Below are 55992 nucleotides of genomic sequence, written 5' to 3' on the forward strand. Positions count from 1 at the left end.
TTCGGCGGCTGATGCGCATCCGACTGTCGGTCGAGTTGCGCATAAGCCGCGACCGTGACCGTGACGACGCCGAACCTCAGCGCGAGTCGCAGACCGACGCCTGGGTGGCCGACTCCAGCCAGGAGCACGACGCGCCGCGGATCGGGTTCGGCACCTTCAACCTCTGAGGGGGCGCCGTGGCTGTGTGGATCCCCGACGGTGGCCGTGACGCCCTCGACCTGCTCGTGCGTGACCTCGTCGACCTGTTCGGGCAGGCTGAGGGCCGCATCACCCGTGCCGTGGTCGCGCAGCTGCGCGCCGGCCTTGACGCCGGTGTCGGCCCGGTGCAGGCGCTGCGCATGGGCGAGTTGACGGCGGAGGCGCAGCGTGTGGCCCGGTGGCTGTCGCAGACGTCGCCGGAGGTCCTCGAGCGGATCCTGACGACGGCGGCGCAGCAGGGTGTGGACGCGGCGGTCGCGGAGTTGTCCGCGCTCGTCGGGTCTACCGGTACGACGTCGGCGACGGCGGTGGCGGGCACGGCGGGCACCCTGGTGCGGCCGGGCACGGCGGCCGCGGTGGTGATGCGCGCGGACCTGTCCAACGCGCTCGCTGACGTCACCCGTCGGGTGTTGCGGTTCCCGGATGACGTGTACCGGCGTGCGATCGCCGCTCACGCGTCCGATGTCACGTTGGGTCTCGGTACGACGGGCAGCGCGCAGCTGCGGGCGTGGAACAGCCTCCTCGGGCAGGGTGTGACGGGGTTCGTGGACGTCGCTGGGCGTCACTGGAACCTTGCCACGTACGTCGAGATGGCGACCCGGTCTGCGACGCGGCGGGCGTTCGATGACGCGAAGGTCGGGGCGATGCAGGCCAACGGCGTCGACCTGGTGTCGATCGTGGTGGGGCGTGGGGCGTGCGAGTCGTGCGCCCGCTGGGCCGGGAAGGTGCTGCGGACGACGCCGGGGCCGACTGGGCGCATCCGGGTGCGGCACGCCACGCAGGACCGTGAGGTCACGGTGACGGTGGCGGGCACGCTCGACGAGGCGAAGGCCGCGAAGTGGCGTCACCCGAACTGCCGGTGCGCGACCGTCGCCTACCTGCCCGGCCTGTCCGTGATCGAGGACGTCACCACGTTCGACCCGCAAGCCGAGGCGGACCGGGAACGGCTGCGTGACCTTGAGCGGCGTGTCCGCAGGGCGCGCACCGACGAGGCGACCGCACTGGACGACGACACCCGGCGTGCCGCACGCGCCCGCGTCCGCGACTTGCAGGCGCAGATCCGCGCGCACGTCGCCGAGACCGGGCTGATGCGGCAGCGCAACAGGGAGAAGCCCGACCTCGGCAACATCCGTGTCTGAGACTTCCCCGCCTGATGGCGGGGGCCATGGGAAAGAGTCCCAACCCTGACCCGACGGGAAGAGCCCCGACGGTCGCCACCCCAAGGAGCAACCCGATGAACGCACGCACACGCCTGCCCATCCTCCACACACCGGGCATGCCCGCCCGCTTCCACCGGCTCCGCTTCGTCGAAGCCGGCGCGAACGACGGCACCCCCGGCGCGCCCGCCGGCAACGGCGACAACGGAGCCGCGGCAGGCTCCACGCCGCCCGCACCGCCCGCCCCGCCGGCCGCGCCCGTCCCGACACCGCCCAAGGCGTCCACGGGCACGTTCTCGCAGGAGTACGTCAGCGAGCTGCGCGAGGAGTCCAAGGCGGCCCGCATCAAGGCGCAGGAGGCTGAGACGCAGGTCGCCACGCTCACCAAGCGGGCCGAGGACGCCGAGAAGGCCCTCGCTGACCTGCAGACGGCGGGCAACCTCGACAAGGCGATCGCCGCCGCCTCCGGCAACGGCATCGCCCTCCTCGCGGTCAAGGGCGCAGGCGTCCTCAACGGAGTCGACCTGACCGACCAGGCCAAGGTCGACGCCGCCGTGAAGGCGTTCATCGACGAGCACCCGGAGCTCAAGGCCGCCCCGACGGCGACCCGCTCCACCGTCCCGTCCCCCGGAGGTCCCGGGGAAGGCGGGCAGCGACCCACCAGCATCCGTGACGCCCTCGCCAGGGCGTCGCAGTAACCCCGTCCCAGGGAGGACACCATGGCAATCACTCTCGCCGACGCCCAGGTCAACGTTCAGGACGACGTCGACTTCGCCGTCATCGACAACCTCCGCCGCAGCTCGTGGCTGATCGACCAGATCACGTTCGACGACTGCGTGAACCCGTCCGGTGGCGGCGCGACCCTCACCTACGGGTACACGCGCCTCGTGTCGGCCGCGCCGGCCGCGTTCCGTGCGTTCAACACCGAGTACACGCCCGGTGAGGCCAAGCGTGAGCGCAAGACCGTCGACCTCAAGCCCCTCGGCGGTGCGTTCAACGTCGACCGCGTCCTGGCCCGTCTCGGCGCCGCGTCGACGAACGAGGAGGCGTTCCAGTTCGAGCAGCTGAACAAGTCGATCCGCACCCGCTTCCAGGACGAGCTCGTCAACGGTGACACCGCTGTCAGCTCGGCCGGGTTCGACGGCCTGGACAAGGCCCTCGCTGGCACGGTCACCGAGTTCGGTGCGGGCGCGGTCGCTGACTGGACGGCTGTCACCCTCGGGGACGACCGCGGTCTGACGAACGACGCTCTCGACCTGCTCGACGAGCTCGTGCACGCCGTCAACGAGGGCGCGGGCGCGATCCTGACGAACGACAAGGGCGCCGCCCGGGTTCGCTCGCTGGCCCGCCGCGCCGGGTACTACACCCGGTCGGAGGACGCCCTCGGCCGCGTCGTCGAGATGTTCGGGTCCGCGGTGATCGTCGACCTTGGCGACAACGCCAACGGGTCGGGCCCGATCGTGCCGGTCGAGACCCGCACCATCGGCGAGGACTCGGTCACGGGCCTGACCGACATCTACGCGGTGCGGTTCGGCCTCGACGCCTTCCACGCCGTCAGCACGGTCGGGCAGCTCGTGCAGACGTTCCGCCCGAACTACGACGCCCCCGGCGCGGTCAAGACGGGCGAGATGGAGATGGGCCCGACCGCGGCCGTCCTCAAGTCGACCCGTGGCGCTGCGGTGCTGCGCAACGTGAAGGTGCAGTGACCATGGCGAGCATCGTGAAGGTCACTGCACCGGACGGAACGCCGGTCGCCCCGTCGGACGAGCCGGGCCTTGTCGCGTACTGGGTGCGTCGCGGCTACGTCGTCGAGTACGACGTCGCCGACGGTGTGCCGGGTGAGGCCGTGAACGAGGTGACCGGTGAGGTCACCCCGGCCGGTGAGCCGCTGCCCGTCCTCGAGCAGGACGGCGGCGACCCGCTCCCCGACGTGGACCCGAAGCCGGTCACACGCCGCCGCAAGACGGCCTGACCGGTCACACAACCTGGTGGGGTGGCGTCAACGACGGCGGGCACCACCGCATGACGCACACGCATCCGTCGAAGGCCGTTCGGGGCGTCTCGATGCCCGTGACTCCACGCCCTGACAGGGACGCGACCTGCGCCACCCCACCACACCACCGAGGAGGCCGCCATGGGCATGCCCGTCTACGCCAACCCCACCGACCTCACCGAAGGCCAGTGGCTGCCCGAGGTCCCCGACAACGCGGCCGCGCTGCTGCGTGCGGCGTCCGCGCTGCTGCGCCGCGCCACCAACGCCGCGATCTATCCCGTGGACGACGAGTACCGCCCTACCGACCCCGCACTCATCGACGGGTTCCGTGACATCGTGTGCGCCCAGGTGGCCGCGTGGGTAGGCGCGGGCATCGACCCTGTCGCCGTCCAGACTGGCGCCGCGGGTGGTGTGGTGGCGTCGAAGGGCATGGGCGGCAAGTCGATCAGTTTCGCAGGCGCGGACCAGGCTGCCGCGGCCCGCGTGTGGGCGGCCACGCATCTGGGTGTCGAGGCGCAGGACATCCTTGACGGGCTGCCGTTGACGTTGACGGTGCAGGTGATCGGCTGATGAGCGACCCGTGCGTGTTCTGCGCGATCGTCAACGGGCGGTCCCCGGCACGGTTCGCCTACACCTGGCCGGAGACGGTGGCGTTCTATCCGCTCAACCCAGTCGTGCCCGGGCACCTGCTCGTCGTCCCGCGCGGGCACGTCGCCAACTTCGCGGAGGACCCTGACGTCACGGCGACCACGATGGCGCGCGCCGCCGAGGTGGCAGCGTCACTCGGCGGGGACATGAACCTCATCACCTCGCGCGGCGAATGGGCGACACAGTCCGTGTTCCACCTGCACGTCCACTTGGTGCCACGTCGCGAGAGCGACGGCCTCGCGCTGCCGTGGACGGAGCAGCCATGAGCGACCCGTTCGCGGAGTGGCGTGTCCCTGTCACCGTGCGCGCCCTGACCGGAGAGGGCTCCATGGGCCGCACCTACGGGCCCGCGGTCACCGTGCCCGCCGTCGTCGAGCTCACGAACCGGCTCGTGGTCACCGCGGACAAGCGGGAGGTCACGGTGACGTTCACGGTGTCGCTCGACCGCATCATGCGGGCAGTCACGCCGGGGTCGCTCGTCGACGTCGGCGAGGGCGTCGAACGTGAGGTCCTGCTCGTGACACACGACGACCCCGCATCGGATGGCCGGCTGGCTGACTTGGCGGGGACGGTGCTCGCGATATGACCTCAGACCCGATGGACGTGGACGCGCTCGCCCGCCAACTACTCACCGGCACCGCGGACGGACTGACCCTCGCCGCCGAGCGGGTGCGCGCCGTCGCCGTGCCACGCACCCCGATCGAGTACGGCGACCTACGGTCCTCGCTGACCGTCGACCCCGCCGGCCCCGGCGACCGCGAGGCGACCGTGTTCTCCGACCTGCCGTACGCCGCCCGCCAGCACGAGGACCTGTCCCTGCGGCATGACGACGGGCAGGCGAAGTACCTCGAGACGGCCGCGCTCGACTCCGCGGACGAGGTGGGGCAGATCATCGCCGCACAGGTCGCCCGCGCGCTCGGCGGTTAGTCGCCGTACCGCTCCATGAAGTCGCGGCGCAGCTGCTTCGCCTCGTCGGACGTGTCGTCGGACAGGCCGCCCAGGTCGGCGCAGTAGTTGATCACCGCGGTCTGCTTGGCGTCGGCGGCCTTGATCGCGTCGGGGTCCTGCTGGCACGCCTCGAGCGCGGCACGGTACTCGTCGCCCGTCCAGGTCTTCTCCCCGCACCCGGTCAGGGTGGCGGCGAGGACGGCTGTGGTGGCGAGGACGGCGGCGGTGCGGCGGCTCATGCGTCCCAGCGTAGGTGGCGCATGTGTCACGGGTCGCGCCCAAGACCCCCATGGATGGTTGCTCAACGCACGTATCGGTGACGCATTGGCCCCGTTCCATGACGGATCGTCTCGCAATGTGTCACGGGTCTGACCTGCGGTTATGACGCTTGTGACGGATGTGACGCGTTTTTCACACCTACAGCCCTATACGCGCGCGCATGCGCGCACAGGGGGCCACCGACCCGCACACACGCGTCATCCGTCACAACCATCATCCGGAAGGAGGCGACGCCAGTGACCCTCACCGACACCGAGACCGTCTACGCCGTCGCGCAGGTCCTCGCCGACGCAGGCGTGGGGGCGTGGCGCCCCAACGGTCCTGGCTTCACCGCGGGCGAGGTCGGGATCTTCTACGGGCAGATCGGGACTACCCCAGACCGGGCGATCGGCGTCACCCGGTACACGCGCCTCGACTTCGTCCCCGGCGACCGCCACCCGGTACGAGTCCCATACCTGCAGGTGCGGGTGCGGGGCGCCACGGCGCCGAACAGCGCCGACGACCTGGCAGACGCCGTCGACGGTGTCCTGCAGGGGCTGACCCGTGTGGGCGGCCTGAACTACGTGGAGCGGGTCTCCGGCCCTGCCCCGCTGGGTCCTGACGGCAACGGCCGCCAGGAGCTGACCATCAACTACCGAGTCTCCCTGGAGGGCTGACCCATGGCCTACGACCCCTCGCTCCCCGCCGGGAGCACCCTCGGCAAGAGCTTCGAGTACGGCGTTGACGTGGACACGGCCGCGGCCGGTGTCGCGACACCGGTGTGGCAGGCGATCCGCCGCATCTTCAACGTCGTGCCGACGATGACGCCGATCACGCAGACGGCGCAGACGTACGACGACCTCGGGTCGCCGAACGACGAGGTCACCGCGTGGTCGTGGTCGCTCGCGTTCTCCGTGTACGTCAACCGCGCCCTTGAGACGGGCTCCCTGCTGCCGGAGATCAAGGCGCTGTTCGACCGGTACGGCGACAAGCGCGGCGACAAGGCGGTGGCGCATGTGCGCTGGTACCACAAGCCTGCCGAGTCGGATGCGACGCCGGACCCGTCGGACGCGTTCGAGGGCCGGTGCACGGTCGCGATCGTGCGCGGCAACGCGGGCCCTGACGGCGCGAACGAGATGTGGAACATCACTCTCACGGGCAAGGGGTATGCGACGCGCATCGAGAACCCGTTCGAGGGCTGGGTTGCCGCGGACGCCGGCGGCGGGGAGTGACGTGGACCTGTCGGGTCTGACCGAGCATCTCGCCGCTGTCACGGACGAGGCCAGCCTGCGGTTGCCGGTCGGGGGGCGTACCTATGACGTGCGCCCGCCCGACCTGGCCCGTGAGGCGCGCTGCTGGGCGCTGTGGGCGACCCGCAAGATCGAGGACCCGGAGCGACTGCAGAAGGCGGCTGACGAGGTTCTCGCCGGCGACTCATTGCACGTGCTCGCCCTCGGTAGGGACGTCGTGGACGAGATGACCGAGGACGGTGTCCCCGGTGTCCTGATCCGCGAGCTCGGGAACGTGGCCCTGGTGGCGTGGTGCCTCGGCCCGGCCGCAGCGCAACAGTACGTCGACTCACTCACCGCGTCGGCCGAGGACGGTGAGGAGTCGGGGGAAGCCTGATCGACCCCGCCACCTGGACCCAGGACGACTGGGACCGGTACGGGGTCGGGAGCAAGGACCCGGTCACTGGCCTGTACGACGACTACCGGATTCCCGCGCATGTGGTGCCGCGGCGGGCGGGCCGGGTGATCGGGTGGGCGGACATCCTGCCGCACTGGACGCTCGTGGTCGCCGACCTGGCCCGCCTGTACGGAGTTGATCTGACCGACCCGGCTGTGTGGGCCCGCCCTGGTGCGCCCATCCGCCGTCTCATCGTCGGGCTCGGTGACGAGCCGTCGTCTCGGCTGCGCGCCGCTCTTGGAGGTGACTGATGTCGACCACGCTGCGTGTCGCAACCCTGGAGACCGCGCTCACGATCAACGACGACGGGCTCGTGACCGGGCTCGCCAAGGCGAAGAAGGCGACGGACGACCTCGACGGCACCACAGCCGGCGTGGCCGTCCAGGCCGATCCCGCCGCGGCGTTGCGGGACATCGCCCGCATCGCGGACAAGGCGGAGCAGCTTGACCGGGCCCGTCCCCGAGTGGACGTGGAGGCGGACGCGGCGCGTGCGCTGCGGGACTTGGAGCGGCTCGCGGACGAGGCGAAGGACCTTGACCGCACCCGCACTGACATGGAGATCCTCGCGGACACGGAGGACGCTCACCGGCGTCTGACGGAGGCTGCGGACGAGCTCAAGGCGCTCGACGGGGACAAGGCGACTGTCACGGTCGACGTCGACCAGGTCGGCGCTGAGAAGGGGCTGGGTCGGGCTGGTGAGCTCACGGGTGAGTTCCGTGACGAGGCCATGCAGAACTTCTCCGAGGTCACGTCCTCGTTCGCTGGGGATATGCAGTCGATCGGCGACCTGGCGCAGGGCACCCTCGGCGGGTTGGCGTCCGGTATCGGTGGGCCGCTGGGCATCGCGCTCGGCGCGGCCGCGGTCGGTGTCGGTGTGCTCATCAACAAGCTGTCGACCGCGGCGGAGGAGGCGGAGGCGCTCGTCACCGAGACCGCCGAGCTCGCCAACCAGATCGTCGAGGCCGGCGGTGCGCTCGAGGCGGCTGACTACGCGTCCCGGTTCCGGGAGTGGTCGGCTGAGATCGCCGACAGCGCGAACTGGTTTGAGCGGCTCGTCGGGTTGCAGGAGGAGTCGACGACCAACCTGGACGAGCTGTCCGAGAGTGCGGGCAAGGCGGGCGTGTCCGTCGAGGAGCTCGTCAACGCGATGTCGTCGGGTGACGTCGACAAGCAGCGTGACCTGCTGGGCCGGTACACGGACGCTTCCCGTGACCTTGACGCTCAGGTCGCCGCGGCGACCGCGACGATGTCCGAGCACCTGATCACGGTGGGCGAAGCGGGTCCGGTGTACGACGAGGTGGGTCTCGCCGCGTCCCGGCAGCGTGATGCGCTCATGGACCAGAAGGACGCCCTGTCCGACGTGTCGGACGAGCTACGCGTGAACGTGCAACGGCAGGAGGACGCGCAGCGTCGGGCGGACATGCTCGAGGCGGCGACCGAGGGCGTGTCCGTCGCGCAGCTGAAGATGCAGCGGGCTGTGGACAAGGCGAATCAGGCCCTCGACGACGCGTCGGGGAAGGCGCGGGACGTCGCGCAGGCGCAGATCGACCTGGCGTCGCAGATCGACGAGACGACCCGGGTCATGACCGAGACGGACAAGAAGACCGGCGAACTCACCTCGACCGAGCTCGACCGCAAGCAGGCCCTGTTGGACCTGGCGTCGCAGATCGTCGAGACCGCGTCCGCGCAGTCTGACGCGTCGGGCAAGACGGAGGACTACAACGCCGTCATCGCGGCGAACCGGCAGGCGTTCATCGACGCCGCAGCGGCCGCCGGCATCACAGGGCAGGCGGCTGAGGACCTCGCTGACTCGTACGGGCTGATCCCCAAGCAGGTGGACACGGACATCTCGTCGAATGCCGCCGACCGCGAGGCGGAGCTCGACAGCCTGCAGACGACGATCGACAACCTGCACGGCAAGGAAATCCCGATCGAGGTGAGCACGCGTGCGGCGAAGCTCGCCGTCGACGAGCTCAACTCCTACATTGCGACGCACACGTCCGGGACGCGGCGTGTGAACCTGCCTGGCCGCGTGTCGAACGCGAACGGCAACATCCTCGAGTTCGCGAACGGCGCTGAGAACCATGTCGCGCAGATCGCGCCCGCTGGGGCGTGGCGTGTGTGGGCTGAGGACGAGACCGGCGGTGAGGCGTACATCCCGCTCGCGCAGTCCAAGCGGGCCCGTTCCGAGCAGATCCTCGACGACGTCGCGGGCCGGTTCGGGATGCTGCTGGTGCGGCGCGCGAACGGCAGCGTGGACATCCCCGCAGCCGGGCCGCGCACTCAGTCCGCCCAGGCGTCCGGCCCGACGATCATGGCGCCGATCACGGTCGTCACAGATGACCCGCGACTGGCGGCGACCTTCGTCGCCGAGCACCTGACAAGTCTGGGGGCGGCATGAGGGTGACGATCACGCCGGTGGATCGACCGCAGGACGGAGTGATCCTCGGCGGTCTGCGAGGCGCATACAACCCTGCGCTGCCTGGCTGGTTCCTGCAGCCGGACAACCCGATCTCGGGCTGGTTTGGCACGGCGTCCCCTCGCGTGGACCTGTCCCCGGTGCCGCAAGGTGACGGAGCGTACTGGCCGGCGCAACTGCTGTCCGAGCACCGGATTGTGACGATCCGCGGGCTGGTGCGCGGTGTCTCCACGATCGAAGCGGCTGCGGAGAGAGCCACCCTCAACGCGTTGGCCGGGCGTCGCCTGACCGTGTGCGTCGAGGACGCCGGCGGGCCGAGGTTTGCGGATGGGTTCGTGTCCGCCGCGCTCGACCCGACCGTGCGTGTCCTGCAGAACGGGCTGTGGTTCTCCCTGATCATCACCTGCCCTGACCCGAACAAGTACGGGTTGCCGGTGGACGTGCCCGCGGTCGGTGGTGCGGTCGGGTTCGACAACGCGGGCAACGCTCCCACCTGGCCCACGTTTGTGGTCGGTGGGCCTGTGACGGCGTTCACGGCGGCCATAGACGGTCAGGTCGTCTCGTGGGCTGGCAACGCCCCGTCAGGGGTCGTGATCGACACATACGACGGGGTGCCCCTCGACCCGGCCGGGAACCCGGCCGGTGTCCTTGTCGATGACGACGTGTTCCAACTGCCGCCGGGTGCGTCGAGTGTCGCGGTGACAACGACACCGGCGGGTGTGCCGGTGTCGTTGCGGGCGCGGGCGGCGTGGAGGTGAGCGCTTTGGCTCCCCTGCGGGTGTTCGCGTTCAACGTCGTCGACGGTGCTCCGCTCGGCCGTATCCCGTACACCGGGGCGTCGTGGGTTGGCACGCTCAACGAGTCGGGCCGGATCGACGTCACGGTCGCCTGGTCCGCGCAGGCGGCCGCTAAGGACTTGCGCGCCCGGCTGCGTCCTTGGCGGACGGCGCTCGCTGTGGTGCGTGGACGGCGTGTCCTGGCCGCGGGGCAGATTACGCGCAGGCTGTGGAAGTCGGGGCAGCTCTCCATCACGTGTGGTGGCGGGTGGACGCTGCTGACGAAGCGGCTCGTGCTCAATCACGCCCTCGCCACATCGTGGGTGGACGGCGAGGTCCTGATCGATGAGGACCACCCGGCCCCGCAGTGGGTGCTCAACCTGTCCGGGTCGCTGGGTGACATCGGGTGCGGGCTGGTTGCTGAGGCGCTCAAGTGGGGTTCGCTGCCGATCGACCTGCCCGCTCTGACGGGCGGGACCAACCAGCGCACCTACAACGGGTGGGACTTGTCGACGACTGCGCAGCGTCTGGCCGAGCTGACGGCCGTCGAGGGTGGCCCCGAGATTGAGTTCGCCCCGTACCTGACCGACACGGGTCACCTCCGCTGGCGGTTTCGGGCCGGGTCGCCTGAGCTCGTCGACACGGTCTGGCAGTGGAACACCGCCTCCCCGGGCCGCAGGGCCTCGCTGTTGAGCGTGGACGAGAACGGCGCCGACATGGCGACTGACGCGTACGGCCTCGGCGGTCGCGCCGATGACCTGGTTCTGGCCGGGCGTCGGCATACGTCCGCGCTTGCGGGTTGGCCGGTCATGCAGGTCGCGGACACTTCGCACTCGACGGTGACCGACCTGGGCACCCTGCTGGGCTGGTTGGGCGAGACGGTCGCGCGTGGGACCGAGGACCAGGAGTCGATCGAGTTGCGGGTGGGCGCGGAGTACGCGGTGCGTCCGGGCGATCACGCGGACGTCGGGGTGCGTGACCTGTACCTGGGTCGCACGGTCCTGCCGCTGAAGGTGGTCGAGGTGTCCGGGGACACGGGTGAGTGGCTGACGGTGCGCTGCCGGATGAGGGAGGGCTGATGGGCTACAACCCGCCGACGAATGACCCGCTGGAGGTCCTGCGCAGGCAGCAGGAGGCCGCGGCGCGCCGGTCGCGTGAGGCGCTCGTGGCTGGTGGCACGCAGCCGTTCCAGTCGGTGCGCAAACTCCAGGCGCAGATCGCGGAGCTGCAGGCCCAGGCGCAGGAGTTGGCCGAGCAGGCGGCGGCGATCGAGGCCGTCAACGACCAGCAGTCGGCCATCATCACTGACCTGTCCGCGAAGCAGGCCCGGATCGACGCCCTGGACCTGCAGGTGCTGCGGATGGCCGCCAATCATGCGGCGCAGTCGGGGATCACGCTCGGCACCTCGGCGGCGTCGTACGCGCCCCTGTCGTTCACGGTCCCGGCGGGGTTCACGTCGGCGATCGTGACGGGGCACTCGGCGATGGCTGTGGGCGCCTCGACGGTCAACGCGGCGCAGATGACCACCCGCATCCAGGGCGCGGACGGGCAGTTCATGAACGTCTACCCGGACCCGAACTTCGCGAACGGCGCCACGGACTTCGCGCGGACCCTGACCGGGCTGACGGGTGGGGGCGTGGTCACCGTCGAGACGCGCGCCTACAGCCAGGCGGGCGGCGTGTCCGCGTTCATCACCACGACGGCGACCGTGATCTTCGCCAAGAGCGTCTGAGGAGACCCCATGTCGACATTCGGCAGACCCGCCGCGGCGGCGGTGGCGCCGCTGATCGTGTCCCGCCATCAGGACAACGACATCATCCTGCGCTGGCGCCAGCGCGACCCGGACACGGGCGTGGAGACGCCGGTGGACCTGACGGGGTGGACGGTCACCGTGACCCTGTCCTCCCCGCAGGGGCAGGAGTGGACGTCCTGGCGGGCGCTGACCGACGTGGGCGGGGTCGTGCACATCGGGCCGACCGTGACCCTCCTGTCCGACCCGGTGTGGGCGTCACGCCCCACAGGCACCTACCGCGTCGTAGCCGTTAGCGGCGGGCGCACCGTCGTCCTGGCCGACGACCAGATCCGCATCGTCTGAGAGGCAGGACCCCATGGCGCACCAGGTCATCGACGTCGTCACCCCGTACATCTCCACGCCCGGCGCGGTGAACCCCGCGCTGCTGGCCGCGGCGACCGCGAACGCCGCCGCACTGGTCGACAACACCGTGGCGGCGCTCGCGCTGCCCGCCCAGGTCCACCAGGAGGTCGTCGAGCAGGTCACGTCGAGCCCGACCGTGATCGACGCGGCCACCGCCGCCGTGGCCGCCGCATTCACGGCCGCCGCTCCCGCCGATGTGCTCGCCGCGGTCTCCGGGGCCGCGTTCTACCGCGGCCAGCTCTCGGCCGGGTCCAGCGCCGACGTGCTGCGCCTGCGCGCCGACGTGGGCGTGTGGTCGGTCTATGACACCGCGACCGCCGAGACCATCACCGGCCTGCCCGTGGCCGCGCCCGGGACGCTGACCGTCGCCTGGGTGCGTGGGAGTGGGGCCACGTCGTCGGTCGCGATGCAGGAGTACCGCACGGTCTCTGGCGCCGCATACACCCGCGAGGCGTCGTCGTCCGGGTGGACGCCATGGGAGCGCACCTCGTGGACGCGCGGCCAGCTCTCGGCCGGGTCCAGCGTCGACGTGCTGCGCCTGGCCGAGGACGTGGGCGTGTGGTCGGTCTATGACGCCGCCACCGCCGCCGCGATCACCGGCCTGCCCCGCCCGTGGTCGGGCGCGCTGACTGTGTGGTGGGTGCGCGGGGGTAGCCTGTCCACATCCGTGGCCATGCAGGAGTACCGCACGACGGACGGCGAGGTCTACACCCGCCAGACCTCAGGGGCGGGCTGGACGCCCTGGGCGGCCCCGGGGTCGGCGTCCATCACCCGCGTCGACATCTTCCTCGCCGCCGGCCAGTCGAACATGTCGGGTCGCGGCACCCCGTATGGCGCCGACCTCGATCCGCCCCACCCGCGCATCTGGGAGGTCGGGGCTCATGCGCCCACACTGCGGGTCGCGTCCGTGCCCCTCGACATGCGCGGCGACAACCCCAACGCGGCCCTGTCCATCGCCACCACATTCGCCCGCGAGTGGGTCGCCCGCACCGGCGAGACCACCGTGGCCCTGCTGGTCCCGGCCGCCCAGGGCGGCACCGGATTCGACTCCGGCACCTGGAATTGGCGTGACCCTGACGGCCCCTGGTCCCTGACCGCGGCCATGCTCACGCAGACCGCCACCGCGATCGCAGCCGCCCAGGCCAAGTGGCCCGGCGCGACGGTCACCGTGCGAGGCATGCTGTGGCACCAGGGCGAGAACTCCTCCGGCCTCGACCAGCCCGGCTACACCGCCGCCATCGACGACCTCTTCGCCCGGGTCCGGGCCGGGCTCGGCGCCCCCGACCTGCCCATCATCCTCGGCGAACTGTCCCCGGACCGCCGCGAGGGCGCCCCCGAGCGGGTCTCCGACCTGACCATCGCCGACACCCCGGCCCGCGTCGCGCGCACCGCCGTGGCGCACTCCCGCGCCGGACTGTCCCGGGACGGAGACCTGTCGCACTACGGGCGCGAGGGCGTCACCCTGCTCGGTCAGCGCATGGCCGACGCGTACACCGCCGCCGTCGCCAACGCGGCCGGCGTCCTGGCGATGCCGCCCGGATTCGTCCAGGCGTGGCGCGACGGGACTAGCGTCCGCGTCGAATGGTCGGCGCCACTGTGCCGCGCCACCGGCTACCAGGTCGCGACGTACGACGGGACGAACTGGACCACCGCAGGTGACGACCTGACCGTGATCGGCCGCCGCGCGACCATCACCGGCGCCCGCGCCACCACCACCACACACGTGCGCATCGCCACCCTCACCCCGTCCGGGACCTCGCGCCCCACGCCGCAGATCCCGGTGGGCGCACACTCCGCCTGACCCCACTCATCCCCGGCCCCGACACCGGCAGGTGCGGGGCTCTCCCTATGCCTGGAGGCACCAGTGACCTACAGCCCGCTCACCACCGAGACGATGCCGCCCACTGGGCTCACGCTCATCAACGGCAAGCGTGTCCACAAGTGGTCGTCGCGCCCCGCCGGGACGAAGATCCGCGGCCTGAACGTGCACCACCACGCCGACACGGGCACGGGCGGCATCGACCGCCTGGTGAAGTCGAGCGCCAAGGCGTCCGCGAACTACATCATCCGCACGTCCGGCGCGCTGATCGGGTCCGTGCCCGAGGAGTACCGGGCGTGGACGACGTCGAGCGCCGCGGCCGACAACGACAAGATCACCGTCGAGATCCAGAACTCGACCGGGGCGCCCGAGTGGCGCATCTCCGACGCTGCCTGGACCACACTCGTGCGCCTGTACGCCGACCTCGCCGAGCGGCACGGATTCGCCCCGACGCGCGCCAACGTCAAGGGCCACCAGGAGTACGGCGTCGCCACCGCCTGCCCCGGCCCCTACCTGCTGCCCCGGCTCGGGCAGGTCGCCGCCGAGGCCGCCGCACTGGGTGGCGCGGCCCCGGTCGACAAGCCCGCCGCCCCGGCGCCGGCCAAGCCCGCCCCGGCACCAGCCGCACCGACCGGCCTGACCGCTGACGGATTCTGGGGCGCCGCGACCACCCGGCGCGGGCAGGCGGTGCTGGGGACCCCCGAGGACGGCGTCGTGACCAACCAGACGTCGGCGTGGCGACCCGGCAACCCGGGCCTGACCAGCGGCTGGGACTGGACCGGCAAGCCCGGTGACGGCGGCTCCCAGTTCATCGCCGCCCACCAGCGTCTGCTCGCGCAGCGTGGTCACTACAAGGGCGCGATCGACGGCAAGGCTGGCCCGCAGTACTTCCGCGCCCTGCAAGCCGACCTCGACACACCCGCCGACGGCGTCGTGTCGAGCCCGTCGCGCATGGTCATCGCGCTGCAGCAGCGCCTCAACGAAGGCAGGATCTGATGAGCACCCGCATCGTCCCCGACGACGTCGTTCTGGCCGCGAAGCGCGGCTTCTTGCGCACCACCTTCCAGGCGTACGCCGCGACGCTGACCACAGGTCTGCCCGGCGCGGCCGCGATCGTCGCGTTCGTGCAGGACGACTCCCCTGGCAAGTGGATCGCCGCCGGCATCACGATCGCGCTCGCACTGCTGTCCCCGCCCGCCGCAGGGCTGGCGTCGTACCTGTCGATCACGTCGAAGGGCATCCCCGAGGACTACCTGCCCCCGGCAGCCGTCATCGAGACGATCGCGGTTGGTGGCTCCATTCGATCCGGCACGATCGGCGTCTACCCGCCCGCAACCGCGTCTGACGACACGCCTGAGGCAGGGTGAACGCGCCGCCCCCGCCCGGCGCGCTGTCCGGTGAGGTCACCGTGGGCGAGCTCGGACGCTGGCTCAACCGCGTCGACAAGCAGCTGACCGCGCTCACCGACGAGATCCGTGAGCAGCGCGCCGAGTACGTGCACCGCACCGAGTGGGACCTATGGCGGGAGAACGCCAACCGCGAGCTCGACGAGATGCGTCTGGCGTGCAAGACGGCGCTCGACGCGGCCGCCAAGGCATCCGAGGCGGCGGCCGCGGCTGCGGGGACGGCGACCAAGGCGGTCGAGACTGCGGCGGCTGCGGCCGCGACCGCGCACAAGGCGGTCGAGGAGATGAGCGAGGACGTCGCCGACCATGAGGGCCGGCTGCGTTCGCTCGAGCACACCATCTGGCGTGCGGCCGGCGCGGCGGCCGCAGCGGGCGCTGCGGCCGGGTTCGGTCTGACGCAGCTGCTGCACATCGTGCCGTGACGCCGGATCCTCGCGACGACCGGGGCGGCTGCTGCCCGGAGTGTCTCGCCGCGGTGGCGCGGATCGTGCGTCGGCGCTGACACAACATGCGACGGCCCCCGTCCTGCTCTCACGAGCGGGGCGGGGGCGCCTCGGCGGAGAACTCAGCCGAAGGGCAGTACTCCCGGAAGCGATTGCGCGACGCGGAACGGCATCCGATGCATCTCGCTCTCGTCGATGGTGATCACGAACGCGTATGCGCCCGGGCGCTCGAACGGGTACGAGTCGATGTTGAGCGCGAACGGGATGTGCTGGGAGTCGCCAGGCATGATCCCCGGAGGCCGACCCATGTTGAACTGGGCCTCGATCTGCCCCAGGTTGTCCCCGCCCTCGGGCGCGCCTGGACCAAGCGGGAGACGTTGTCCGTCCTCCGCCTCAAGGTGGATGGTGAGACGGTGCGCCTGGTTCGTCGCGGTATAGGGCACGGCCACGGACAGCGCGATGCCGATCCGAGGAGACGCTGCGGGGAGCGCCGGAAACGAGAGCATGCTCCATCCGCCGCCCTGGATGTAGAGCTTGCCTTCTGCGGTTACAGCGGAGTCACAAAGCATGCCGTCGACTGTGAAGTCGGTGATTGATGCGCGAGCTGGATGAGCCATGTCGCACGTCCTTTCGGGGTGTCCGGAGTCGGTCTGTATGACAGACCGTACCACCACGGCACGCTTGCGTATACATTTGATCCCTAGTTGTATGACACCACACCCCGACAGGAAGGAACGCCACATGGGCACTGCAACACGAGGCTCGGTCCTCTCGCTGAGGCTTTCCGATCGCGAGCGCGAGGCGCTGCGCGTCGCCGCCGAGGCGCGCGGTACGGGCGTGTCCGAGTTGGTGCGCTCGATGGTCGCCAAGGAGCTCAGCCCGTCACCGTCTCCGCGCGGCGCCACCACGTCGGGGCAGTCAGCACCGGCAACTGTCGGCCAGGGCGTCTTCTGGCAGATGGGCACAGGCGGCGCGACGGCCTCCGGAGGCCGTATCACAACGACGTCACCGACGTCCTGATCGACGCCAGTCGACCACCACGCCCCCGGCCCCTCTCCGCTTCGGCGGGGAGGGGCCTTTCGGCGCGCCCGGGGTCAGTCGTCGGCGTCGAGCTCGGTGCGGGTGCCGATGGCGACGCCGGGGATCTCGTGGGCTGCGCGTGCGACGACGTGCCGCCACCAGCGGGCGGGCAGGTGGGCGAGGTCGGGGCGTGCGGCGTGCATGTCGGCGTCCGTGCGGTAGACGACGACGGCGGGGTCGCGGGCGTCCTGCAGGGCGGTGACGACCTCTCCGACGGCGGTCGCGGTGTCGGCCTCGACCTGTTCGACCTCCTGGCGCACGCGCAGCGGGATGGGGTCGCGGCCGGACTCCCAGCGGCGGACGGTGTCGTGGCGGACGTCGAGGATGGCGGCGAGGGATTCGGTTGTGAGGCCGAGGTACTCGCGTACGGTCTGCAGCTCGCCGCCGGTCATGCGGTCGTCGGTCATGGTGGTCCCCTTCCGAGAGGGTTGAGCCCCCACCCCTTGTTGCGGGGTGGGGGCTCGTGGTTGTCAGCGGAGCAGTTCGCGGGCGTCGGCGATGACGTCGGTGATGCTGTCGTAGGTCTCGCCGTACTCCTCGATGAGCTCGACGACCTTGGTGAGTTCGGTGTCGGAGAGGGACTGGCGGACCATCGCGGTGAGTGCGGAGGTGGTGATCATCGTCGGCTCCTTGTGCCGTCGTGGTCTGGGGCTGTTCCCCTGACCTCGTGACACTCACTCTACCCCACAGTTTGTGGGGCGACTAGTCGGGAGGGCAGGCCGACCGGGTGAAGCGCGACACATCTGTATGCCGGGAAGCCGCCTATACAGCCGAAGGGATTCCGTCGGGGATGACCACGTGCAGTCGCGAGCCGTCCGGCAGCGCGGCGTCGACGAACGGCGAGCTCAGGTCCAGGCGCCGCCCGCTCGCCTTGAGCATGCGCTCGACCAGGTCGCGCACCTGCCCCGCGGTGAGGATGGTCGTGGTCAGCTCGGGCACGCCCCCGCGCGCGACGAACACCTGGGCCGGGGAGTTGAGCCAGACCTCCTCGACCTGGGGGTCGTCGAGGTACTGCTGCAGCGGTCCGAGCCCCGCGAGGGTGTCGACGACGGCGCGCGCGGCCTGCTCGGGGTCGGCGAGGGCGGGTACGAGCCCCCGCGCGGTGCGCTCGGCGTAGTCGCCCAGCGCGTCGGACACGAGACGGTCGAGCGCGGCGCGCTCGCGCACGGGGTCGAGCCCGCGGCGGCGCACGAGCTCACGCACCTCCTGCTCGAGGATGGCTGCGGCGTCGATCACGGCGGTCATGCGGGCACCCTTGGATCCGCTTGCTCTCGCGGGCCCGACAGGGGCCCGGACGACCTCCCGGGGCGGTCGCGGGGGAAGAGTAGGGGACGCGTCACGCCGTCCAGAAGCAGCCTGTGGATAACCCTCGCGGGCAGCGCCGTGGCGCCCGGCCGACCGGGCGCGCGGGTAGCCTTGACCCTCGTGGCATCCATCGACTTCCCCTCGCAGATCCGCGCGCTGCGCTCCACCCTCGAGTCCATCGAGGCTGTGAGCGACCCGGAGGTGCTCAAGCGGAAGATCGCCGACCTCTCCGAGCGGGCCTCGGCTCCCGACCTGTGGGACGACCCCGACGCCGCGCAGAAGGTCACCTCGGCGCTGTCGGCCACGCAGGCCGAGCTCAACCGGGTCGCCGAGCTCGGCTCGCGCATCGACGACGTCGAGGCGCTCGTCGAGCTCGGCGAGGAGATGGATGACGCCGACTCGTTCGACGAGGCCGAGGCCGAGGTCGCCGCCATCCGCAAGGATCTTGACGCGCTCGAGGTGCGCACGCTGCTGAGCGGCGAGTACGACGCGCGTGAGGCGGTCGTGACGATCCGCGCGGGCGCCGGCGGCGTCGACGCCGCGGACTTCGCCGAGATGCTCATGCGCATGTACCTGCGCTGGGCCGAGCGCCACGGCCACCCGACCAAGGTCATGGACACCTCCTACGCCGAGGAGGCGGGCCTGAAGTCCGCGACCTTCGAGGTCAACGCCCCGTATGCGTTCGGGAACCTGTCGGTCGAGGCGGGCACGCACCGCCTGGTGCGCATCTCGCCCTTCGACAACCAGGGACGGCGCCAGACGTCGTTCGCGGCCGTCGAGGTGATCCCGCTCATCGAGCAGACCGACTCGATCGAGATCCCGGAGTCGGAGATCAAGGTCGACGTGTTCCGCTCGTCGGGCCCGGGCGGCCAGTCGGTCAACACGACCGACTCCGCGGTGCGCATGACGCACATCCCCACCGGCATCGTCGTGTCGATGCAGAACGAGAAGTCGCAGATCCAGAACCGCGCCGCCGCGCTGCGCGTGCTCCAGTCGCGCCTGCTGCTGGTGCGCCAGCAGGAGGAGGCCGCGAAGAAGAAGGAGCTCGCGGGCGACATCAAGGCGAGCTGGGGCGACCAGATGCGCTCCTACGTGCTGCAGCCTTACCAGATGGTCAAGGACCTGCGCACCGAGCACGAGAGCGGCAACCCGGCCGCGGTGTTCGACGGCGCCATCGACGACTTCATCGAGGCGGGCATCCGCTGGCGCCGATCGGCCCAGCTGGCCGAGCAGGTCTGACCGACCGAGCCGCCTCGCGGACCGCGCGGGGGCTACCCTCGCGCCCATGACCTGCATCCCCCGCGGCGCCTGGCAAGACGTCGCGCGCGCCACCGGCCTGCTGTCCCCCACCGGCGACGTCGCGGCCACGGTCTTCGCCGAGATGTCGGCGCTGGCCGTGCGCACAGGCGCGATCAACCTCGGTCAGGGCTTCCCCGACGTCGACGGTCCCGAGGCGATCCGGGCCGCGGCGGTCCGCGCGATCGAGCGCGGCGCCAACCAGTACCCGCCCGGACCGGGCGTGCCCGAGCTGCGCGCCGCCGTCGCGGCCCATCAGCGCCGCCACTACGGCCTCGACGTCGACCCGGACACCGAGGTGCTGGTCACGACGGGTGCGACCGAGGCGCTGGCCGCGGCCGTGCTCGCGCTGACCGGGCCGGGCGACGAGGTCATCACACTGGAGCCCTTCTACGACGCGCACGCGGCCGTCATCGCGCTCGCCGGGGCCACGCATGTGCCGGTCGCGCTCACCCCGACGCCCGACGGGTTTCGCCTTGACGTCGACGCCCTGCGGGCCGCGGCGAGCCCCCGCACGCGCATGCTGCTGATCAACACCCCGCACAACCCGACGGGGACCGTCCTGACCCGCGCGGAGCTGGAGGCGGTCGCGGCCGTCGCGCGCGAGACGGGCGCCGTCGTCGTCACGGACGAGGTCTATGAGCACCTGACGTTCGACGGCGCCGCACACATCCCGCTCGCGACGCTGCCGGGCATGGCCGAGCGCACCCTGACCGTCTCCTCCAGCGGCAAGTCCTACAGCCTCACGGGCTGGAAGATCGGGTGGGTCCATGGACCGGCCGCGCTGGTCACGGCGGTGCGCACCGTCAAGCAGTTCCTCACCTACGTCTCGGGCGCCCCGTTCCAGCCCGCGATCGCCCAGGCGCTCGACGACGACGCGACGCCTCGCGCGCTGGCCGCCTCGCTCGCCTCGCGACGCGACCTGCTGTGCGACGGACTGCGCGCGGCCGGGTTCGACGTCGTCGTGCCGCAAGGCACGTACTTTGTCGTCGCGGACGCGACGGCGCTGGTCGACCGGCTCGGGGTGGGCGACGGGGTCGGGCTGGCGCGGCGCCTGCCCGAGCTGGCGGGCGTCGTCGCGATCCCGATGACGGCGTTCTGCCGGGCGGGCTCGCCCACCGCGGCGCGGCTGCGCGACGCGCTCCGGCTGACGTTCGTCAAGCGGGAGGACACCCTGCGCGAGGCGGTCACCCGGCTCGGCGTGCTGGCGGGCTGACACCGCGGCGGCCGCCGGCGGCGCTCGCTCGATCCGCGCGGTCGCGCCCGCGCCGCTCGGTCGCACCGGCCGCGGCCGGTCAGGGGCAGATGCCCGGGCGCAGCGCCGGGGCCGGCGGCTCCGGTTCCGGGGCGGGAGCCTCGGCCGGGCTCTCGACCCCAGGCTCCTGCGCGGGAGCGTCGGCGGGCGGGGTGGCAGGAGCGTCGGCGCCCGGCTCCCCCGTCGCGCCGTCGTCTGCGGCGTCGTCTGCCGCGGGCGGCGGCTCGGGCGCGACGAGCTGCGGCGGCGGCTCGTCGGCGATCATGCGCGCCCAGATGACGTCGGCCTCGCGCGTGATCCACACGACCCGGTTCGGGTCGCTCGGCGCCGCGGTCACCGGCAGCGGCGTGAACACGATGTGGGCGGGGTCCAGGTCGCGCAGGCTCCATGCCAGGCCCGCAAGCGACGTCGGACTGGCGAGCCCGCGGCCCGTGGAGATCGACGCAAGGACGGCCTCGACGGTGCGCAACAGCCGCGGCGCGTCGGTGATGACGTTCTGCCGCAGCACCTCACGCAGCATCGCCTCGACGAACGTCTGCTGGCGCTCGATGCGGGCCAGGTCCGAGCCGAGCTCCAGCCCCATGCCGCGTCCGCCGCGGGCGCGCAGGAAGTTGATGGACTGGTCGCCGTCGAGGACCTGCTCGCCGGCGGGCAGGTCGAGGTTGATGTAGCGATTGCCGCGCACCGGCTCGGGCAGGCACATCCGCACGCCGCCCAGGGCGTCGACGACGTCCACGACCCCGTTCATCATGACGACGATGTGGTCGGTGACGCGCACGCCGGTCAGGTGCTCGACCGTCAGGATGGCGCACGCCGCGGCGGTGGTCAGGTCGCGCTCGCCGCCGCCGCCGAGCGAGAACGCGGAGTTGAACATGCCGCGCTGGGGCCGGGACTCACCGCCGCCGGGCAGCGGGCACGCGGGGATGTCGACCAGCGAGTCACGCGGGATCGAGACGACCTCGACGCGGCTGCGGTCGCTCGCGACGTGCACCAGCAGGGTCGTGTCGGAGTGGAACTCGTTGCCCGCTCCGGCGAGCGCGTCATTGCCGGCGCCCCGGTAGTCGGTGCCCATCACCAGGATGTTGAGCGGCTGCCCGGTGAACGGGTCGTCGGGCAGCGCCGGGCGGTCGTCGCGGTCGGCGAGCAGGGCGTCGACGTCCGAGACCTCCAGGCTGGCGCGCAGGTCCAGGTAGACGGCGCAGCCGCCCGCGACCGCGAACGTCAGGGCGCTGGTGAGCGCCAGGCCGAGCACGCGCCGCACCCCCGACCGCCGCAGTCGGATCGCGTGCCGTGGTCCGTGCGTGGGCGCCGCGGGCTGCGCTCGCCGGGCCCGCGCGGGCGTGCGCGGGCGTCCCGCGTCACGCGCCCGTCGGCGCGTGCGGGGCTCGGCGCGATGCCGGGGCTGCGGGGAGGGCACGGCTGGGACCGTAGTCGGCCCACGCAGCCGTCACGGGCGTGGGGCGCGTTCGACCCGCGCCGCGGGCGCGTGGCGTCACGTCAGGGCGGACACACCCCCGGCAGAAGCGTCGCAGTCGGCGCGGAGGTCGCGCCGCCGCCGACCTCGACGCCGCCGTCCGTGCCGCCCGGGGTCTGATCCCCCGCGGTCTCGCCGGGGGTTTGATCGCCCGAGGTTGGATCGGGCGGGGTCTGATCGGGCGGGGTCTGATCGCCGGGAGTCTGATCGCCGGGTGGCGCCGTGTCCCCCGGCGTGGGCGTCGACGCGGCCCCGTCGCCACCGTCCCCCGCTCCGGGCGCCCGGTCGGCGGCGATGCGCTCCCAGATCGGGTCTGTCTGCGAGGTGACCCACTCGACCCGTCCGGGGTGCGCCGCCGAGTCGACCACGGGCAGCGGCGTGAACACGATCTCACCGGGGTCGACCCCGCGCAGGCTCCACGCCAGACCGGCGAGCGCGCGCGGGCTGGCCAGCTCGGGGCTGGTCGAGATCGAGCGCAGCACCGCCTCGACCAGCGAGTAGAGCCGCGGCGAGTCCATGATGAGGTTCTGGGCGAGGATCGTGCGCAGCGTCGAGTCCAAGAACGCCTGCTGGCGCTTGATGCGCTCCAGGTCGCTGCCCAGCTCCAGGCCCATGCCGTGACCCTTGCGGGCGCGCAGGAAGTTGATCGCCTGGTAGCCGCTGAGCGTCTGGCGCCCGGCCGGCAGGTCGAGGTCGACGTTCACTCCCCGCACGGGCTCGGGCAGGCACATCGGGACGCCGCCGAGGGCGTCGACGACGCCGATCACCCCGGTCATCTTGACCACGAAGTGGTCGGTGATCGGCACGCCCGTCAGGTCCTCGACGGTGAGGATGGTGCAGGCGGCCGCGCCGGTGACGTCCTTGCCGTCGCCGCCGCCGATCGCGAACGCCGTGTTGAACATGGCGTCGCGGCGCGGCGGGCTCTCGCCGCCGCCCGGCAGCGGGCACGCGGGGATGTCGACCAGCGAGTCGCGCGGGATCGAGACGACCTCGATCCGGCTGCGGTCGCCCGCCACGTGGACGAGCAGCGTCGTGTCCGAGTGGAACTCGTCGCCGGCGCCGGCGAGCTCGTCGTTGCCCTCGCCCCGGTAGTCGGTGCCCATCACCAGGATGTTGAGCGCCTGGCCCGCGAAGGGGTCGTCGGGGTCGGCCGACACGGTCGGGCGGTCCGTGCGCTGTCCCAGCAGCGAGTCGACGTCGGACACCGTGATGTCGTTGCGCAGGTCGACGTAGGCGGCGGCCGCGCCGCCGCCGACGAACGCGAGCACTCCGGTCACGGTCATGCCCAGGGCGCGGCGGACGCGATGCCCTCGAAGGTGGGCGGCGTGCCGCGGCAGCGTGGTGACCACGCTCGGACAGTAACGCCCGTGCGGCGCGTGCGCCGGGTCCGCGACGTCCGGGGTTCGACGCCCGCCGGGCCCCGGGCGAGGGCGCAGGCGTCAGCGGGGCTCGCGGGCCGCCTGGACGAACCCGGTCACGGCGTCGGCCACGCACGCGATGACGACCGCCAGCACCACGACGGTCGTGAGCACGCCGCCGGGTCCCAGCAGTTCGGGGCCGTCACTCCAACCCAGTTCGACGATGGCCTCGGGGCGCAGCACGCGGCCCGCCGCGAGCGGCGGCACGACGACGGCGATGGTCGCCGCGTCGAGTGCGGCCCGGGCGCCGGCCTGCCACCATGACCAGCGCGCGCGGGCCAGCGCCACCACGGTCAGCGCGAGCTCGGCGGCGATGATCGCGACGAGCGCCCACCGCAGCCACGCCCAGGTGTCGGCGTTCAGGACGTCGACCTGCTCGCTGGCCCGCCACACGAGTGGAAGGCCGGGCGCGACCAGCACGAACGCTCCCAGCAGCACGAGCCAGACGGCGTCGCCGATCGAGGTCCGGCGCGCCCGCCGTGCGCCGGGGGCCGTCAGCGCCGGGAGGCGCTCGGGCCTCCACCCGCCGGACGGGTCCAGGTCCTCGGCTGGGACCTTGCGCTCCATCACGGCCAGCACCGCGGTGATCCCGACGGCGGTGAACGCCGCCACCTCGACGCCCGAGCCGATCGCCTCCCCCAGGACGGCGGCCGCGGTGCGTCCCTCGGCGACGGCGCCGATGGCCGCTCCCACGGCGCCCGCGGCGGCGGCGATCGGCGCGACGAGGCGCACGAGGCGGCGCCACAGCAGGTAGTAGCGCGGCCCGATCAGCCACAGGGGGCGGTCCAGGTACTCGGCTGCGAGCCGGTCGGGATGCCCGAGCTCGGCGAGCGTCGCGTACTCGGCCGCGGCGGGCTCGGCGCCCGCCGCGCGTCGGGCGTCGACGGTGTCGGCGATGCGCTCGGTGAGCTCGCGCCGCAGTCCGTCGCGCTGGTCCGGCGGGACCTGGGCCACGGCGGCCTCCAGGTAGCGCGCGGTCAGGTCGTCTCGGTCAGTCATCTCTCGGTCCCCTCCCGCAGGCGCCGCAGGGCGGCGTCGAGCCGGTCCCAGTCGTCGCTCAGGACGCCGGCGAGGTCCGCGCCCGCCGACGAGGTCGTGTAGAACTTGCGCGGCCGGGCCTCATCGGTGTTCCACTCACTGGTCACCAGTCCCTGCTTCTCCAGCCGTCGCAGCAGCGGGTAGAGCGTGTTGGCGTCGACGTCGAGCCCGTCGGCCGTGAGCGTCTCCAGCAGGGCATACCCATACCCGGGCGTGCGCAACCGGATCAGGCAGGCGAGCGCGACGGTTCCCCGCCTCAACTCCTGCAGATACTGGCTGCGATCCATATCCATGCGACGCACTTTACTGTGCGTCACACACTATTGTCTATGCCGAACCCCCCGGCCCGACCGTGTCGGCGGCCCGCGAGAGGATGGTCGGCATGTGCGGCCGCTACGCCTCCTTCCGCGACGCCGAGGACCTCGCCGACGACGTCGCCATCGCCGAGCTCGCCGACGACGTCCGGCTGCTGCCGCCGTCGTGGAACGTGGCGCCCACCGACACCGTGCGCGTCGTCGTCGAGCGGCCCGCGCGCAGCGACGCCGGGCCGGGCACGGGCGAGATCACGCGCTCGCTGCGGCTCGCGCGCTGGGGCCTGGTGCCGTCATGGGCCAAGGACCCCAGCGGTGGCGCGCGCATGATCAACGCCCGCGCCGAGACGCTGCTCGGCAAACCGGCGTTCGCCCGGCCGCTCGCACTTCGCCGGTGCCTCGTGCCCGCCGACGGCTACTACGAGTGGCGGCGCCTACCGCTCCCACCGGGCGCGCCCGCGCGGGCCTCCGCGCCGCGCCAGCCGTACTGGATCCATCGTGACGGCGAGCCGGTGATGTTCGCCGGACTGTATGAGTTCTGGCGCGACCGCACCCGGGCCGACGACGACCCCGCGCGCTGGTTGGTCACCGCAACGATCGTGACGACGGCCGCGAGCGCCGGCCTGGCCCACATCCACGACCGGATGCCGGTCGCGCTGCCCGCCGCGGCCTGGGACGCCTGGCTTGATCCGGCGGTGGGCGCCGAGCAGGCCGCGGGCCTCCTGGCCGCCCCGCTCGACCGGTTCGCGCTGCGACCGGTGACCTCGCTGGTGAGCTCGGTGCGCAACAACGCGCCGAGCCTCCTCGACTCGGACCCGGCGCCCGCGGACGCCGACCTCCCGCGGTGAGGCGCCGCGCCCCTCAGACCCCGCTGTAGGCGCGCTGCAGGCGCACGGGACGCATCGACCCCAGGCCCTGGAGCTCGGCTTCGGGCTGCTCGGTCAGGGCGTAGCGCGAGGACGTGCCCAGCAGCGCCGCCGTCGCCGGGTCGACCAGCACCTCACCTGGCTGCGCCGCGTCGGTCAGGCGCGCGGCGAGGTTGACCGACGGGCCGAACACGTCGCCGAACCGTGACAGCACGCGCCCCCACACGAACCCGACCCGCACGGGGATCTCGGGCCCGTCGGGGTTCGCGGTCGACAGCCCGAGCGCCACCTCGGCGCCGTGCTGCACGTCGTCGGCGATGAACAGGACGGCGTCGCCGACCGTCTTGACGACGCGGCCGCCCGCCTCGGTGACGACGTCGCGCGCGCGGGTCTCGAAGAGCTGGACGAACTCGCTCAGCTCCTCCGACCCGAGGCCCGCGGTGCGCTTGGTGAACGAGACGATGTCGGCGAACCCGACCGCGCGGCGCAGGGGCAGCTTGTGCTCGTCGTGGTCGCCGCTGCGCGCGCCCGCGAACTCGGTCAGATAGCGGCCGGTCACCGCGGCGAGCTGACGCCGCCACGCGTGCTCCAGCTGGTGGGCGAGCACGCCGGCCAGGTGCGGCATGGTCTCCAGCACGCTCAGGCGGGCGCTGACGTCGTCGAGCCCCCGCTCACGCGCGGCGTTCTCGACGAACGCCTCGACCTGCCACAGCGCGAGCCGCTCGGTCGTGTGCCCCATCGAGCGCACGAGCGTGCGCAGCGCGGGCTCGTCGAGGCGCTGGGTCGCGGCCAGGCGCGCGATCTCGCGCAGCGACTCCATGTCCGAGTCGGTGAACCAGCGCTCGGTGGCCGCCTGGACGGGCAGTCCGAGCCAGCGCCAGTAGTCCTCGATGAGCTCGTGCGACAGGCCCGTGCCCTCCACCAGGTCGTCGAGCGTGTAGCGCCGGGGCCCGCCGAGGATCTCCAGGTCGATGCGGGCCGCGGTGTCGTGGGCCGCGTCGTCGCCGGCGTGCGGCGCGAGGTCGGTGGCGGCGTGCGCCGCGGCTGCGGATCGGTCCTCGGGCTGGTCGCCGGCCGAGCCGTCGCGCGGGTTGTCGCTCGTCACCCGCCCAGTCTAGGCGCCACCCGTCACCGCTGGTCAGGCGCGTCGCACGTGGTGCACATCCCCGGCTGCGACGATCCGCACACTGCCGTCGGCCCGCACGACGACGAGGGCGCCGTCGGCGGCCAACCGCTCGGCCGTGCCCTCGACCGCGCCCGCGCCGCCCGCGAGCTCGACGCGCACCGTGGCGCCCAGCGTCGCGCACGCCGCCGCGTACTCGTCGGCGAGCGACGGCACGCCCCCCGGACCGGGCGCCTCGGCGTCGCCGTCGTCGGCCGACCACCGCTCGACGACGGCGGCGAGCTCGCGCAGCAGCCCGACCAGCAGCGCCGTGCGGTCGCACGCGGCCTCGTCGGCGCCCGCGAGCGCGAGCGACGTCGCGGTGGGAACGGGCAGCTCCTGCGCGGTCTGGGTCACGTTGAGCCCGACGCCGACGACGACGCCACCCCCCGCCACCGGCACGACCTGCGCGAGGACTCCGGCCACCTTGCGCCACGGGCCGAACCCCGCCACCTCCTCGTCGGCGGGCAGCAGCACGTCGTTGGGCCACTTGAGCGCGGCGGGCACACCCACCGCCCGCAGCACACGCACGACGGCGAGGCCGCTGATGAGCGGGAGCCACCCGAGGGCCGAGTCCGGGACACGGGGGCGCAGCAGCGCCGAGACGGTCAGCGCGGCGTGGGGCGGCGTGCGCCACTCTCGCCCCGCGCGGCCGATCCCGGCGGTCTGATGCTCGGCCGCGAGCGCCGCAGGCGCCTCCAACCCGGCGCCGTCGGCGGCCGCCGCACGGGCCCGCTCGACGAGGGCGAGGTTGGTCGAGGTGACGGTCGGGGCGACGTCGACGGCCGCCCACTGGCCCGCGGGGCGCAGCACGGCGTGGCGCACGGCCTCGACATCGAGGATGTTGGGGTCCACGAGGACATCCTGCCGCACCTGCGCGTTGTGGGATGCCACCAAAAGATCCCCGCGGCGCGCGTCGTCGGGCGCATCGATCTGTGCGGATCGCCCAACTACGCTCGGGAACTGTGAACGCCGCCACGCAGACCCAGCCGGACACCGCGCCGCAGACCGCGCCGGACGCGTCCCCAGGGGCCGCCACGGGCCCGACCGTGGCTGTGACCGACCCCGCCGCCGTCACCGGCACCGCCGCGAAGCTCGCCGACCTGGAGCGCCGGCGCGCCGCCGCGGTCGTCGAGCCCGAGGCCGCCGCCGCGGCCAAGCAGCACGCGCGGGGCAAGAAGACCGCGCGCGAGCGCATCGAGGCGCTGCTCGACGAGGGCTCGTTCGTCGAGCTCGACGCACTGGCCGCGCACCGCTCGCGCAACTTCGGCATGGACGCCAAGCGCATTGCGGGCGACGGCGTCGTGACGGGCTACGGCGCCGTCGACGGTCGGCAGGTGTGCGTGTTCTCACAGGACTTCACGGTGTTCGGCGGTTCGCTGGGCGAGGTGCACGGGCAGAAGATCGCCAAGGTGCAAGACCTCGCCCTGCGCACGGGAGTGCCGATCGTCGGCATCAGCGACGGCGGCGGCGCGCGCATCCAGGAGGGCGTCGCGGCACTGACGCAGTTCGCCGAGATGTTCCGGCGCAACGTGGCCGCCTCGGGCGTCGTGCCGCAGATCTCGCTCATCCTCGGCCCGTCGGCGGGCGGCGCGGTGTACTCCCCCGCGCTGACCGACTTCATCGTCATGGCCGACGGCACGTCCAACATGTTCATCACGGGCCCGGACGTCATCCGGTCGGTCACGGGCGAGGACGTCGACTTCGAGACGCTCGGCGGCGCGCGCACCCACAACGAGCGCTCCGGCGTCGCGCACTACCTCGCCGCCGACGAGGACGACGCGATCGACTACGTGCGCCACCTGCTGGGGTACCTGCCGCAGAACAACCTGGGCGACCCACCCGCCTTCCCGCCCGAGGACGACGTGCCGCTCGAGGCCAGCGAGGACGACGAGGCGCTCGACGCCCTGATCCCGGACAGCGACAACCAGCCGTACGACATGCGCACGGTCGTCGAGACGGTGCTCGACCCCGAGTCGTTCCTGGAGGTCCAGCCGCTGTTCGCGCCCAATGTGCTGGTCGGCTTCGGGCACGTCGAGGGCCAGGCGGTGGGCGTCGTCGCCAACCAGCCGATGTCGATGGCGGGCACGCTCGACATCGACGCGGCCGAGAAGGCCGCCCGGTTCGTGCGCACCTGCGACGCGTTCAACATCCCGGTGCTGACATTCGTTGACGTGCCCGGGTTCCTGCCCGGCGTGGGCCAGGAGCATCAGGGCATCATCCGCCGCGGCGCGAAGCTCATCTACGCCTACGCCGAGGCCACCGTCCCGCTCGTCACGGTCATCACGCGCAAGGCGTACGGCGGCGCGTACATCGTCATGGGCTCCAAGCAGCTCGGGGCCGACGTCAACCTCGCCTGGCCCACGGCGCAGGTCGCCGTCATGGGCGCGGGCGGCGCCGTCAACATCCTGCAGCGGCGCGCGCTGGCCGACGTCGAGCGCGCGGGCGGCGACGTCGAGTCGGAGCGCCGGCGCCTGACGGCCGAGTACGAGGAGGCCATCGTCAACCCGTGGGATGCGGCCGAGCGCGGCTACGTCGACGCCGTCATCCGCCCCTGCGAGACGCGCGCGCAGATCGTGCGCGCGCTGCGCGCGCTGCGGACCAAGCGCGCGAGCCTGCCGCCCAAGAAGCACGGCAACATCCCGCTGTAGCAGCCGTCAGGCGCCACGGCGCGGTGACGGACACGACACGGCCCGACCCACCCGGTCGAACCCCCACGCCCCCTGGGAGACAATCGCCGAATGAGCCACGAGGACACCACGCACAGCCCCGCACCGCTGTCCGACGTCGACCCCACGCCGCTGCACGCCGCCGTCGACGCTCTCGCCGCGACCCTGCACGAGTACGTCGAGGCCGCGGTCGGCGTGCGCGCCGAGTTCGGCGCCGCCGAGTCGGACGACGACCCGCGGATCCTCGCGCTCGAGAACCATGTCGGGCAGCTCAACGCGGGCCTGTTCGACGCGCTGCACGACACGCTCGGCATGCACCCGGACCTGACCAGCTCGGTGTGGGAGCCGTCCGACGGCGATGACGAGCACGCCCACGAGCTGGTCGAGGCCGCCGAGGAGGCCGAGGTCTTCTACCTCGGGTTCGTCGTGGCGGCGCCGCATGAGGGCGCCGCCATGACGCTCGACGGCATGATCGACCTGCTCGACGAGGTCGGCGACGAGGCGACCAACCGCTTCGCCGACGGCGGGTACGACGTCGTGGAGTGGGCCGCCTCGCGCGGCGCCGCCCCGGGGTTCGGCGAGGACGACGACGAGGAGGCCGAATGACGCCGGCCGTCCGCATCGTGCGCGGCCAGCCCGACGAGGTCGAGGTCGCCGCGCTGGTGGCGGGGCTCGCCGCCGTCGCCGCGGCCGACGGGCTGCCCGACGACGCCCAGCCGATCGCGGAGTGGACCAACCGCGCGCGCACCGTGCGCGGCACGGGCGCCGGAGCGACCGCGCGCACGTTCGGGGGCCGTTCGGGCCGCCATCACGCCGACGCCTGGCGCTGGAGCCTGCGCAGCTGACGCCCGCGGCGCCCGACGGCGCGCGACGCGGCGTGCGCGCGCGGCGAGCCCCGCCACGACGTCGTCGGGGGCGCTGGGTAGGCTCGCGCTCGTGACCTCGGCTTCCCCCTCGCCCACTCCCGCCCCGCGCCCCCGGACCGCGATCGACGACGTCGCCGACGCCTACGTCGCCCAGGTCGCGCGCCTCGACCCGCTGACCGCGACCGCCGCGGGCCTGCCGGGCCACGACGACCGCATGACCGACCTGTCCCCGGCCGGCCACGACGCCCAGGCCGACCTCGACCGCGCGACGCTGCGCTCGCTCGAGACGCTCGAGCCCGCCGACGACGTCGACCGCGTCACGCTCGCCGCGATGCGCGAGCGTCTGGGCCTGGCGCTCGAGCTGCACGAGGCGGGCGAGCCGCTGGCCCAGCTCAACAACATCGCCTCGCCCGTGCAGGGCCTGCGCGACATCTTCGACGTCATGCCCACGGGCACGGATGAGGCATGGGAGAACATCGCCGCGCGCCTGAACCTGCTGCCCGGCGCCGTCGACGGCTACGTCGCCTCACTGCGCGAGGCCGCCCGGCGCGGCAATGTCGCGGCCATCCGACAGGTGCGCGAGGGCGTCGCGCAGGCGCGCACGCTCGCGGGCGCCGACTCGTTCTTCACCGCGTTCGTCCAGGGCCCAGAGGCCGCGGCCGCGCTCGACGGCTCGGCCTCCGCCTCGCTCGTGCGCAAGGACCTCGAGCGCGGGGCCACCGCGGCGCGCGAGGCGTACGGGCGCCTGGCCGCGTTCCTCGAGGACGAGCTGGCCGCGCAGGCGCCGGCGGCCGACGCCGTCGGGCGCGAGCGCTACGGGCTGTTCTCACGCCAGTTCCTCGGCGCCACGGTCGACCTCGACGAGACCTACGCGTGGGGCCTGGACGAGCTGGCCCGCATCGTGGCCGAGCAGACCGCCGTCGCCCAGGAGATCGCCGGGCCCGGCGCGAGCGTGCAGGACGCGGTCGCCGCGCTCGAGGCCGACCCGCGCTACCAGCTCCACGGCACCGACGCGCTGCGCGCCTGGATGCAGGAGACCGCCGACCGCGCGATCGCCGACCTCGACGGCGTGCACTTCGACATCTCGGGCCCGGTGCGCACCATCGAGTGCCTCATCGCCCCCACCCAGACCGGCGGCATCTACTACACCCCGCCCAGCGACGACTTCTCACGCCCCGGGCGCATGTGGTGGTCCGTGCCGCCGGGCGTGACCGAGTTCGGCACGTGGCGCGAGAAGACGACCGTGTTCCACGAGGGCGTGCCGGGCCACCACCTGCAGTGCGCGCAGGCCGTCGTCGCGCGCGACACGCTCAACTCGTGGCGCCGCCTGCTGTGCTGGGTCTCGGGCCACGGCGAGGGCTGGGCGCTGTACGCCGAGAAGCTCATGGACGACCTCGGATACCTCGACGACCCGGGCGACCGGCTCGGCATGCTCGACGCGCAGCGCATGCGCGCCGCGCGCGTCGTCTTCGACATCGGCGTGCACCTGGGCCTCCAGGCGCCGCAGCAGTGGGGCGGCGGGCGCTGGGACGCCGAGAAGGCGTGGCCGTTCCTGGCGGCCAACGTCAACATGAACGAGGGCTTTGTGCGCTTCGAGTACAACCGCTACCTCGGCTGGCCCGGACAGGCGCCGTCGTACAAGGTCGGCCAGCGTCTGTGGGAGCAGGCGCGTGACGAGGCGCGCGCCGCGGCGGGCGAGGCGTGGGACGCCAAGGCGTTCCACGCCCGCGCGCTCTCGCTCGGCTCGGTGGGCCTCGACGTGCTGCGCTCCGCGCTGGCCTGACGGCTAGGGTTCGGCTGTGCCCCACGTCCACGTCATCCTCGCCTCCGCCTCCCCCGCCAGGCTGAGCACGCTGCGCTCCGCGGGCGTGCGGCCCACCGTCGTCGTCTCGTCGGTCGACGAGGACGCGGTGCTCGCCGCCGCGCGCGAGCGCTTCGGCGACCTGGAGCCCGCCGACGCGGTGCTGGTGCTGGCCCAGGCCAAGGCCGAGGACGTCGCCCACCGCGTCGAGGACGAGGAGGCGAGCGCCGACATGCTCGGCGTGCAGGTCGCCGACGCCGTCGTCGTCGGCTGCGACTCGATGTTGGAGCTCGACGGCGAGGCGCTCGGCAAGCCCGCCGACGCCGACGACGCCGTCGCGCGCTGGCAGGCCATGCGCGGGCGCTCGGCCGTGCTGCACACGGGCCACTGGCTGGTCGACCTGCGCGACGCCGAGCGCGGCGGCAGCGGGGCGACGCTGGGGGCGACCTCCTCGACCACGGTGAGCTTCGCCGACATCGACGACGATGAGATCGCCGCGTACGTCGCCACGGGCGAGCCGCTGCAGGTGGCCGGGGCGTTCACGATCGACGGGATCGGCGGGCCGTACGTCGAGCGCGTCGAGGGCGACCACCACGGCGTTGTCGGGCTCTCGCTGCCGCTGCTGCGCGAGCTGCTCGGCGAGGTCGGTGTGCCGTTCCGCGCGGTGCGCTCGTGACCACCGTCTGACAGGGCGTTTGGCGGAATCCTCCAAACGCCCTGCGGGGCCGTTGGCGCGTTTCGGCCCGGTCGCCCGGGTGGTCGCCGCGCTACGGTGAGCCGTGCCCATCACCAAGGTCCTCATCGCCAACCGCGGCGAGATCGCCGTCCGGGTCGCGCGCGCGTGCGCAGACGCGGGCCTCGCGTCGGTCGCGGTCTACGCCGATCCCGACCGTCAGGCGCTGCACGTGCGCCTCGCCGACGAGGCGTTCGCGCTCGGCGGCTCGCGGGCGCAGGAGACCTACCTCGACGCCGACAAGCTGCTCGACGTCGCCAAGCGCTCGGGCGCCGACGCCGTGCACCCCGGCTACGGGTTCCTGTCGGAGAACGCGGCGTTCGCGCAGGCGGTCATCGACGCCGGCCTGGTGTGGGTCGGCCCGCCGCCCGCCGCGATCGAGACGCTGGGCGACAAGGTCAGCGCGCGGCACGTCGCGCTGCGCGCGGGGGCGCCGCTGGTCCCCGGCACGCCCGACCCGGTCGAGTCGTCCGCGCAGGTGCGCGAGTTCGCGGCCGAGCACGGGCTGCCCATCGCCATCAAGGCCGCGTTCGGCGGCGGCGGGCGCGGGCTGAAGGTCGCGCGCACGATGGAGGAGATCGACGAGCTCTACGAGTCCGCGGTGCGCGAGGCCCTGGCGGCGTTCGGCCGCGGCGAGTGCTTCGTCGAGCGGTACCTCGACCGCCCGCGCCACGTCGAGACGCAGTGCCTCGCCGACGCGTACGGCGCCGTCGTCGTCGTCTCGACCCGCGACTGCTCGCTCCAACGCCGCCACCAGAAGCTGGTCGAGGAGGCGCCCGCGCCGTTCCTGACCCCCGCCCAGGAGGCCGAGCTCGACCGCGCGTCCAAGGCGATCCTGCGTGAGGCCGGGTACGTGGGCGCGGGCACGTGCGAGTTCCTGGTGGGCGCCGACGGCGCCATCTCGTTCCTGGAGGTCAACACCCGCCTCCAGGTCGAGCATCCGGTCACCGAGGAGGTCACCGGCATCGACCTGGTGCGCGAGCAGTTGCGCATCGCCGACGGCGAGCCCCTGGGATACGAGTCCACCGCCGTGCGCGGCCACTCGATCGAGTTCCGCCTCAACGGCGAGGACCCGGCCGCCGGGTTCCTGCCGGCGCCCGGACGCATCACCCGGCTGCGCTGGCCGTCGGGCCCGGGTGTGCGCGTCGACACGGGGGTGATCGAGGGCGACGCCATCTCGGGCGCCTTCGACTCGATGATCGCCAAGGTCATCATCACGGGCGCCACGCGCGAGCAGGCGGTGCAGCGCGCCCGCCGCGCCCTGCGCGAGCTCGAGGTCGAGGGCATCCCCACGGTCGCGCCCTTCCACCGCGCGGTGCTCGACGCCGACGACTTCGCGCCGCCCGCAGGCGAGCCGTTCCGGGTGCACACGCGCTGGATCGAGACCGACTTCGCCGACGCGCTCGCCGCGCTAGCGCCCGCCACGCCCGCGCCCACCGAGCCCGAGGACGAGGAGCTGCAGCCGCAGGCCGAGCGCGTCGTCGTCGAGGTGGGCGGACGCCGTCTGGAGGTCGTCCTGCCCGCGGGGCTGGGCGTCGCTGCGGGCCGGGCGCGCACCGCCAACTCACGGGGCGCGGCGGCGCGCCGTCCCGCGGGCCGGCGCAACGGCGCCTCACGCGGCGGCGCGAGCGGGACCACGCTCACGTCGCCGATGCAGGGCACGATCGTCAAGGTCGCCGTCGCCGAGGGCGCGCAGGTCGCCGAGGGTGACCTCATCGTCGTCCTGGAGGCCATGAAGATGGAGCAGCCCCTGCTCGCCCACCGTGCCGGCACGGTCCACTCCCTGACGGCCACCCCGGGCGCGGGCGTCACCGCCGGCGCCGCCATCTGCGACATCACCTGACCGAGCCGCCCCGGCGGCGGGTCACGCACCCAGACGGCGCCGCAGCCAAGGGACGCAGACCTCGGCCTGGGCGCGCTGGAACGCGCGGACGTGGGGGATGCCCCAAGGCGGCGGCTGGAGCGAGGAGTGGACGAAGTAGCCCGTCATCCCCGCCAGGAACGCGGTCACCGCGTCAGGATCGGTCCCGCGCGGCAGCGGGTGCGCGGCCAGCACGTCCTGCGGGTCGGGGCCACCCTCAAGGCGCACGGCCGGGAGCATGCCGACGAGGTTGACGAATGCCGCGCCCCGCGCGGCGCTCGGCCAGTCCACTGCGAGCGGGGCGAAGCCGGGCACGGTCGGATCGAGCAGGACGTTGTCGCCGCGCAGGTCCCCGTGGACGAGGCTGCCGCCCCGGACGGCGTCGGCCACCTGGGCGTCGAGGCCGCCGAGCCGGGTGAGGTTCGCGGCCACCCAGGGGTCGTAGGTGTCGAGCCCCGTGCCGTCACCCCCCGCGAGCCGCCCCCAGAAGTCGAGGACCGCCTCGTCCTGGTAGTCGGGCAGCGTGGCGGCGGGGACCGCGATCTCGGCGAGCCGGTCGCACAGTCCGGCGACCGCGGCGAGCTCGTCGGCACGCCATGGCGTGACCGGGTTGCGCCCCGCCCCGACGTCGAAGGCGACCGCCTCCCAGGGGTCGGCTTCGTCCTCGACGCGCAGCGACCACCGCAGCGCCGGGGCGGGGACGCCCGCCGGGAGCAACGCCGCACGGCGCGCCTCCTCGCGGTAGAGCCACTGCGTCCGGCCGTGCTCGGAGCCCACCGCCTTGACGAACACCCGCTCGCCTCCGGCCGTGGTCAGGACCGAGGCCAGACCCTGCGAGTACCCGCCGTCGCGGGACTGCGCCGCCACGACCACGTCGCCGAGACGGTGCTCGATGGCCGCGCGCACGGCCCTGGGAGCCTCGTGCCATCGGGGACGACGACGTGCGGGCAGGGCGGGCTGGGACGGCATGGCCGGAACGATCGCACAGCACACCCGCGTGCTCCAAGCACTGGACTCTTTGGCCCGGCGGGTCGGCGGCTCCTAGGCTGGCGGGGTGCCGGCGACACGTGACCACCTCACCCCGCATCGGCACGGGGGCGACGGGTGGGTCGAGTGCTCGTACTCCCCCGACGGCGCGGGCGCCCCGCACCGGCACTGGGGGCTGCTGGGCGCCGCGGGGCTGCTGCTGGTGCGCCGCGCGGGTGACGGCGCGGTGAGCGACGTCGTGCTCCAGCACCGCGCGCTGTGGTCGCATCACGGCGGCACGTGGGGTGTGCCGGGCGGCGCGCTCGACGTCGGCGAGGACGCCGTGACCGGCGCCTTGCGCGAGTCCTGGGAGGAGGCGGGCGTCGAGCCGCGCGCGGTCCGCGTGGTGGGCGCGCACGTGCTCGACCACGGCGTGTGGCGCTACACCACGGTGGTCGGCGAGGTCGCCGACGGCGCCGCCGTCCACCCCGAGGCAAGCGACCCCGAGAGCCTGCAGGTGCGGTGGGTCCCGGTGGGCGAGCTCGGCGCCCTACCCCTGCTGCCCGCGTTCGCGGCGGCGCTGCCCGCACTGTGGGACGTTCTGGCCGCGGGCGGTTCGGGCAGCGAAGCCGCCGGTCAGACGCCCGGACCCCGCGCCTAGGCGCCCGCCCGCAATAACGCCACCCGCGTGTTGTGTAAATCAGATCGCGCCAGGTACTGTGCGATCCGGGCGCCAAGGTAAGGCTTCCCTCACATCACCAGACGCACGGGAGTGTCATGCTCGCCAACTTCCTCATCGGACTGCGCGAGGGCCTGGAGGCCTCGCTGGTGGTGGGCATCCTCGTCGCATACCTGGTCAAGTCCAACCGCCGCGAGCGCCTGCCCCAACTGTGGGTGGGCGTCGCCGTCGCCGTCGTCGTCTCGCTCGGCTTCGGCGCGCTGCTCACCTTCGGCCCGCAGGGCATGACGTTCGAGGCGCAGGAGGCCATCGGCGGCTCGCTCTCGATCGTCGCCGTCGGCCTGATCACCTGGATGATCTTCTGGATGGGCAAGACGGCCCGCCACCTCAAGCGCGACCTGCAGCACAAGCTCGACGACGCCGTGGACGCCGGCAAGTGGGCCGTCGCGGTGATGGCGGCGCTCGCCGTGGGCCGCGAGGGGCTGGAGACCGCCCTGTTCCTGTGGGCGGGCGCCCAGGCCACCGGCGCGTCGACGCGCCCCCTGCTCGGCGCCGTGCTCGGCCTCGCTGTCGCGGTCGTGCTCGGCTACCTCGTCTACCGCGGCGCCGTGCGGCTCAACCTCAAGGTGTTCTTCTCCTGGACGGGCCTGCTGCTGATCGTCATCGCCGCGGGCGTGCTCGCCTACGGCGTCCACGACCTGCAGGAGGCGGGCATCCTGCCCGGCCTGAACTCGCTCGCGTTCGACATCTCCGCACAGATCCCGCCCTCGTCCTGGTACGGCACGCTCCTCAAGGGCGTCTTCAACCTCACCCCGGCCACGACCTGGCTTCAGGCGGTCGCCTGGACGCTCTACGCCGTGCCGACCCTCGCGATCTTCATCCGCACCACGTTCGGCCATCCGCGCCCCGCCCCCGACGCGACGGCGGCGCAGCAGACCGTCGCGGCCTGACGCCGCCCACCCCCTCCCGACCCGAAGGATCCCCGTGCCCCGCATGACGCCGACCCGCCAGCCCCGCCCGCTGCGGACTCTCCCGCTCATCGGCCTCGCCGCCGTCGCGCTCGCCACCGCGGCGTGCACGCCCAACACCCCGGCCGACGCGTCGGGTGACGGCGAGGGCCCGGTGACCATCACCGTCGCCAGCACCGCCGACGCCTGCACGCTCTCGGCCACCTCGGCGCCGTCGGGCAACGTCGTGTTCTCGGTCACCAACAACGGCGACGACGTCACCGAGTTCTACCTGCTCGCCGAGGACGGGCTGCGGATCGTCAGCGAGGTCGAGAACATCGGCCCGGGACTGTCGCGCGACCTCGTGCTGACCGCCAAGCCGGGCGCGTACCAGACCGCCTGCAAGCCCGGCATGGTGGGCGACGGCATCCGCGCGCCGTTCACCGTCACCGACTCCGGCGCCGACGTCGCCCCGACCGGCGAGGTCGCCGACCAGATCGCGCAGGCGACCACGGCGTACGTCGCCTACGTCAAGGACCAGACCGAGCAACTGCTGGCCGGCACGCAGGACTTCGTCGACGCCTACACCTCCGGCGACGACGAGGCGGCCCGCGAGCTGTACGCGCCCACCCGCGTGCACTGGGAGCGCATCGAGCCCGTCGCCGAGTCCTTCGGCGACCTCGACCCGCGCATGGACCTGCGCGAGGCCGACCTGGAGGACGGCCAGGAGTGGACCGGCTGGCACCTGCTGGAGAAGGACCTGTGGCAGCCCGAGCCCGACGCCAACGGCGGCGAGGCCTACACGCCGCTGACCGACGCGCAGCGCACGCAGTACGCCGACCAGCTCCTGGCCGACACCCAAGAGCTGTACGACCGCGTCCACGCCGCCGACTTCCCCGAGGCCATCGACGCCGCCGCGATCGGCAACGGCGCCAAGGGCCTGCTCGACGAGGTCGCGACCGGCAAGGTCACCGGCGAGGAGGAGATCTGGTCGCACACCGACCTGTGGGACTTCCAGGCCAACGTCGACGGCGCCCGCGTCGCGTTCGAGGGGCTGCGCGACGTCGTGGAGGCCAAGGACGCCGCGCTCGCCGGGCAGCTCGACACGCGCTTCGCCGACCTGCAGACGCTGCTCGACGGGTACACGCAGGGCGACGGGTTCGTCACCTACACCGACCTGAGCGAGGACCAGGTCAAGGAGCTCGCCGCCGCGGTCGACGCCCTGGGCGAGCCGTTGAGCAAGCTCACCGCCGCCGTGGTGCTGTGAGCGCACCGGTCACCGGGCAGGGCGGCGAGGAGCCGGGCGAGACCCCGGCCCCCTCGGCGCCCGCCGCCCGCCGCGACCCGTCCCGCCGCGCCCTGCTGGGCGCCGGCGGGGCGGGTCTCGCCGCGCTCGCGGCCGGGTTCGCCGGCGGGTTCGGCGCTGCCCGCGCCCAGGGCGCGCCCCCCGCCACCGACGACGGCCACGTCGTGCCCTTCCGCGGCGCGCGCCAGGCCGGCATCGTCACGCCCGCGCAGGACCGCCTGCACTTCGCGGCGTTCGACCTCACGACGTCGTCGCGCGACGACGTCGTCGACCTGCTGCGCCGCTGGAGCCTCGCGGCCGAGCGCATGACGCGCGGCCTGCCCGCGGGCGAGCTCGGCCCGGTCGGCGGGGCGTATGACGCGCCGCCCGACGACACGGGCGAGGCCCAGGAGCTGCGGCCGGGCAACCTGACCATCACGTTCGGGTTCGGCCCGTCGCTGTTCGGCGGCGGCGACATCGGCCCCGACCGGTTCGGGCTCGCCGCCCGCCGCCCCAACGCGCTGGCGGACCTGCCGCACTTCCCCGGCGACACGCTGGAGGCCGCGCGCTGCGGAGGCGACCTCATGGTGCAGGCCTGCTCGGACGACCCGCAGATCGCCGTGCACGCGGTGCGCAACCTGGCCCGCCTCGCGTTCGGCACGGCGCAGGTGCGCTGGAGCCAGCTCGGCTACGGGCGCACGTCGCGCACGTCGTCGGCGCAGGCCACGCCCCGCAACCTCTTCGGCTTCAAGGACGGCACCGCCAACCTCCTCGCGGAGGACACCGCGGCCCTCGACGAGCACGTGTGGGTGGCGCCCGGCGACGACCCGGCCGCGTCCTGGCTCGCGGGCGGCTCGTACCTGGTGGCCCGCCGCATCCGGATGACCATCGAGACCTGGGACCGCAGCTCGCTGCGCGAGCAGGAGAGCGTCGTGGGGCGCACCAAGGGCACGGGCGCGCCCCTGTCGGGCGGGCAGGAGGCGACCGAGCCCGACTTCACGCGCACGGGCAACGACGGCAGGCCGCTCATCGACCCCGACTCGCATGTGGCGCTCGCCCACCCGACCGCCAACGGCGGGGTGCGCATGCTGCGCCGCGGCTACAACTACACCGACGGGTCGGACGGGCTCGGGCGGCTCGACGCGGGGCTGTTCTTCCTCGCGTTCGTGCGCGACCCGGTGCGCCAGTTCGTGCCCATGCAGAACGCGCTGGCCAAGAACGACCTCATGAGCGAGTACCTGCGCCACACCGGATCAGGCGTCTGGGCCGTGCCCCCGGGCCTGGCCGACGGCGCCGACTACGTCGGGCAGGCGCTCTTCGAGTCCTGAGCGCGGCGCGCTACCGCGGCGCCGACGGCGCCGGGCTCGGCGCCCGTTGCGGCCCGAAGTGCAGCGGCGAGGCGGCGAACGCCAGGCACGCGAGCAGCGCGAGCGCCGTCGCAAGCGCACACGCCCGCGTCACGACACCGCGGGTGCGCGGACCGAGTCGGCGGCGCAGCGCCGCGAGCAGGACGAGCCCCACGAGCGCGCCCGCGGCGTTGACGATGACGTCGGTGACGTCCGCCTTGCCGAGCGCCAGCGCGAACTGGACCACTTCGAGCGTCAGGCTCGCCGCGGCCGCCGCCGCGACCACGCGACGGCGCCGCCACGCGGGCGCCAGCAGGCCCAGGTACAGCCCGAACGGGACGAACAGCAGCAGGTTCCCGGCCACCTCGACGCCGGTGTTGGCCCGCGCCCCGAGGCCCGACCCGAACGGGACCACCTTGAGCTTGCGCACCGCGCCCTCGGCCAGGTGCGGGACCTCCAGCTTCCACAGCACGACCCACACGAGCAGCGCGAGGTAGACGACGAACAGCGCGACCACGGCAGCGTGGGCCCCGCGCCGCGGTCCGGGCTCTCGGCGCCCCGTCCCGCCGCACGCCACCTCGCGCGCCACCTCGACCCTCTCGGCCGCCGTCACCGCCAGCAGATCGCCATCAGCCGACCGATGCGCGCACGACGACCTCGCCGGCCTCGACGCGCAGGTCGGTGACGTCGAGGCCCGGCAGCCGCGCAGCGGTCAGCGCCTCGACGTCGACGACGACGCTCGCGTCGGGGCGCACGTCGATCGCCTCGCGCGGCAGCCCCTGGGCCGCCAGGCGGGCCTCGATCGGACCGGCGAGCAGGCCCAAGAGCTTGCCGACCGGCAGCCCGGCGGCGTTGACCTCCACCCCCAGCGTGGCGCGGCCGCCGGCGAAGCCGAGCACGCGCAGGTCGGCGCGCACGACCGGCGCGAGGCGGGCCGCGAGCTTGAGCGGCCCGGGCAGATTGTCGATCCGGCGCAGGTCAGCGGTGACGCGCACCGTGTCGCCGTCGGCCGCGACCGACGTGATGGCGGCGGGCAGCCCGGTGCCGCCGATGGCGGCGAGCCCGAGCGCCTCGGCGGGGGTGAGTCGGATGAGCACCGTCCGAGCCTACTGGCGTCGGCTCACAGGCCCGGGCTCACCTGCCCGTGCAGCACGCGGGCGCCCTCGGCGATCGACCCCGACAGCGACGGATAGATGGTGAACGCGCTCGCGACGTCGTCGACGGTCAGGCGGTGCGCGACGGCGAGCGTGATGGGGAAGATGAGCTCGCTCGCGCGCGGGGAGACCACGACGCCGCCCAGCACGACGCCCGCCTCGGGGTGGGCGAACAGCTTGACGAACCCGTCGCGCATGCCGAGCATCTTGGCGCGCGGGTTGCGCGCGAGCGGCAGCGTCGAGGCCACGAAACGCACCCCGCCCTCGCGCAGCTGCCGCTCGCTGTAGCCAACGGTCGCGATCTCGGGCGAGGTGAAGATGTTGGCGGCGACGTCGCCCAGGCGCAGCGGCTGGACGGCGTCGCCCAGCGCGTGGGCCATCGCGATGCGCCCCTGCTGGGCGGCGACCGAGGCCAGCGGCAGCACACCCGTGCAGTCGCCCGCGGCGTAGACGCCGCGCGCCGTGGTGCGCGAGACCTTGTCGACGACGACATGCCCGCTGGGGCTCAGCGCGACGCCCGCCTCCTCGAGCCCGAGGCCCGCCGTCGCGGGCACGGCGCCGACCGCGAGCAGCACGTGCGACCCCTCGACCACGCGGCCGTCGGCGAGCGTGACGACGACGCCGTCGGCGGTGCGCTCGGCGCCCGCCGCGCGCGAGCGCGACATGACCTGCATGCCCCGGCCGCGGAAGACGCCCTCCAGCAGTGCGGCGGCGTCCTCGTCCTCGCCTGGCAGCACCCGCTCACGCGAGGAGACCAGGACGACGTCGCAGCCCAGCGCGTGGTAGGCGCCGGCGAACTCGGCGCCCGTGACGCCCGAGCCGACGACGATGAGCCTGCGCGGCAGCGCGTCGAGGCGGTACAGCTGCGTCCAGGTCAGGATGCGCTCGCCGTCGGGCACGGCCGTAGGCAGCGTGCGCGGCGTCGCGCCGACCGCGACGAGCACCGTGTCGGCGTCCAGCACGGTCTCGCCGCCCTCGGCGGCGCGCACCACGACGCGTCCTGGCCCGTCAAGGCGCCCGTCGCCCGTCACGATCCGTGCGCCCTCGCGCTCGAGCCGCGCGCGGATGTCGGCCGACTGCGCGGCCGCGAGCGCCAGGACCCGGGCGTTGACCGCGGCCAGGTCGACGTCGGTGCGCCCGGCCTCGCGCACACCCAGCTCGGGCGCCGCCTCGGACCCGGTGAGCCACTCCGCCGTGGCGATGAGCGTCTTGGACGGCACGACGTCGGTGAGCACCGCGGCGCCGCCCAGGCCGTGACGCTCGACCACCGTGACCTGCGCTCCGAGCCGGCGCGCCACGAGGGCCGCCTCGTAGCCGCCAGGCCCGCCGCCGAGGATCACCACACGGTGGCCGTCGCGGACTGTGGGATCGGTCGTCTCGTCAGCGCTCACGGCCGACATTGTCGCAGTCGGGAGGCTAGCCTCGGACCATGACCAGCAACGCCGCCTCCGTGCCCGACCTCGACGACCCGGCGACCGACCCGCTCGACGTCGCCCGCGCCGCCGCGGACCACATCGCCGAGGTCTCGGGTGTCGAGGGACACGACATCGCCCTGGTGCTCGGCTCCGGCTGGGGCGGCGCCGCGGAGCTGCTCGGCGACGTCGTCGCGCAGATTCCGTCGCACGAGATCCCGGGGTTCGCCAAGCCCTCGGTCGCGGGGCACCTGGGCACCACGCGCTCGATCCGGATCGAGCGCGCCGACGGCTCGACGCGGCACGTGCTGGTGCTCGGCTCACGCACCCACCTGTACGAGGGCCGCGGCGTGCGCCGTGTCGCGCACGGCGTGCGCACGGCCGCCGCGACGGGCGCGACCACCGTGGTGCTGACCAACGGCTGCGGCGGCCTGCACATCTCGTGGCGCCCGGGCCAGGTCGTGCTGCTCAAGGACCACCTCAACCTCACCGGCGCCTCACCGCTTGAGGGCGCGACGTTCGTGGACCTGACCGACCTGTACACCCCGCGCCTGCGCGAGCTCGCGCACCAGGTCGACCCGACGCTGCCCGAGGGCGTCTACGCCCAGTTCCGCGGGCCGCAGTACGAGACGCCGGCCGAGGTGCGTATGGCGGGGCTGGCGGGCGCGGACCTGGTCGGCATGTCGACGACCCTGGAGGCGATCGCGGCGCGGCACTGCGGCCTCGACGTGCTGGGGATGTCGCTCGTGACCAACCTCGCGGCCGGGGTGAGCCCGACGCCGCTGTCGCACGCCGAGGTGCTCGAGGCCGGCGCCAAGGCGGGCCCGGTCATCAGCGACCTGCTCGCGCGGGTGGTCAAGCTCATCTGATCCGCCGCGCGGACGTCTCGCCCCACCCCAGCCCCAGGAGACTGTTGTGACCGACCTGATCGACGGCTCGCTGCCGTCTGTGCTCGCCGCTGCGGCCGCGTGGGAGCGCGACGACGTCGACGAGGCCGACAAGGCCGAGCTGCGCGCGCTCGTGGCGCGCGCCGAGGGCGGCACGCCGGGCGCCGTGCAAGCGCAGGCCGAGCTGCGCGACCGGTTCGCCGCGACGCTGCAGTTCGGCACCGCGGGGCTGCGTGGGGCCATGGCGGCCGGGCCCAACCGCATGAACCGCGCCGTGGTGATCGGCGCGGCCGCCGGCCTCGGCGCGTTCCTGCGCGACGCGCTGGGCGACGCGGCTCCCCGTGTCGTGGTCGGCTTCGACGCGCGGCGCCGCTCGGCCGACTTCGCCCGCGACACCGCCGCGGTGATGACCGCGCAGGGCGTCGAGGTGCTGCTGCTGCCGGCGCCGCTGCCCACGCCCGTGCTGTCGTTCGCGGTGCGGCGCCTGAGCGCCGACGCCGGTGTCATGGTCACCGCGTCGCACAACCCCGCGGCCGACAACGGGTACAAGGTCTACCTGGGCGGGCGCGTCGTGACCGACTCGGGGCAGGGCGCCCAGATCGTCCCGCCGTACGACGCCCAGATCGCCGAGCGCATCGCGGCCGTCGGACCCGCCGCCGCGGTGCCGCGCGCCGCCTCCGGCTGGACGACGCTCGACGCCGAGATCGTCGACGAGTACGTCGCCGCCGTCGTCGCCCTCGGTGACGGGGTCCAGCGCGACCTGCGGATCGTGACGACGTCGCTGCACGGCGTGGGCGGGCAGGTTCTGGCCCGCGTGCTCGCCGAGGCGGGATTCACCGACGTGGCGCCCGTCGAGGAGCAGGCCCACCCCGACCCCGACTTCCCCACCGTGGTGTTCCCCAACCCGGAGGAGAAGGGCGCGATCGACATGGCGATCGCCGTCGCGCAGGACGCGGACGCGGACCTCGTCATCGCCAACGACCCCGACGCCGACCGGTGCGCGGTCGCGGTGCGCGACCGGCGCATGGGCACTTACCAGGGCGCCGAGACCGCCTCGTCGCAGGGGTGGCGCATGCTGCACGGCGACGAGGTGGGCGCGCTGCTGGGCGACGACGTCGCGGCGCGGCTCGCGGCGGCCCCCGCGGCCGGCGGGCCTGCGGGCGGCGAGGGTGACCGGCCCGTGCTCGCCAACTCCGTCGTGTCCTCGCGTCTGCTGGCGGCGATCGCGACGCGGCACGGGCTCGCGCACGCCACGACGCTCACGGGCTTCAAGTGGATCGCGCGCACCCCGGGCCTCGTGTTCGGGTACGAGGAGGCGCTGGGCTACTGCGTCGACCCCGAGCGGGTGCGCGACAAGGACGGCATCTCGGCCGCGCTGCTGATCGCGCAGCTCGCCAACCGGCTCAAGGCCGCCGGGCGCGGGCTCGTGGACCGGCTCGACGACCTCGCGCGCGAGCACGGCCTGTACCTGACCGACCAGCTCTCGGTGCGCTTCGAGGACCTGTCCGGCATTCCCGGGACCATGGCTCGGTTGCGCTCCCAGCCCCCGGCCGCGCTCGCGGGCTCGGCGGTCGTCGACGTGCTCGACCTGGCGCAGGGCGCCGACGGCCTGCCCCCGACCGACGGCGTGCGACTGCTGACCCAGGACGGCACCCGCGTCATCGTGCGCCCCTCGGGCACCGAGCCCAAGGTCAAGTGCTACCTCGAGGTCGTGCGCGACGTCGCGGCCGACGCCTCGTCCGAGGACGTCGGCCAGGCGCGCGCACAGGCGCGGGCCACGCTCGCGACGCTCAAGCACGACGTCGCCGCCGCGCTCGGCCTGTAGCCGAGGGCGGGGCCAGCACGCCCGCCAGGGCTCGTCACGCGACGGCTCGGGCCGAGCCTCGGCCCGAGCCGGTTCGCTCAGTATTCCGAGGGCGCCTCAGTAGTCCGAGGACGGCGCCGCGGGCGTCTGGCCCGCGAGCTCGGCGAGCACCGCGGCGGCGCCCGACATGCCCAGCCGGGTCGCGCCCGCCTCGATCGCGCCGAGTGCGTCCGCCAGCGTACGGACGCCGCCCGACGCCTTGACGCCCAGACGCCCGCCCACCGTCTGCGCCATGAGCGAGACCGCGTGGACGCTCGCGCCGCCCGCCGGGTGGAAGCCCGTGGAGGTCTTGACGTAGTCGGCGCCCGCCGACTCGGCCGCGCGGCACACCGCGACGATCTCGTCGTCGTCGAGCAACGCGGACTCGATGATCACCTTGAGCAGGCGGTCGCCCGGCACGGCCGCGCGCACGGCGGCGATGTCGGCCTCGACGGCCTCGAAGTCGGCGGCCTTCGCGGCGCCCACGTCGATGACCATGTCGACCTCGTCGGCGCCGTCGGCGACCGACTGGGCGGCCTCGGCGGCCTTGACCGACGAGACATGCTTGCCCGACGGGAAGCCGCACACGGTGGCGACCTTGAGCCGTCCGGCCGCGGTCTGGTGCGCGAGCGCGACGAACGTCGGCGACACACACACCGAGAAGACGCCCAGGGCGGCGCCCTCCTCGACGAGCGCGACGACGTCGGCGTCGGTCGCCTCGGGCTTGAGCAGGGTGTGGTCGATGAACGACGCCAGCTCGGCGGGGGTGGTCGGCACGGTGGCGGTGGTCACAGCAGGGCTCCCTCGATCTTCTGGTATCCGGGCACGATCGTCTGCTCGATGAGCGCGCGGCGCTCGTCGTGGTGCATGAACGCGCCCCAGGCGGCGGCGATGGTCACGTCCGCCAGGTCGTCGATGGTCCAGCCCGCCTCGGCCACGAGCAGCCGCATCTCATGCGACATGGACGTGCGCGACATGAGGCGGTTGTCGGTGTTGAGCGTGACCGCGAAGTCGAGCTCCTTCAGGCGCGTGATTGGGTGGTCCGCGACCGAGGTGGCCGACGTCGCCGAGGTCTGCAGGTTGGACACCGGGCACACCTCCAGCGGGATCTGGTGGTCGCGCACCCAGTGGGCCAGCGAGCCGAGCGTCGCCAGCGGCGATCCGTCCTCGTCGCGGCCGAACTCGATGTCCTCGACGATCCGCACACCATGGCCGATGCGGTCGGCCTGGCCCACGTGCACCGCCTGCGCGATCGAGTCCACACCGGCGGCCTCGCCCGCGTGGATGGTCACCGGGAAGTCGTGCTCGGCCAGGTAACGCCAGATCTGCGCGTGTCGGTCAGGCGGGAAGCCGTCCTCGGCGCCGGCGATGTCGAACCCGACCACGCCGCGGTCGCGGTAGGCGACGGCGAGCTCGGCGATCTCCTGCCAGCGGTCGGCGTGGCGCATCGCCGTGACGAGCTGGCCCACGCGGATGACGCGGCCCTCGGCGGCGGCCTGCGCGACGCCCTCGTCGATGCCCGCCTGCACGGCCTCGACCGTCGCCTCCAGGCTCAGGCCCCGGGCCAGGTGCTGCTCGGGCGCCCAGCGCTGCTCGGCGTAGACGACGCCGTCAGCCGCCAGGTCGAGCACGGCCTCCTTGGCGACGCGCGCAAGCGCGTCGGCCGTCTGCATGACGGCGATCGTGTGGTCGAAGGTCTCGAGGTAGCGCACCAGCGAGCCCGAGTCGGCCGCCTGCTGGAACCAGTCGCCCAGGCCCTCGGCGTCGTCGACGGGCAGCCGGTGCCCGACGGCGTCGGCCAGTTCGAGCACGGTCTGCGGGCGCAGCCCGCCGTCGAGGTGGTCGTGCAGCAGCACCTTGGGGAGCGCGGCGATGAGTTCGGGGCTCAGGCCGTGGATGCGGTCGTCCGTCATGCGCTCAACCTAACCGCCGCGGGGCGCGCGGGCGCACTCAGCGTCCGCGCGCAGCCCGCGCGCCGCGCGCGGCGCGACGCGGCCCTCAGTCCGCGTCGTCCTCGGGCGCCTCGGGGCCGGTCGGCTCGGCCACGTAGGCATCCTCGTCGTCCAGACCGCGCACCTCGACGGCCTGGTCGACGACGTCGGCCTCGTCGGCGGCGCCGGCGAGGTCGGGCCGAGGGTTGTCAGGCTGGTACTCCTCAGGCGAGGCCAGGCTCGGGCCGGGGCCCGCGAGGGCCTCCTCCAGCAGGCTCGCGGCCCCGGCGCGGCTCGGAGCGTCGTCGGGGTCGAGCGCGCCGTCGCCCTCGCGCAGGTCAGGATCGTGCAGGTCAGGCGCGGCGAGGCCGGTGTCACGCCAGGCGTCGCGGCCGGGCTGGGTGCTCATGCGGGTTCCTCCTCGACGTGCGGTCGGTCACGCTGCGTCCATCGTCCCGCCGGGGCCGGGCGCCCGCAGCGCGGGCCGCGGGCCGGTGGCGGTCGTTGACCGGCGTCAGCGGGGAAGCAGTGCCCACACCACGTGCGGCCAGGCGCCCAGGGCCGCGGTCAGCGCGCCGCGCTCACGCGCCTGCTCGGGCGCCAGCAGCGCTGACGTCGGCACGGTGTGCGCCGTGGCCGACGACGGCTCGTACAGACGCACCACCCCGCCCGCCTCGTCGCGCGCGTCGACCAACAGCACCACATGCCGCGGCGCCGCCGTCTGCCACCCGCCGCCCAGGTCCCCTCCGCTGAACAGCGGGACGGGCACGCCCGACGCCGCCGCGGCGACCGCGGCGGCGAGCACCGCCGCGCCGCGCTCGCCCGCGCCCACGACCCGGTGCGTGTAGCGCACCCCGGCGAACCGCGCGACGGCGGCCGCGGCCCACGGCGCGGTGCCGTACCGACGCGGCCACGGCGGCAGCTCGCGGGCGCAGGCGCGGTGCGCGCGCCGCTGGAGCGCGGCGAACTGCCGCTGCGGGTCGCGCGCCACGCGCAGCGCCAGCCGCGGATCGCCCGCCATCGCCAGCGCCGTGAGCACCGCCGCGCCGCACGTCGTCTCGTCGATCTGCCGGGCGGGCGCAGTGGGGACGCGCTCGGCGCCGCGCGCGAGGAACGGCAGCGACACGCGTGTGGGGTACCCGACGCGGCCGCTCGGCCCGGTGCGGCCGAGCGGGTCGAGCACCGAGCGGCGCGAGGCGTCACTGAGCTCGGCGAGCGCGGCGGCGACGTCGTCGGGCACATGCGGCACGGCGCCGGGCCACGTCGCGCCCGGCGGCGCGGGCGCCGGGCCCGAGAACAGGCTCAGCCGGGCCAACAGGTCGCTCAGCCGCGCCTGCGCGCCCATGACGGGCCGCGAACCCCGGCCTCAGTGGATCCGGTCGAGCACGACCGGGCCGCGCGCCACCGCCGTGCCGGGCGGCGCGACCTCCCACGCGCCCTCGAGCGCCTCGTAGGCGCGCGCGAACCGCTCGGGCGTGTCGGTGTGCAGCGTGAGGATCGGCTGCCCCGCGGTGACGACGTCGCCAGGCTTGGCGTGCAGCTCGACGCCCGCCGCGGCCTGCACGGGGTCCTCGCGCCGGGCGCGCCCCGCTCCCAGGCGCCAGGCCGCGACGCCCACCCCGTAGGCGTCGAGCCGTGCGAGCACACCGTCGGCGTCCGCGACGACCTGCTCGGTCGCGCGCGCGGTCGGCAGCGGCGCATCCACGTCGCCACCCTGCGCGGCGATCATGCGCCGCCACCGGTCCATGGCGCGCCCGTCGGCGAGCGCCGCGCGCACCTCGTCCTCGCCCGTGGGCCGACCGGCCGCGGCCAGCATCTCGACCGCGAGCGCCACGGTCAGGTCGACGACGTCGGACGGGCCGCCGCCCGCGAGCACCTCGACCGACTCACGCACCTCCAGGGCGTTGCCCGCGGTCAGGCCCAGCGGCGTGGCCATGTCGGTCAGCAGCGCGACGGTGGTCACGCCCGCGTCCGCGCCCAGGTCGACCATGGTGCGCGCGAGCTCGCGCGCCGTGTCCAGGTCCTTCATGAACGCGCCCGAGCCCACCTTGACGTCGAGCACCAGCGCGCCCGTGCCCTCGGCGATCTTCTTGCTCATGATCGAGCTCGCGATGAGCGGGATCGACTCGACCGTGGAGGTCACGTCGCGCAGCGCGTAGAGCTTCTTGTCGGCGGGCGCGAGCCCGTCCCCGGCCGCGCACACCACGGCGCCGACCGAGGCGAGCTGGTCGTGCACCTCGGCGTTGGACAGCCCGGCCCGCCAGCCCGGGATGGACTCGAGCTTGTCGAGCGTGCCGCCCGTGTGGCCCAGGCCGCGGCCCGACAGCTGCGGCACCGCGACGCCGAACGCCGCCACGAGCGGGGCGAGCGGCAGCGTGATCTTGTCGCCCACTCCCCCGGTCGAGTGCTTGTCGGCCGTCGGCACGCCGAGTGAGGCGTAGTCGAGCCGCTCGCCGCTGGCGATCATGGCGCCCGTCCAGCGCTCGATCTCACCGCGGCTCATGCCGTTGAGGAAGATCGCCATGGCCAGGGCCGACATCTGCTCCTCGGCGACGACGCCGCGCGTGTAGGCGTCGATGACCCAGTCGATCTGCCCGGACGACAGCCGCTGCCGGTCGCGCTTGGTGCGGATGATGTCGACGGCGTCGAACGGCTCGTGCCCGGGGGCAGGGGTGGTCACGGTCGCGTCGCTCACGGGGTCTCCTCCTGAAATTGGTGCACGACCTCCAGGTCGTGCGGACCGAACGCCTGCGGCAGGACCTCGGTCATGGGCACGACGCCGCGCGGGCTGTCGACGAGCAGGCTCGGCCCACCGTGCTCCCACAGGAGCTGGCGGCACCGGCCGCACGGCATGATCGCCTCCCCGCGCGCGTCGACGCAGGCGAACGCGACCAGGCGCCCGCCCCCGCCCTCGACGAGCGAGGAGATCAGGCCGCACTCGGCGCACAGCGTGACGCCGTACGCGGCGTTCTCGACATTGCACCCCACCACGACGCGCCCGTCGTCGACGAGCGCGGCGGCGCCCACCGCGAACCCCGAGTAGGGCGCGTAGGCGCGCCGCATGGCCTCGCGGGCGCACGCGCGCAGGGCCTCCCAGTCGACGGGCCTGCCCGCCGCGGACTGCGTCATGCCTGCCTCATCTCACTGGTCACCCCTGCCGGATGGCGGGGCCTACTTCGTGTACGGGATGCCCTCGGACGCGGGCGCGCGCACCCGCCCGACCAGGCCGGCGACGGCGAAGATCGTCACGACGTACGGCGTCATGAGCATGACCTGGCTCGGAATGGGCGTGCCGACGATGCCCAGCACCGTCTGCAGGTTGTCGGAGAACCCGAACAGCACGGCCGCGGCGAGCGCGCCCAGCGGGTTCCACCGGCCGAGGATCATGGCGGCCAGGGCGATGTAGCCCTTGCCGCCCGTCATCTCGCGGCCGAACGCCAGGCCGGTCGCGACGGTGAAGAACGCCCCGCCGAGCCCGGCCACGGCGCCGCCCAGGATCGCGTTCTTGACGCGGGTGCGGTTGACGTTGATGCCCACGGTGTCGGCGGCCTTGGGGTGCTCGCCGACCGCGCGCAGGCGCAGGCCCCAGCGCGAGCGGAACAGGTAGACGTGCAGCAGCGCGACGGCGACGTACATGAGGTACACCAGCAGCGTCTGGCGGAACAGCACCGGGCCGATGACGGGGATCTGCGACAGCAGCGGGATGGGCAGCACAGGCAGCGGCGTGCGGCTGTTCCACGTGGTCGGGTCCTGCGTGAGCACGGTCGAGAACAGGTAGTTGGTCACGCCGATGACGAGCACGTTGAGCACCACGCCGACGATGATCTGGTCGACCCAGTACCGCACGGCGAAGACCACCAGCAGCAGGCCGACCAGGGCGCCGGCGATGGGCGCCGCGATCAGGCCGACGTACGCGCTGCCGGTGACCGAGGCGACGACGGCGGCGAGGAACGCGCCCGCGAGCAGCTGCCCCTCGATCGCGATGTTGATGATGCCGACGCGCTCGCACAGGATGCCGGACATCGAGCCGAACACGAGCGGCACCGACAGGAACAGCGCTCCCGACAGCAGACCCGTCAAGGGGATGGTCTTGCCGGACCCGGCCCAGGCCAGGAACGCCAGGATCCACAGCACGCCGAACGCGACGGGCAGCCACCACCCGAGCGTGCGGCGCGTGGCCGCGGCCCACCAGGCCAGGGCGGCCAGGGCGAGCGCGACGAGGCTGAGCACGAGCGCCGTCGCGGTCGCCGGGACCGAGAACGGCGCGATCTGGAACAGGTCGGTCGACGTCGAGAGCCGGAACGTCGTCGTCTTGCCGCCCGCGGGCAGGATCCCGAAGCCCACCAGGGCGATCAGGCCGAGCACGCTGAGCGCGACGGGCGACTTCCACGAGACGGGCTTGAGCGCGGTCGCCGGGGCGGGAGCCTGGGGGGTGCGGGTCGAGGTGGCGGTGCTCATGTGCTCAGGCCTCCTGCGCCGTGACGGACGACTGCTGCGCTGCCGCGCGCCGTTGCGCGCGCGTCGGGCCGCCCGGGGTGGGCAGCCGGAAGATCGCCCGGACCAGCGGGGGCGCGGCGATGAACAGCACGATGAACGACTGCACGACGAGCACGATGTCGATGGGCGTGCCGGTGCGCGCCTGCATCGCGAACCCGCCGGCCCGCAGCCCGCCGAACAGCAGGCCCGCGAGCACCGTGCCGAAGGGCTTGGACCGGCCCAGCAGCGCGACCGTGATGGCGTCGAAGCCAAAGCTCGCGGCGACACCCGTGGTGAGCACGCGCTCGGTGCCGAGCACCTGCGCCGAGCCCGCCAGCCCCGCCAGCCCACCGGCGATCGCCATGACCCAGACCGTGACCCAGGGCACCGACATGCCCGCGGTGCGCGCGGCGTGCGGGTTGGCGCCGACGGCGCGGAAGCGCAGGCCGAGCGTCGAGCGCTCCATGAGCCACCACACGCCGAGCGCGGCCAGCAGCGCCAGGATGAACCCGAGGTGCAGCCGGAAGTTCGACCCGAGCAGCAGCGGGTAGGTCGCCGAGGCCGGGATGGGCGGGCTGATGGGGTTCGCGCTGCCCGGACGCTGGAACGCCGAGATGGTCAGCAGGTACCCGATCAGGTAGATCGCCACGTTGTTGAGCATGATCGTGACGATCACCTCGTTGGCGCCTGTCGTGGCCTTCAGCACGCCGGCGATCGAGGCCCAGATCGCGCCGCCGAGGCCCGCCCCGATGACCGCGAGCAGCAGGTGGAGCGCGGCGGGCAGGTCGAACGTGAACCCGATGTACCCGCCGAGCACGGCGCCCATGATGATCTGGCCCTGGGCGCCGATGTTGAACAGCCCGGCCCGGAAGCCGATGCCGAGGCCGAGGCCCGCGAAGATCAGGGGGGTGGCGACCGTCATGGTCTCGGTCAGCGGGCGGATGGTGCGGGCGAACCCGTTGCCCGAGAAGTTGATGACCGCGCCCTGGAACAGCGCGGAGTACGCGCCCCCGACGGCGTCGCCGATCGCGCCGAAGAAGTCGGTGGGCCGCGCGAACAGCCAGCCCGACGTCTCCTGTACGCGCGCGTCGGCGGCGGCGATCAGGATGCCGCCGAGCACCAGGGCGGCGACGACGGCGGCCAGCGTCACGAGCCAGCTCGACTCGAGCATCTCGCGCAGCACGCTGCGGCTCGCGGCGTCGAACCGGCTCTCGGCCGGCGGGGCCGGCGCCGGCTCCCGCGGGGTCGTGGCCTCGCTCACAGGGTGCCCTCCTCGCTCTGCTCTGCTTCGATGTCGGCCTCGCCCAGCGTCGTGTGGTGGGCGGCCGCCTGTTCGACGGCCTCGGCGAGCGGCACGCCGGCCATCATCAGGCCCAGCACGTCGCGGTCGGTCCCGCCCGGCACGACGCCGACGACGCGGCCGCGGTACATGACGGCGATGCGGTCGCCGAGCGCGAGCACCTCGTCGAGTTCGGTCGACACGATGATCACGGGCGTGCCCTTGTCGCGCTCGGCCACGATCCGTTGGTGGACGAACTCGATCGAGCCGACGTCGAGCCCGCGCGTGGGCTGCGAGGCGATGAGCAGGCGCAGCGGCCGGGACATCTCGCGCGCGAGGACGACCTTCTGCTGGTTGCCGCCCGAGAGCGTGCCGGCCGGCGCCGTGACCGACTGCGTGCGCACGTCGAACTCGACGATGCGCCGCTCGGCGTTGTCGCGGATCGCGCCCTTGTCGAGCGCGCCCGCGCGCGAGAAGGGCGGGCTGGCGATCATGTCGAGCACCAGGTTCTCCTCGACGGAGAACGTGCCGATGATGCCGTCGGTGCTGCGGTCCTCGGGCACGTACCCGACGCCCGCGGCGAGCGCGCCCGCGACGCCCACACCGACCAGCTCCTTGCCGTCGAGCGTGATCGACCCGGCCACGGGGCGTTCGAGCCCGATGATCGTCTCGGTGAGCTCGGTCTGCCCGTTGCCCTGGACGCCCGCGACGACAAGGATTTCCCCTCGGCGCACGTCAAGGTCGACGTCGTCGACCACGGGGACCCCCGTGGCGTCCAGGACGGTCAGCCCGCGCACCTGGAACGTCGACTCCCCGGCCTCGGCCTCGGCCTTGTCGACGCCGAGCGACACCGACCGGCCGACCATGAGCGAGGCGAGCTCGGTCTCGGACGCCGACGGGTCCGCAGCGCCGACGACCTTGCCGCGGCGGATGACGGTGATGCGGTCGGCGACCGCGCGCACCTCGCGCAGCTTGTGGGTGATGAAGACGATCGACGTCCCGGCGGCCTTGAGCTGGCGCATGATCGCGATGAGCTCGTCGGTCTCCTGCGGGGTCAGCACCGCGGTCGGCTCGTCGAGGATGAGCACCTTGGCGTCGCGTGAGAGCGCCTTGATGATCTCGACGCGCTGCTGGACGCCGACGGGCAGCTCCTCGACGAGCGCGCCCGGGTCGACCTCGAAGCCGAACCGGTCGGAGATCTCCTTGACGAGGCTGCGCGCCTTGCGCGCGTCGATGAGCCCGGCGCCCTTGATGGGCTCGTGCCCCAGCGCGACGTTCTCGGCCACGGTGAACACGGGCACGAGCATGAAGTGCTGGTGCACCATGCCGATGCCCGCGGCCATGGCCTCACCCGGCCCGGCGAACGCGACGGGCTCGTCGTCGACCAGGATCTCGCCGCCGTCCGGGTCATACAGCCCGTACAGGACGTTCATGAGCGTGCTCTTGCCCGCCCCGTTCTCGCCGAGCAGGGCGTGGATCTCGCCCGGCTCGACGACCAGGTCGATGTGGTCGTTCGCGACAAGGGATCCGAAGACCTTCGTGATCCCGCGCAGCTCCAGCTTCACCGGCGCCTCCTCCTCGTCGAGTCCATGGAACCTCACCTCGTCCCCGCGGGCCTGGCGGGGGCGCGGCGCGCCGCCCGCCGAGTCCGCGTGGCCGGGGACGGGTGGGACACGGCGGCCCGGGCGCGGGTGCGCCCGGGCCGCCTGCTACGCCGTCGTCACGGCGCGGGGGTCACTTCGGCGAGTTCGGCGACTCGATGGTCAGGTCGCCCGAGATGATCTTCGCCTTGAAGGCGTCGAGCTGCTCGGACACCTCGGCCGGGACCGCCGACTCGAAGTCGTGGAACGGAGCCAGGCCCACGCCCTCGTTCTCGAGGGTGCCGATGTACGGGTCGGGCGAGAAGTTGCCCTCGGACGCGGCCTTGATGACGTCGAAGACGGCCGGGCCGATCTGCTTCATCACCGAGGTCAGGATGATGTCGCCGTGGTCCGTGGTCAGGAAGCCGTCCGAGTCGACCCAGATGATCTTCTTGCCCGCGTCGGACGCCGCGGCGGCCGCGCCCAGGCCCACGGGGCCCGCGACCGGCATGATGATGTCGGCGCCCTGGTCGATGAAGCCCTGGGCGAGGTTCTGGCCCAGCGGCACGTTCGAGAAGTCGCCCGTGAACGAGCCCTGCTGGGTGTCCTTGTTCCAGCCGAGCAGCGTGACGTCCGCGTCGTTGTCCGTGTTGAACTGCTGGACGCCGTCGTAGAAGCCGTCCATGAACACCGACACCGACGGGATCTGCATGCCGCCGAACGTCGCGACGGTGCCGGTCTCGGTCATGCCCGCGGCCAGGTAGCCCGCGAGGAACGCGGCCTCGGCCGTGTTGAACAGGATCGGCTTGGCGTTGGGGACGGTGACCGGGTTGAAGTCGTCGTCCGAGAAGGAGGAGTCGACCAGCGCGAACTTGACGTCGGGGTTCGCGTCGGCGGCAGCCTGGATCGGGTCCTCGAGCTTGAAGCCCACGCCGATGATCAGGTCGCAGCCCTGCTGGATCATGTTGTCGATGTTCGGACCGAAGTCCGTGTCCGCCTGAGACTCGGCCTGACGGATCTGGATGCCGAGCTCGTCACGCGCCCGCGTCAGACCCTCGTGGCCGGACTGGTTGAAGGACTGGTCGTCGAAGCCGCCCTCGTCCGAGACCATGCAGGCCACGAAGTCGGAGGCGGCGGTCGCGCCGTCGGTCGCACCCGTGGCGCCG

At 73.4% G+C, this 55992-nt stretch carries 63 protein-coding genes and 1 pseudogene (2 of these 64 running past the window's edge); 39 read left to right on the forward strand and 25 right to left on the reverse strand.

Annotation, left to right across the window (positions count from 1 at the left end):
- The 10 genes from EV386_RS09840 to EV386_RS09880 form a co-directional block, all read left to right on the forward strand.
- Window positions 1-12, forward strand: partial view of a phage portal protein gene (locus tag EV386_RS09840; protein WP_130414558.1) — the end only. The gene continues 1530 nt to the left of window position 1, outside the view; 12 of the gene's 1542 nt are visible here — the last part of the coding sequence; the start codon falls outside the window, past its left edge; it ends in the stop codon at window positions 10-12.
- The gene (locus EV386_RS18300; protein WP_165399888.1) at window positions 12-167 is read left to right on the forward strand and encodes a hypothetical protein; all 156 of its coding nucleotides are present in this window, start codon (window positions 12-14) and stop codon (window positions 165-167) included. The genes EV386_RS09840 and EV386_RS18300 overlap by 1 nt, the downstream gene beginning before the upstream one ends.
- Window positions 168-176: 9 nt before the next feature.
- Window positions 177-1337, forward strand: coding sequence for a phage minor capsid protein (locus EV386_RS09845; RefSeq protein WP_130414560.1), 1161 nt, complete (start codon window positions 177-179; stop codon window positions 1335-1337).
- 95 nt (window positions 1338-1432) lie between these two features.
- Window positions 1433-2053 (forward strand): hypothetical protein, encoded by a 621-nt coding sequence (locus tag EV386_RS09850; protein ID WP_130414562.1) that lies wholly within the window; start codon window positions 1433-1435, stop codon window positions 2051-2053.
- Between the two features lie 21 nt (window positions 2054-2074).
- Entirely contained in the window at window positions 2075-3061 is a 987-nt protein-coding gene (locus tag EV386_RS09855) for a major capsid protein (protein WP_130414564.1), read from the forward strand.
- Window positions 3062-3063: 2 nt separating this feature from the next.
- Window positions 3064-3327, forward strand: coding sequence for a hypothetical protein (locus EV386_RS09860; protein WP_130414566.1), 264 nt, complete (start codon window positions 3064-3066; stop codon window positions 3325-3327).
- A 162-nt stretch (window positions 3328-3489) separates the two neighbouring features.
- Window positions 3490-3918, forward strand: a complete 429-nt coding sequence (locus EV386_RS09865; protein WP_130414568.1) for a hypothetical protein — start codon at window positions 3490-3492, stop codon at window positions 3916-3918.
- Window positions 3918-4262 (forward strand): HIT family protein, encoded by a 345-nt coding sequence (locus EV386_RS09870; protein ID WP_130414569.1) that lies wholly within the window; start codon window positions 3918-3920, stop codon window positions 4260-4262. The genes EV386_RS09865 and EV386_RS09870 overlap by 1 nt, the downstream gene beginning before the upstream one ends.
- Window positions 4259-4582: a hypothetical protein gene (locus EV386_RS09875; protein WP_130414571.1), complete on the forward strand. Its 324-nt coding sequence runs from the start codon at window positions 4259-4261 to the stop codon at window positions 4580-4582. The genes EV386_RS09870 and EV386_RS09875 overlap by 4 nt, the downstream gene beginning before the upstream one ends.
- Complete coding sequence (locus tag EV386_RS09880; RefSeq protein WP_130414573.1) at window positions 4579-4923, forward strand: HK97 gp10 family phage protein; 345 nt, start codon at window positions 4579-4581, stop codon at window positions 4921-4923. Before EV386_RS09875 ends, EV386_RS09880 begins: the two co-directional genes overlap by 4 nt.
- Here the strand turns inward: EV386_RS09880 and EV386_RS09885 are convergent.
- The gene (locus EV386_RS09885) at window positions 4920-5183 is read right to left on the reverse strand and encodes a hypothetical protein (protein WP_130414575.1); all 264 of its coding nucleotides are present in this window, start codon (window positions 5181-5183) and stop codon (window positions 4920-4922) included. The genes EV386_RS09880 and EV386_RS09885 overlap by 4 nt on opposite strands.
- 276 nt (window positions 5184-5459) lie before the next feature.
- On the opposite strand from EV386_RS09885, the gene EV386_RS09890 reads away from it, so the two are divergent.
- From EV386_RS09890 to EV386_RS09950, 13 genes are all read left to right on the forward strand, one after another.
- The gene (locus EV386_RS09890) at window positions 5460-5879 is read left to right on the forward strand and encodes a minor capsid protein (protein ID WP_130414577.1); all 420 of its coding nucleotides are present in this window, start codon (window positions 5460-5462) and stop codon (window positions 5877-5879) included.
- 3 nt (window positions 5880-5882) lie between these two features.
- A complete protein-coding gene (locus tag EV386_RS09895; RefSeq protein ID WP_130414579.1) occupies window positions 5883-6434 on the forward strand; it encodes a phage tail tube protein in 552 nt (183 codons plus the stop codon).
- A 1-nt stretch (window position 6435) separates the two neighbouring features.
- On the forward strand, window positions 6436-6828 hold the full coding sequence (locus EV386_RS09900; RefSeq protein WP_130414581.1) for a DUF7426 family protein: 393 nt from the start codon (window positions 6436-6438) through the stop codon (window positions 6826-6828).
- A 125-nt stretch (window positions 6829-6953) separates the two neighbouring features.
- Window positions 6954-7139 carry a hypothetical protein gene (locus tag EV386_RS09905; RefSeq protein WP_130414583.1) on the forward strand — a complete coding sequence of 62 codons (186 nt, stop codon included), beginning with the start codon at window positions 6954-6956 and terminating at the stop codon, window positions 7137-7139.
- Window positions 7139-9289, forward strand: coding sequence for a hypothetical protein (locus EV386_RS09910; RefSeq protein WP_130414585.1), 2151 nt, complete (start codon window positions 7139-7141; stop codon window positions 9287-9289). Before EV386_RS09905 ends, EV386_RS09910 begins: the two co-directional genes overlap by 1 nt.
- 17 nt (window positions 9290-9306) lie before the next feature.
- Window positions 9307-10065: a phage tail family protein gene (locus tag EV386_RS09915; RefSeq protein ID WP_130414587.1), complete on the forward strand. Its 759-nt coding sequence runs from the start codon at window positions 9307-9309 to the stop codon at window positions 10063-10065.
- A 5-nt stretch (window positions 10066-10070) separates the two neighbouring features.
- Entirely contained in the window at window positions 10071-11162 is a 1092-nt protein-coding gene (locus EV386_RS09920; RefSeq protein WP_130414589.1) for a hypothetical protein, read from the forward strand.
- Window positions 11162-11815: a hypothetical protein gene (locus tag EV386_RS09925; protein ID WP_130414591.1), complete on the forward strand. Its 654-nt coding sequence runs from the start codon at window positions 11162-11164 to the stop codon at window positions 11813-11815. The genes EV386_RS09920 and EV386_RS09925 overlap by 1 nt, the downstream gene beginning before the upstream one ends.
- Window positions 11816-11824: 9 nt before the next feature.
- Entirely contained in the window at window positions 11825-12178 is a 354-nt protein-coding gene (locus tag EV386_RS09930; RefSeq protein ID WP_130414593.1) for a hypothetical protein, read from the forward strand.
- A gap of 13 nt (window positions 12179-12191) precedes the next feature.
- A complete protein-coding gene (locus tag EV386_RS09935; RefSeq protein WP_130414595.1) occupies window positions 12192-14039 on the forward strand; it encodes a sialate O-acetylesterase in 1848 nt (615 codons plus the stop codon).
- 63 nt (window positions 14040-14102) lie between these two features.
- The gene (locus EV386_RS09940; RefSeq protein ID WP_130414597.1) at window positions 14103-15053 is read left to right on the forward strand and encodes a peptidoglycan recognition protein family protein; all 951 of its coding nucleotides are present in this window, start codon (window positions 14103-14105) and stop codon (window positions 15051-15053) included.
- The gene (locus EV386_RS09945; protein WP_130414598.1) at window positions 15053-15424 is read left to right on the forward strand and encodes a hypothetical protein; all 372 of its coding nucleotides are present in this window, start codon (window positions 15053-15055) and stop codon (window positions 15422-15424) included. Before EV386_RS09940 ends, EV386_RS09945 begins: the two co-directional genes overlap by 1 nt.
- Complete coding sequence (locus tag EV386_RS09950; protein ID WP_130414600.1) at window positions 15421-15885, forward strand: hypothetical protein; 465 nt, start codon at window positions 15421-15423, stop codon at window positions 15883-15885. Before EV386_RS09945 ends, EV386_RS09950 begins: the two co-directional genes overlap by 4 nt.
- Before the next feature lie 143 nt (window positions 15886-16028).
- Here EV386_RS09950 and EV386_RS09955 read toward each other — a convergent pair whose 3' ends face one another.
- Complete coding sequence (locus EV386_RS09955) at window positions 16029-16523, reverse strand: DUF6941 family protein (protein ID WP_130414602.1); 495 nt, start codon at window positions 16521-16523, stop codon at window positions 16029-16031.
- Between the two features lie 124 nt (window positions 16524-16647).
- Between EV386_RS09955 and EV386_RS09960 the strand changes: the two genes are divergently transcribed.
- Window positions 16648-16926 carry a ribbon-helix-helix domain-containing protein gene (locus EV386_RS09960; protein ID WP_130414603.1) on the forward strand — a complete coding sequence of 93 codons (279 nt, stop codon included), beginning with the start codon at window positions 16648-16650 and terminating at the stop codon, window positions 16924-16926.
- Window positions 16927-17000: 74 nt separating this feature from the next.
- Here EV386_RS09960 and EV386_RS09965 read toward each other — a convergent pair whose 3' ends face one another.
- The 3 genes and pseudogenes from EV386_RS09965 to EV386_RS09970 all read right to left on the reverse strand — a co-directional run.
- Window positions 17001-17393, reverse strand: a complete 393-nt coding sequence (locus EV386_RS09965) for an Aca2/YdiL-like domain-containing protein (protein ID WP_130414605.1) — start codon at window positions 17391-17393, stop codon at window positions 17001-17003.
- A gap of 63 nt (window positions 17394-17456) precedes the next feature.
- On the reverse strand, window positions 17457-17606 hold the full coding sequence (locus tag EV386_RS18305; RefSeq protein WP_165399889.1) for a hypothetical protein: 150 nt from the start codon (window positions 17604-17606) through the stop codon (window positions 17457-17459).
- A gap of 163 nt (window positions 17607-17769) precedes the next feature.
- Window positions 17770-18231, reverse strand: a pseudogene (locus EV386_RS09970) (CpaF family protein); the annotation flags it as partial.
- A 180-nt stretch (window positions 18232-18411) separates the two neighbouring features.
- On the opposite strand from EV386_RS09970, the gene prfB reads away from it, so the two are divergent.
- A complete protein-coding gene (gene prfB / locus EV386_RS09975) occupies window positions 18412-19530 on the forward strand; it encodes a peptide chain release factor 2 (protein WP_130414607.1) in 1119 nt (372 codons plus the stop codon).
- A gap of 46 nt (window positions 19531-19576) precedes the next feature.
- Complete coding sequence (locus tag EV386_RS09980) at window positions 19577-20803, forward strand: pyridoxal phosphate-dependent aminotransferase (RefSeq protein ID WP_130414609.1); 1227 nt, start codon at window positions 19577-19579, stop codon at window positions 20801-20803.
- A 79-nt stretch (window positions 20804-20882) separates the two neighbouring features.
- On the opposite strand, the gene EV386_RS09985 is transcribed toward EV386_RS09980, so the two are convergent.
- The 4 genes from EV386_RS09985 to EV386_RS10000 all read right to left on the reverse strand — a co-directional run bounded on the left by EV386_RS09985 (window position 20883) and on the right by EV386_RS10000 (window position 25065).
- Window positions 20883-22259: an LCP family protein gene (locus EV386_RS09985; RefSeq protein ID WP_242607903.1), complete on the reverse strand. Its 1377-nt coding sequence runs from the start codon at window positions 22257-22259 to the stop codon at window positions 20883-20885.
- A gap of 80 nt (window positions 22260-22339) precedes the next feature.
- The gene (locus tag EV386_RS09990; RefSeq protein WP_242607904.1) at window positions 22340-23665 is read right to left on the reverse strand and encodes an LCP family protein; all 1326 of its coding nucleotides are present in this window, start codon (window positions 23663-23665) and stop codon (window positions 22340-22342) included.
- A 90-nt stretch (window positions 23666-23755) separates the two neighbouring features.
- Window positions 23756-24733, reverse strand: coding sequence for a permease prefix domain 1-containing protein (locus EV386_RS09995; RefSeq protein ID WP_130414611.1), 978 nt, complete (start codon window positions 24731-24733; stop codon window positions 23756-23758).
- The gene (locus EV386_RS10000) at window positions 24730-25065 is read right to left on the reverse strand and encodes a PadR family transcriptional regulator (protein ID WP_130414613.1); all 336 of its coding nucleotides are present in this window, start codon (window positions 25063-25065) and stop codon (window positions 24730-24732) included. Before EV386_RS10000 ends, EV386_RS09995 begins: the two co-directional genes overlap by 4 nt.
- Before the next feature lie 89 nt (window positions 25066-25154).
- Here EV386_RS10000 and EV386_RS10005 point away from each other — a divergent pair, with 89 nt between their 5' ends.
- Window positions 25155-25931: an SOS response-associated peptidase gene (locus EV386_RS10005; RefSeq protein ID WP_130414615.1), complete on the forward strand. Its 777-nt coding sequence runs from the start codon at window positions 25155-25157 to the stop codon at window positions 25929-25931.
- A 13-nt stretch (window positions 25932-25944) separates the two neighbouring features.
- Here the strand turns inward: EV386_RS10005 and EV386_RS10010 are convergent, their stop codons facing one another.
- Complete coding sequence (locus tag EV386_RS10010) at window positions 25945-27054, reverse strand: adenylate/guanylate cyclase domain-containing protein (RefSeq protein WP_242607905.1); 1110 nt, start codon at window positions 27052-27054, stop codon at window positions 25945-25947.
- A gap of 33 nt (window positions 27055-27087) precedes the next feature.
- The gene (locus EV386_RS10015) at window positions 27088-28005 is read right to left on the reverse strand and encodes a biotin--[acetyl-CoA-carboxylase] ligase (protein ID WP_242607906.1); all 918 of its coding nucleotides are present in this window, start codon (window positions 28003-28005) and stop codon (window positions 27088-27090) included.
- Window positions 28006-28166: 161 nt separating this feature from the next.
- Here EV386_RS10015 and EV386_RS10020 point away from each other — a divergent pair, with 161 nt between their 5' ends.
- From EV386_RS10020 to EV386_RS10045, 6 genes are all read left to right on the forward strand, one after another.
- Window positions 28167-29762, forward strand: a complete 1596-nt coding sequence (locus EV386_RS10020; protein WP_130416867.1) for an acyl-CoA carboxylase subunit beta — start codon at window positions 28167-28169, stop codon at window positions 29760-29762.
- Window positions 29763-29852: 90 nt separating this feature from the next.
- The gene (locus EV386_RS10025; protein WP_130414617.1) at window positions 29853-30386 is read left to right on the forward strand and encodes a hypothetical protein; all 534 of its coding nucleotides are present in this window, start codon (window positions 29853-29855) and stop codon (window positions 30384-30386) included.
- Complete coding sequence (locus EV386_RS10030) at window positions 30383-30625, forward strand: acyl-CoA carboxylase epsilon subunit (RefSeq protein WP_130414619.1); 243 nt, start codon at window positions 30383-30385, stop codon at window positions 30623-30625. The genes EV386_RS10025 and EV386_RS10030 overlap by 4 nt, the downstream gene beginning before the upstream one ends.
- Window positions 30626-30716: 91 nt before the next feature.
- Window positions 30717-32429 carry a DUF885 domain-containing protein gene (locus EV386_RS10035; RefSeq protein WP_130414621.1) on the forward strand — a complete coding sequence of 571 codons (1713 nt, stop codon included), beginning with the start codon at window positions 30717-30719 and terminating at the stop codon, window positions 32427-32429.
- 16 nt (window positions 32430-32445) lie between these two features.
- On the forward strand, window positions 32446-33123 hold the full coding sequence (locus EV386_RS10040) for a Maf family protein (RefSeq protein ID WP_130414623.1): 678 nt from the start codon (window positions 32446-32448) through the stop codon (window positions 33121-33123).
- Window positions 33124-33226: 103 nt separating this feature from the next.
- Window positions 33227-35023 (forward strand): ATP-binding protein, encoded by a 1797-nt coding sequence (locus EV386_RS10045; protein WP_130414624.1) that lies wholly within the window; start codon window positions 33227-33229, stop codon window positions 35021-35023.
- A gap of 21 nt (window positions 35024-35044) precedes the next feature.
- On the opposite strand, the gene EV386_RS10050 is transcribed toward EV386_RS10045, so the two are convergent.
- On the reverse strand, window positions 35045-36010 hold the full coding sequence (locus tag EV386_RS10050; protein WP_130414626.1) for a phosphotransferase family protein: 966 nt from the start codon (window positions 36008-36010) through the stop codon (window positions 35045-35047).
- A gap of 85 nt (window positions 36011-36095) precedes the next feature.
- Between EV386_RS10050 and EV386_RS10055 the strand changes: the two genes are divergently transcribed.
- The 4 genes from EV386_RS10055 to efeB all read left to right on the forward strand — a co-directional run bounded on the left by EV386_RS10055 (window position 36096) and on the right by efeB (window position 40246).
- Window positions 36096-36668 carry an NUDIX domain-containing protein gene (locus EV386_RS10055; RefSeq protein ID WP_130414628.1) on the forward strand — a complete coding sequence of 191 codons (573 nt, stop codon included), beginning with the start codon at window positions 36096-36098 and terminating at the stop codon, window positions 36666-36668.
- Window positions 36669-36784: 116 nt separating this feature from the next.
- Window positions 36785-37636, forward strand: a complete 852-nt coding sequence (efeU, locus tag EV386_RS10060; protein ID WP_130414630.1) for an iron uptake transporter permease EfeU — start codon at window positions 36785-36787, stop codon at window positions 37634-37636.
- Between the two features lie 43 nt (window positions 37637-37679).
- Complete coding sequence (efeO, locus tag EV386_RS10065; RefSeq protein ID WP_130416868.1) at window positions 37680-38900, forward strand: iron uptake system protein EfeO; 1221 nt, start codon at window positions 37680-37682, stop codon at window positions 38898-38900.
- On the forward strand, window positions 38897-40246 hold the full coding sequence (efeB, locus tag EV386_RS10070) for an iron uptake transporter deferrochelatase/peroxidase subunit (protein WP_130414632.1): 1350 nt from the start codon (window positions 38897-38899) through the stop codon (window positions 40244-40246). The genes efeO and efeB overlap by 4 nt, the downstream gene beginning before the upstream one ends.
- A gap of 10 nt (window positions 40247-40256) precedes the next feature.
- Here the strand turns inward: efeB and EV386_RS10075 are convergent, their stop codons facing one another.
- From EV386_RS10075 to EV386_RS10085, 3 genes are all read right to left on the reverse strand, one after another.
- Window positions 40257-40781: a VanZ family protein gene (locus EV386_RS10075; RefSeq protein ID WP_130414634.1), complete on the reverse strand. Its 525-nt coding sequence runs from the start codon at window positions 40779-40781 to the stop codon at window positions 40257-40259.
- Between the two features lie 112 nt (window positions 40782-40893).
- Window positions 40894-41361, reverse strand: a complete 468-nt coding sequence (locus EV386_RS10080) for a hypothetical protein (RefSeq protein ID WP_130414636.1) — start codon at window positions 41359-41361, stop codon at window positions 40894-40896.
- A 23-nt stretch (window positions 41362-41384) separates the two neighbouring features.
- Window positions 41385-42818, reverse strand: a complete 1434-nt coding sequence (locus tag EV386_RS10085; RefSeq protein ID WP_130414638.1) for an NAD(P)H-quinone dehydrogenase — start codon at window positions 42816-42818, stop codon at window positions 41385-41387.
- Between the two features lie 29 nt (window positions 42819-42847).
- On the opposite strand from EV386_RS10085, the gene EV386_RS10090 reads away from it, so the two are divergent.
- Window positions 42848-43699 (forward strand): purine-nucleoside phosphorylase, encoded by an 852-nt coding sequence (locus EV386_RS10090; RefSeq protein ID WP_130414640.1) that lies wholly within the window; start codon window positions 42848-42850, stop codon window positions 43697-43699.
- Window positions 43700-43754: 55 nt separating this feature from the next.
- Entirely contained in the window at window positions 43755-45542 is a 1788-nt protein-coding gene (locus EV386_RS10095; protein WP_423218998.1) for a phospho-sugar mutase, read from the forward strand.
- 96 nt (window positions 45543-45638) lie between these two features.
- Here EV386_RS10095 and deoC read toward each other — a convergent pair whose 3' ends face one another.
- From deoC to EV386_RS10145, 10 genes are all read right to left on the reverse strand, one after another.
- Entirely contained in the window at window positions 45639-46352 is a 714-nt protein-coding gene (deoC, locus tag EV386_RS10100; RefSeq protein WP_130414644.1) for a deoxyribose-phosphate aldolase, read from the reverse strand.
- Window positions 46349-47473 (reverse strand): adenosine deaminase, encoded by a 1125-nt coding sequence (locus EV386_RS10105; protein WP_130414646.1) that lies wholly within the window; start codon window positions 47471-47473, stop codon window positions 46349-46351. The genes deoC and EV386_RS10105 overlap by 4 nt, the downstream gene beginning before the upstream one ends.
- Before the next feature lie 85 nt (window positions 47474-47558).
- A complete protein-coding gene (locus tag EV386_RS10110; RefSeq protein ID WP_130414648.1) occupies window positions 47559-47900 on the reverse strand; it encodes a hypothetical protein in 342 nt (113 codons plus the stop codon).
- A 105-nt stretch (window positions 47901-48005) separates the two neighbouring features.
- Window positions 48006-48836 (reverse strand): hypothetical protein, encoded by an 831-nt coding sequence (locus tag EV386_RS10115; protein ID WP_130414650.1) that lies wholly within the window; start codon window positions 48834-48836, stop codon window positions 48006-48008.
- Between the two features lie 21 nt (window positions 48837-48857).
- Window positions 48858-50186 carry a thymidine phosphorylase gene (locus EV386_RS10120; RefSeq protein WP_242607907.1) on the reverse strand — a complete coding sequence of 443 codons (1329 nt, stop codon included), beginning with the start codon at window positions 50184-50186 and terminating at the stop codon, window positions 48858-48860.
- A complete protein-coding gene (locus tag EV386_RS10125; RefSeq protein WP_130414652.1) occupies window positions 50183-50620 on the reverse strand; it encodes a cytidine deaminase in 438 nt (145 codons plus the stop codon). The genes EV386_RS10120 and EV386_RS10125 overlap by 4 nt, the downstream gene beginning before the upstream one ends.
- 42 nt (window positions 50621-50662) lie before the next feature.
- Window positions 50663-51949, reverse strand: coding sequence for an ABC transporter permease (locus tag EV386_RS10130; protein ID WP_130414654.1), 1287 nt, complete (start codon window positions 51947-51949; stop codon window positions 50663-50665).
- A 4-nt stretch (window positions 51950-51953) separates the two neighbouring features.
- Window positions 51954-53228: an ABC transporter permease gene (locus EV386_RS10135; protein WP_423218972.1), complete on the reverse strand. Its 1275-nt coding sequence runs from the start codon at window positions 53226-53228 to the stop codon at window positions 51954-51956.
- Window positions 53225-54811 carry an ABC transporter ATP-binding protein gene (locus EV386_RS10140; protein WP_130416870.1) on the reverse strand — a complete coding sequence of 529 codons (1587 nt, stop codon included), beginning with the start codon at window positions 54809-54811 and terminating at the stop codon, window positions 53225-53227. The genes EV386_RS10135 and EV386_RS10140 overlap by 4 nt, the downstream gene beginning before the upstream one ends.
- A 169-nt stretch (window positions 54812-54980) precedes the next feature.
- On the reverse strand, window positions 54981-55992 hold the 3' portion of the coding sequence (locus tag EV386_RS10145) for a BMP family lipoprotein (RefSeq protein ID WP_130414656.1). The gene runs 92 nt beyond the window's last position; 1012 of the gene's 1104 nt are visible here — the last part of the coding sequence; its start codon lies beyond the right edge, outside the window; its stop codon occupies window positions 54981-54983.

The sequence above is a fragment of the Xylanimonas ulmi genome, from assembly GCF_004216535.1.
GTDB classification, from domain to species: Bacteria; Actinomycetota; Actinomycetes; order Actinomycetales; family Cellulomonadaceae; genus Xylanimonas; species Xylanimonas ulmi.

Coding starts and splice junctions, on each gene's coding strand:
- EV386_RS09885 (WP_130414575.1), bottom strand. CDS start 5,183: ATGAGCCGCCGCACCGCCGCCGTCCTCGCCACCACAGCCGTCCTCGCC.
- EV386_RS10130 (WP_130414654.1), bottom strand. CDS start 51,949: ATGAGCACCGCCACCTCGACCCGCACCCCCCAGGCTCCCGCCCCGGCG.
- EV386_RS09945 (WP_130414598.1), top strand. CDS start 15,053: ATGAGCACCCGCATCGTCCCCGACGACGTCGTTCTGGCCGCGAAGCGC.
- EV386_RS09930 (WP_130414593.1), top strand. CDS start 11,825: ATGTCGACATTCGGCAGACCCGCCGCGGCGGCGGTGGCGCCGCTGATC.
- EV386_RS09850 (WP_130414562.1), top strand. CDS start 1,433: ATGAACGCACGCACACGCCTGCCCATCCTCCACACACCGGGCATGCCC.
- EV386_RS10110 (WP_130414648.1), bottom strand. CDS start 47,900: ATGAGCACCCAGCCCGGCCGCGACGCCTGGCGTGACACCGGCCTCGCC.
- EV386_RS09995 (WP_130414611.1), bottom strand. CDS start 24,733: ATGACTGACCGAGACGACCTGACCGCGCGCTACCTGGAGGCCGCCGTG.
- EV386_RS10115 (WP_130414650.1), bottom strand. CDS start 48,836: ATGGGCGCGCAGGCGCGGCTGAGCGACCTGTTGGCCCGGCTGAGCCTG.
- EV386_RS09880 (WP_130414573.1), top strand. CDS start 4,579: ATGACCTCAGACCCGATGGACGTGGACGCGCTCGCCCGCCAACTACTC.
- EV386_RS09875 (WP_130414571.1), top strand. CDS start 4,259: ATGAGCGACCCGTTCGCGGAGTGGCGTGTCCCTGTCACCGTGCGCGCC.
- EV386_RS18300 (WP_165399888.1), top strand. CDS start 12: ATGCGCATCCGACTGTCGGTCGAGTTGCGCATAAGCCGCGACCGTGAC.
- efeO (WP_130416868.1), top strand. CDS start 37,680: ATGACGCCGACCCGCCAGCCCCGCCCGCTGCGGACTCTCCCGCTCATC.
- EV386_RS09935 (WP_130414595.1), top strand. CDS start 12,192: ATGGCGCACCAGGTCATCGACGTCGTCACCCCGTACATCTCCACGCCC.
- efeU (WP_130414630.1), top strand. CDS start 36,785: ATGCTCGCCAACTTCCTCATCGGACTGCGCGAGGGCCTGGAGGCCTCG.
- EV386_RS09910 (WP_130414585.1), top strand. CDS start 7,139: ATGTCGACCACGCTGCGTGTCGCAACCCTGGAGACCGCGCTCACGATC.
- EV386_RS10025 (WP_130414617.1), top strand. CDS start 29,853: ATGAGCCACGAGGACACCACGCACAGCCCCGCACCGCTGTCCGACGTC.
- EV386_RS09895 (WP_130414579.1), top strand. CDS start 5,883: ATGGCCTACGACCCCTCGCTCCCCGCCGGGAGCACCCTCGGCAAGAGC.
- EV386_RS09965 (WP_130414605.1), bottom strand. CDS start 17,393: ATGACCGACGACCGCATGACCGGCGGCGAGCTGCAGACCGTACGCGAG.
- EV386_RS09855 (WP_130414564.1), top strand. CDS start 2,075: ATGGCAATCACTCTCGCCGACGCCCAGGTCAACGTTCAGGACGACGTC.
- EV386_RS09865 (WP_130414568.1), top strand. CDS start 3,490: ATGGGCATGCCCGTCTACGCCAACCCCACCGACCTCACCGAAGGCCAG.
- EV386_RS09980 (WP_130414609.1), top strand. CDS start 19,577: ATGACCTGCATCCCCCGCGGCGCCTGGCAAGACGTCGCGCGCGCCACC.
- EV386_RS09955 (WP_130414602.1), bottom strand. CDS start 16,523: ATGGCTCATCCAGCTCGCGCATCAATCACCGACTTCACAGTCGACGGC.
- EV386_RS10125 (WP_130414652.1), bottom strand. CDS start 50,620: ATGACGCAGTCCGCGGCGGGCAGGCCCGTCGACTGGGAGGCCCTGCGC.
- EV386_RS10090 (WP_130414640.1), top strand. CDS start 42,848: ATGACCAGCAACGCCGCCTCCGTGCCCGACCTCGACGACCCGGCGACC.
- EV386_RS09960 (WP_130414603.1), top strand. CDS start 16,648: ATGGGCACTGCAACACGAGGCTCGGTCCTCTCGCTGAGGCTTTCCGAT.
- EV386_RS10005 (WP_130414615.1), top strand. CDS start 25,155: ATGTGCGGCCGCTACGCCTCCTTCCGCGACGCCGAGGACCTCGCCGAC.
- EV386_RS10000 (WP_130414613.1), bottom strand. CDS start 25,065: ATGGATATGGATCGCAGCCAGTATCTGCAGGAGTTGAGGCGGGGAACC.
- EV386_RS10085 (WP_130414638.1), bottom strand. CDS start 42,818: ATGTCGGCCGTGAGCGCTGACGAGACGACCGATCCCACAGTCCGCGAC.
- EV386_RS10030 (WP_130414619.1), top strand. CDS start 30,383: ATGACGCCGGCCGTCCGCATCGTGCGCGGCCAGCCCGACGAGGTCGAG.
- EV386_RS09870 (WP_130414569.1), top strand. CDS start 3,918: ATGAGCGACCCGTGCGTGTTCTGCGCGATCGTCAACGGGCGGTCCCCG.
- EV386_RS10105 (WP_130414646.1), bottom strand. CDS start 47,473: ATGACGGACGACCGCATCCACGGCCTGAGCCCCGAACTCATCGCCGCG.
- EV386_RS18305 (WP_165399889.1), bottom strand. CDS start 17,606: ATGATCACCACCTCCGCACTCACCGCGATGGTCCGCCAGTCCCTCTCC.
- EV386_RS09925 (WP_130414591.1), top strand. CDS start 11,162: ATGGGCTACAACCCGCCGACGAATGACCCGCTGGAGGTCCTGCGCAGG.
- EV386_RS10050 (WP_130414626.1), bottom strand. CDS start 36,010: ATGCCGTCCCAGCCCGCCCTGCCCGCACGTCGTCGTCCCCGATGGCAC.
- EV386_RS09860 (WP_130414566.1), top strand. CDS start 3,064: ATGGCGAGCATCGTGAAGGTCACTGCACCGGACGGAACGCCGGTCGCC.